The 54,339-nt window shown below is 61.9% G+C and carries 59 protein-coding genes; 31 read left to right on the forward strand and 28 right to left on the reverse strand.

The window, feature by feature from the left end:
- Positions 1-101: 101 nt before the first annotated feature.
- Both AB8B31_RS12105 and AB8B31_RS12110 read right to left on the reverse strand, forming a co-directional pair.
- On the reverse strand, positions 102-287 hold the full coding sequence (locus AB8B31_RS12105) for a DUF3008 family protein (RefSeq protein ID WP_028733115.1): 186 nt from the start codon (positions 285-287) through the stop codon (positions 102-104).
- Positions 288-394: 107 nt separating this feature from the next.
- Positions 395-628, reverse strand: a complete 234-nt coding sequence (locus AB8B31_RS12110; RefSeq protein WP_012757858.1) for a DUF2171 domain-containing protein — start codon at positions 626-628, stop codon at positions 395-397.
- A gap of 353 nt (positions 629-981) precedes the next feature.
- Here AB8B31_RS12110 and AB8B31_RS12115 point away from each other — a divergent pair, with 353 nt between their 5' ends.
- The 5 genes from AB8B31_RS12115 to AB8B31_RS12135 all read left to right on the forward strand — a co-directional run bounded on the left by AB8B31_RS12115 (position 982) and on the right by AB8B31_RS12135 (position 6,868).
- Positions 982-2,295, forward strand: coding sequence for an alpha/beta hydrolase (locus AB8B31_RS12115; protein WP_028733116.1), 1,314 nt, complete (start codon positions 982-984; stop codon positions 2,293-2,295).
- A 47-nt stretch (positions 2,296-2,342) separates the two neighbouring features.
- On the forward strand, positions 2,343-4,499 hold the full coding sequence (locus tag AB8B31_RS12120; RefSeq protein ID WP_047621452.1) for a mechanosensitive ion channel family protein: 2,157 nt from the start codon (positions 2,343-2,345) through the stop codon (positions 4,497-4,499).
- A 55-nt stretch (positions 4,500-4,554) separates the two neighbouring features.
- Positions 4,555-4,953: a hypothetical protein gene (locus AB8B31_RS12125; RefSeq protein WP_047621453.1), complete on the forward strand. Its 399-nt coding sequence runs from the start codon at positions 4,555-4,557 to the stop codon at positions 4,951-4,953.
- A gap of 399 nt (positions 4,954-5,352) precedes the next feature.
- Complete coding sequence (locus AB8B31_RS12130) at positions 5,353-5,553, forward strand: hypothetical protein (protein WP_018447267.1); 201 nt, start codon at positions 5,353-5,355, stop codon at positions 5,551-5,553.
- Between the two features lie 295 nt (positions 5,554-5,848).
- Positions 5,849-6,868, forward strand: coding sequence for a GlxA family transcriptional regulator (locus AB8B31_RS12135; protein WP_018242426.1), 1,020 nt, complete (start codon positions 5,849-5,851; stop codon positions 6,866-6,868).
- A gap of 119 nt (positions 6,869-6,987) precedes the next feature.
- Here AB8B31_RS12135 and AB8B31_RS12140 read toward each other — a convergent pair whose 3' ends face one another.
- From AB8B31_RS12140 to AB8B31_RS12150, 3 genes are all read right to left on the reverse strand, one after another.
- Positions 6,988-8,319 carry a diguanylate cyclase gene (locus AB8B31_RS12140; protein ID WP_047620983.1) on the reverse strand — a complete coding sequence of 444 codons (1,332 nt, stop codon included), beginning with the start codon at positions 8,317-8,319 and terminating at the stop codon, positions 6,988-6,990.
- Between the two features lie 186 nt (positions 8,320-8,505).
- Entirely contained in the window at positions 8,506-9,336 is an 831-nt protein-coding gene (locus AB8B31_RS12145; protein ID WP_047620984.1) for a response regulator, read from the reverse strand.
- A gap of 145 nt (positions 9,337-9,481) precedes the next feature.
- Complete coding sequence (locus AB8B31_RS12150; RefSeq protein WP_261320509.1) at positions 9,482-9,607, reverse strand: hypothetical protein; 126 nt, start codon at positions 9,605-9,607, stop codon at positions 9,482-9,484.
- Between the two features lie 129 nt (positions 9,608-9,736).
- Here AB8B31_RS12150 and AB8B31_RS12155 point away from each other — a divergent pair, with 129 nt between their 5' ends.
- A complete protein-coding gene (locus tag AB8B31_RS12155) occupies positions 9,737-10,720 on the forward strand; it encodes a squalene cyclase (RefSeq protein WP_130652580.1) in 984 nt (327 codons plus the stop codon).
- On the opposite strand, the gene AB8B31_RS12160 is transcribed toward AB8B31_RS12155, so the two are convergent.
- From AB8B31_RS12160 to AB8B31_RS12170, 3 genes are all read right to left on the reverse strand, one after another.
- Positions 10,706-11,320 carry a TetR/AcrR family transcriptional regulator gene (locus AB8B31_RS12160; protein WP_130652581.1) on the reverse strand — a complete coding sequence of 205 codons (615 nt, stop codon included), beginning with the start codon at positions 11,318-11,320 and terminating at the stop codon, positions 10,706-10,708. The two genes, AB8B31_RS12155 and AB8B31_RS12160, sit on opposite strands and share 15 nt — an antisense overlap.
- A gap of 18 nt (positions 11,321-11,338) precedes the next feature.
- Complete coding sequence (locus tag AB8B31_RS12165; protein ID WP_130652582.1) at positions 11,339-11,842, reverse strand: DinB family protein; 504 nt, start codon at positions 11,840-11,842, stop codon at positions 11,339-11,341.
- Positions 11,843-11,961: 119 nt separating this feature from the next.
- Positions 11,962-12,486 (reverse strand): DUF6428 family protein, encoded by a 525-nt coding sequence (locus tag AB8B31_RS12170; protein ID WP_130652583.1) that lies wholly within the window; start codon positions 12,484-12,486, stop codon positions 11,962-11,964.
- Between the two features lie 43 nt (positions 12,487-12,529).
- Here AB8B31_RS12170 and AB8B31_RS12175 point away from each other — a divergent pair, with 43 nt between their 5' ends.
- The 4 genes from AB8B31_RS12175 to arsK all read left to right on the forward strand — a co-directional run bounded on the left by AB8B31_RS12175 (position 12,530) and on the right by arsK (position 15,358).
- Positions 12,530-12,886: an ArsR/SmtB family transcription factor gene (locus tag AB8B31_RS12175; RefSeq protein WP_018242433.1), complete on the forward strand. Its 357-nt coding sequence runs from the start codon at positions 12,530-12,532 to the stop codon at positions 12,884-12,886.
- A 52-nt stretch (positions 12,887-12,938) separates the two neighbouring features.
- Positions 12,939-13,634, forward strand: a complete 696-nt coding sequence (locus AB8B31_RS12180) for an aquaporin (RefSeq protein WP_018242434.1) — start codon at positions 12,939-12,941, stop codon at positions 13,632-13,634.
- Complete coding sequence (gene arsC / locus AB8B31_RS12185; RefSeq protein ID WP_130652584.1) at positions 13,631-14,053, forward strand: arsenate reductase (glutaredoxin); 423 nt, start codon at positions 13,631-13,633, stop codon at positions 14,051-14,053. Before AB8B31_RS12180 ends, arsC begins: the two co-directional genes overlap by 4 nt.
- Before the next feature lie 72 nt (positions 14,054-14,125).
- On the forward strand, positions 14,126-15,358 hold the full coding sequence (gene arsK, locus AB8B31_RS12190; RefSeq protein WP_130652585.1) for an arsenite efflux MFS transporter ArsK: 1,233 nt from the start codon (positions 14,126-14,128) through the stop codon (positions 15,356-15,358).
- A gap of 21 nt (positions 15,359-15,379) precedes the next feature.
- Here arsK and AB8B31_RS12195 read toward each other — a convergent pair whose 3' ends face one another.
- The 5 genes from AB8B31_RS12195 to AB8B31_RS12215 all read right to left on the reverse strand — a co-directional run bounded on the left by AB8B31_RS12195 (position 15,380) and on the right by AB8B31_RS12215 (position 21,833).
- On the reverse strand, positions 15,380-15,646 hold the full coding sequence (locus AB8B31_RS12195) for a hypothetical protein (RefSeq protein WP_047620995.1): 267 nt from the start codon (positions 15,644-15,646) through the stop codon (positions 15,380-15,382).
- A 112-nt stretch (positions 15,647-15,758) separates the two neighbouring features.
- Positions 15,759-18,293 carry a mechanosensitive ion channel family protein gene (locus AB8B31_RS12200; RefSeq protein WP_130652586.1) on the reverse strand — a complete coding sequence of 845 codons (2,535 nt, stop codon included), beginning with the start codon at positions 18,291-18,293 and terminating at the stop codon, positions 15,759-15,761.
- 91 nt (positions 18,294-18,384) lie between these two features.
- Positions 18,385-18,936 (reverse strand): DUF924 family protein, encoded by a 552-nt coding sequence (locus tag AB8B31_RS12205; protein ID WP_130652587.1) that lies wholly within the window; start codon positions 18,934-18,936, stop codon positions 18,385-18,387.
- Between the two features lie 109 nt (positions 18,937-19,045).
- Positions 19,046-20,110, reverse strand: a complete 1,065-nt coding sequence (locus AB8B31_RS12210) for a histidine kinase dimerization/phosphoacceptor domain -containing protein (protein WP_018447253.1) — start codon at positions 20,108-20,110, stop codon at positions 19,046-19,048.
- A 277-nt stretch (positions 20,111-20,387) separates the two neighbouring features.
- Entirely contained in the window at positions 20,388-21,833 is a 1,446-nt protein-coding gene (locus tag AB8B31_RS12215; protein ID WP_018447251.1) for an MFS transporter, read from the reverse strand.
- An 84-nt stretch (positions 21,834-21,917) separates the two neighbouring features.
- On the opposite strand from AB8B31_RS12215, the gene AB8B31_RS12220 reads away from it, so the two are divergent.
- The 14 genes from AB8B31_RS12220 to AB8B31_RS12285 all read left to right on the forward strand — a co-directional run bounded on the left by AB8B31_RS12220 (position 21,918) and on the right by AB8B31_RS12285 (position 34,163).
- The gene (locus AB8B31_RS12220) at positions 21,918-22,253 is read left to right on the forward strand and encodes a hypothetical protein (protein ID WP_165403093.1); all 336 of its coding nucleotides are present in this window, start codon (positions 21,918-21,920) and stop codon (positions 22,251-22,253) included.
- Positions 22,254-22,392: 139 nt separating this feature from the next.
- On the forward strand, positions 22,393-23,718 hold the full coding sequence (locus AB8B31_RS12225; protein WP_018242444.1) for an ABC transporter substrate-binding protein: 1,326 nt from the start codon (positions 22,393-22,395) through the stop codon (positions 23,716-23,718).
- A 105-nt stretch (positions 23,719-23,823) separates the two neighbouring features.
- Positions 23,824-24,792 (forward strand): carbohydrate ABC transporter permease, encoded by a 969-nt coding sequence (locus AB8B31_RS12230; RefSeq protein WP_112906592.1) that lies wholly within the window; start codon positions 23,824-23,826, stop codon positions 24,790-24,792.
- Positions 24,789-25,742 carry a carbohydrate ABC transporter permease gene (locus AB8B31_RS12235; protein ID WP_130652588.1) on the forward strand — a complete coding sequence of 318 codons (954 nt, stop codon included), beginning with the start codon at positions 24,789-24,791 and terminating at the stop codon, positions 25,740-25,742. The genes AB8B31_RS12230 and AB8B31_RS12235 overlap by 4 nt, the downstream gene beginning before the upstream one ends.
- Positions 25,739-25,951: a hypothetical protein gene (locus AB8B31_RS12240; protein ID WP_018447247.1), complete on the forward strand. Its 213-nt coding sequence runs from the start codon at positions 25,739-25,741 to the stop codon at positions 25,949-25,951. The genes AB8B31_RS12235 and AB8B31_RS12240 overlap by 4 nt, the downstream gene beginning before the upstream one ends.
- 3 nt (positions 25,952-25,954) lie before the next feature.
- Positions 25,955-27,052 (forward strand): ABC transporter ATP-binding protein, encoded by a 1,098-nt coding sequence (locus tag AB8B31_RS12245; RefSeq protein WP_018447246.1) that lies wholly within the window; start codon positions 25,955-25,957, stop codon positions 27,050-27,052.
- Complete coding sequence (locus AB8B31_RS12250) at positions 27,045-28,052, forward strand: ABC transporter ATP-binding protein (protein ID WP_028733130.1); 1,008 nt, start codon at positions 27,045-27,047, stop codon at positions 28,050-28,052. The genes AB8B31_RS12245 and AB8B31_RS12250 overlap by 8 nt, the downstream gene beginning before the upstream one ends.
- A gap of 53 nt (positions 28,053-28,105) precedes the next feature.
- Entirely contained in the window at positions 28,106-29,749 is a 1,644-nt protein-coding gene (locus AB8B31_RS12255; protein ID WP_130652589.1) for a dihydroxyacetone kinase subunit DhaK, read from the forward strand.
- 52 nt (positions 29,750-29,801) lie between these two features.
- Positions 29,802-30,416 carry a dihydroxyacetone kinase subunit DhaL gene (dhaL, locus tag AB8B31_RS12260; RefSeq protein WP_130652590.1) on the forward strand — a complete coding sequence of 205 codons (615 nt, stop codon included), beginning with the start codon at positions 29,802-29,804 and terminating at the stop codon, positions 30,414-30,416.
- Entirely contained in the window at positions 30,413-30,811 is a 399-nt protein-coding gene (gene dhaM, locus AB8B31_RS12265) for a dihydroxyacetone kinase phosphoryl donor subunit DhaM (protein WP_028733133.1), read from the forward strand. The genes dhaL and dhaM overlap by 4 nt, the downstream gene beginning before the upstream one ends.
- Positions 30,811-31,155: an HPr family phosphocarrier protein gene (locus AB8B31_RS12270; protein ID WP_026230806.1), complete on the forward strand. Its 345-nt coding sequence runs from the start codon at positions 30,811-30,813 to the stop codon at positions 31,153-31,155. The genes dhaM and AB8B31_RS12270 overlap by 1 nt, the downstream gene beginning before the upstream one ends.
- The gene (locus tag AB8B31_RS12275) at positions 31,139-32,710 is read left to right on the forward strand and encodes a putative PEP-binding protein (protein ID WP_130652592.1); all 1,572 of its coding nucleotides are present in this window, start codon (positions 31,139-31,141) and stop codon (positions 32,708-32,710) included. Before AB8B31_RS12270 ends, AB8B31_RS12275 begins: the two co-directional genes overlap by 17 nt.
- 1 nt (position 32,711) lies before the next feature.
- Positions 32,712-33,119, forward strand: a complete 408-nt coding sequence (locus AB8B31_RS12280) for a hypothetical protein (protein ID WP_028733135.1) — start codon at positions 32,712-32,714, stop codon at positions 33,117-33,119.
- Between the two features lie 51 nt (positions 33,120-33,170).
- The gene (locus AB8B31_RS12285) at positions 33,171-34,163 is read left to right on the forward strand and encodes a dihydroxyacetone kinase subunit DhaK (RefSeq protein WP_130652593.1); all 993 of its coding nucleotides are present in this window, start codon (positions 33,171-33,173) and stop codon (positions 34,161-34,163) included.
- A 16-nt stretch (positions 34,164-34,179) separates the two neighbouring features.
- Here AB8B31_RS12285 and AB8B31_RS12290 read toward each other — a convergent pair whose 3' ends face one another.
- From AB8B31_RS12290 to AB8B31_RS12300, 3 genes are all read right to left on the reverse strand, one after another.
- The gene (locus AB8B31_RS12290) at positions 34,180-34,848 is read right to left on the reverse strand and encodes an esterase family protein (protein WP_130652594.1); all 669 of its coding nucleotides are present in this window, start codon (positions 34,846-34,848) and stop codon (positions 34,180-34,182) included.
- 159 nt (positions 34,849-35,007) lie between these two features.
- Positions 35,008-35,967, reverse strand: a complete 960-nt coding sequence (locus AB8B31_RS12295; RefSeq protein WP_130652595.1) for an acetylxylan esterase — start codon at positions 35,965-35,967, stop codon at positions 35,008-35,010.
- Between the two features lie 62 nt (positions 35,968-36,029).
- Positions 36,030-36,668 (reverse strand): NAD(P)H-dependent oxidoreductase, encoded by a 639-nt coding sequence (locus AB8B31_RS12300; protein WP_028733138.1) that lies wholly within the window; start codon positions 36,666-36,668, stop codon positions 36,030-36,032.
- 93 nt (positions 36,669-36,761) lie between these two features.
- Between AB8B31_RS12300 and AB8B31_RS12305 the strand changes: the two genes are divergently transcribed.
- Together AB8B31_RS12305 and AB8B31_RS12310 are read left to right on the forward strand one after the other, a co-directional pair.
- Complete coding sequence (locus AB8B31_RS12305) at positions 36,762-37,433, forward strand: TetR/AcrR family transcriptional regulator (RefSeq protein WP_130652596.1); 672 nt, start codon at positions 36,762-36,764, stop codon at positions 37,431-37,433.
- Positions 37,434-37,475: 42 nt separating this feature from the next.
- Entirely contained in the window at positions 37,476-38,993 is a 1,518-nt protein-coding gene (locus AB8B31_RS12310) for an epoxide hydrolase family protein (RefSeq protein WP_113541986.1), read from the forward strand.
- A gap of 66 nt (positions 38,994-39,059) precedes the next feature.
- Here the strand turns inward: AB8B31_RS12310 and AB8B31_RS12315 are convergent, their stop codons facing one another.
- The gene (locus AB8B31_RS12315) at positions 39,060-39,842 is read right to left on the reverse strand and encodes an alpha/beta hydrolase (RefSeq protein ID WP_130652597.1); all 783 of its coding nucleotides are present in this window, start codon (positions 39,840-39,842) and stop codon (positions 39,060-39,062) included.
- 367 nt (positions 39,843-40,209) lie between these two features.
- On the opposite strand from AB8B31_RS12315, the gene AB8B31_RS12320 reads away from it, so the two are divergent.
- Positions 40,210-40,896 carry a GntR family transcriptional regulator gene (locus AB8B31_RS12320; RefSeq protein WP_115157390.1) on the forward strand — a complete coding sequence of 229 codons (687 nt, stop codon included), beginning with the start codon at positions 40,210-40,212 and terminating at the stop codon, positions 40,894-40,896.
- A gap of 6 nt (positions 40,897-40,902) precedes the next feature.
- Here AB8B31_RS12320 and AB8B31_RS12325 read toward each other — a convergent pair whose 3' ends face one another.
- Positions 40,903-41,298 (reverse strand): hypothetical protein, encoded by a 396-nt coding sequence (locus AB8B31_RS12325; protein WP_018242463.1) that lies wholly within the window; start codon positions 41,296-41,298, stop codon positions 40,903-40,905.
- Positions 41,299-41,421: 123 nt separating this feature from the next.
- Positions 41,422-42,033 carry an O-methyltransferase gene (locus AB8B31_RS12330; protein WP_130652598.1) on the reverse strand — a complete coding sequence of 204 codons (612 nt, stop codon included), beginning with the start codon at positions 42,031-42,033 and terminating at the stop codon, positions 41,422-41,424.
- Between the two features lie 283 nt (positions 42,034-42,316).
- Here AB8B31_RS12330 and AB8B31_RS12335 point away from each other — a divergent pair, with 283 nt between their 5' ends.
- On the forward strand, positions 42,317-43,087 hold the full coding sequence (locus AB8B31_RS12335; protein ID WP_028733143.1) for a siderophore-interacting protein: 771 nt from the start codon (positions 42,317-42,319) through the stop codon (positions 43,085-43,087).
- Positions 43,088-43,261: 174 nt separating this feature from the next.
- On the opposite strand, the gene AB8B31_RS12340 is transcribed toward AB8B31_RS12335, so the two are convergent.
- The 6 genes from AB8B31_RS12340 to AB8B31_RS12365 all read right to left on the reverse strand — a co-directional run bounded on the left by AB8B31_RS12340 (position 43,262) and on the right by AB8B31_RS12365 (position 48,866).
- Positions 43,262-44,473, reverse strand: coding sequence for an FAD-dependent oxidoreductase (locus AB8B31_RS12340; protein WP_130652599.1), 1,212 nt, complete (start codon positions 44,471-44,473; stop codon positions 43,262-43,264).
- Position 44,474: 1 nt separating this feature from the next.
- Positions 44,475-45,704, reverse strand: coding sequence for an Atu1372/SO_1960 family protein (locus tag AB8B31_RS12345; RefSeq protein ID WP_113541980.1), 1,230 nt, complete (start codon positions 45,702-45,704; stop codon positions 44,475-44,477).
- A gap of 23 nt (positions 45,705-45,727) precedes the next feature.
- Positions 45,728-46,390 (reverse strand): amino acid ABC transporter permease, encoded by a 663-nt coding sequence (locus AB8B31_RS12350; RefSeq protein WP_130652600.1) that lies wholly within the window; start codon positions 46,388-46,390, stop codon positions 45,728-45,730.
- On the reverse strand, positions 46,387-47,046 hold the full coding sequence (locus AB8B31_RS12355; protein WP_018447236.1) for an amino acid ABC transporter permease: 660 nt from the start codon (positions 47,044-47,046) through the stop codon (positions 46,387-46,389). Before AB8B31_RS12355 ends, AB8B31_RS12350 begins: the two co-directional genes overlap by 4 nt.
- Positions 47,047-47,053: 7 nt before the next feature.
- Positions 47,054-47,806: an amino acid ABC transporter ATP-binding protein gene (locus AB8B31_RS12360; RefSeq protein WP_018242470.1), complete on the reverse strand. Its 753-nt coding sequence runs from the start codon at positions 47,804-47,806 to the stop codon at positions 47,054-47,056.
- A gap of 181 nt (positions 47,807-47,987) precedes the next feature.
- Entirely contained in the window at positions 47,988-48,866 is an 879-nt protein-coding gene (locus AB8B31_RS12365; RefSeq protein ID WP_026230804.1) for an ABC transporter substrate-binding protein, read from the reverse strand.
- 150 nt (positions 48,867-49,016) lie between these two features.
- Here AB8B31_RS12365 and AB8B31_RS12370 point away from each other — a divergent pair, with 150 nt between their 5' ends.
- Positions 49,017-50,072 (forward strand): GlxA family transcriptional regulator, encoded by a 1,056-nt coding sequence (locus tag AB8B31_RS12370; protein ID WP_130652601.1) that lies wholly within the window; start codon positions 49,017-49,019, stop codon positions 50,070-50,072.
- 145 nt (positions 50,073-50,217) lie between these two features.
- Positions 50,218-50,691: a MarR family winged helix-turn-helix transcriptional regulator gene (locus tag AB8B31_RS12375; RefSeq protein WP_018242473.1), complete on the forward strand. Its 474-nt coding sequence runs from the start codon at positions 50,218-50,220 to the stop codon at positions 50,689-50,691.
- Positions 50,692-50,723: 32 nt separating this feature from the next.
- Here AB8B31_RS12375 and AB8B31_RS12380 read toward each other — a convergent pair whose 3' ends face one another.
- A complete protein-coding gene (locus tag AB8B31_RS12380) occupies positions 50,724-52,025 on the reverse strand; it encodes an epoxide hydrolase family protein (protein WP_130652602.1) in 1,302 nt (433 codons plus the stop codon).
- Between the two features lie 231 nt (positions 52,026-52,256).
- Between AB8B31_RS12380 and AB8B31_RS12385 the strand changes: the two genes are divergently transcribed.
- Entirely contained in the window at positions 52,257-52,673 is a 417-nt protein-coding gene (locus AB8B31_RS12385) for an NUDIX hydrolase (RefSeq protein WP_130652603.1), read from the forward strand.
- 42 nt (positions 52,674-52,715) lie between these two features.
- Here AB8B31_RS12385 and AB8B31_RS12390 read toward each other — a convergent pair whose 3' ends face one another.
- Both AB8B31_RS12390 and AB8B31_RS12395 read right to left on the reverse strand, forming a co-directional pair.
- Complete coding sequence (locus AB8B31_RS12390; protein ID WP_130652604.1) at positions 52,716-53,759, reverse strand: DUF3095 family protein; 1,044 nt, start codon at positions 53,757-53,759, stop codon at positions 52,716-52,718.
- Between the two features lie 114 nt (positions 53,760-53,873).
- A complete protein-coding gene (locus AB8B31_RS12395) occupies positions 53,874-54,269 on the reverse strand; it encodes an Ohr family peroxiredoxin (RefSeq protein ID WP_047621029.1) in 396 nt (131 codons plus the stop codon).
- Positions 54,270-54,339 lie beyond the last annotated feature (70 nt).

Consider the following 54,339-nt stretch of genomic DNA (forward strand, 5'->3'; position numbering starts at 1 on the left):
CGGCCGGCGCCGGCGGCAGAGGCAGCCCGCTTTCAAGGTCACCGCCCCGTAGCTGTTAAGCGGCGGAAACGTTCCGCACCACATGGCGGTGCTCGGCACCCTCATTTCGAAACATGCTGGGGTTTGCCCTTCCTCTTGGTTGAGGCGAACTCTTCGAGCTGCTTTTCGCTCATGGATTCGACCATTTGTTTCGAGGCGCCTTTGAGTTCACTCTTGGGTGTCTCGCCGCGCTTGGCCGAGAGGGCGGCGCCTGCGGCCTTCTGCTGGGCCCTGGACTTGGCTGGCATATCGATCTCCTATCGCTTGAACGGGCGGTGGCCGGCGTCAAAGTCATCATGCTCTAACTATCCTGTTCTAAGGAGGCTGCGGCCCGCAAGCCGCAGCCGACCGGCTGTCAGTTGATGGTGGCCCACTGGCTTCGAACATCCCTGGCGTTCTTCGACAGATGGACGTGAGCATCCACGTGATCGACCCAATCGATCGGGATCAAGTGGTGCTTGCCGTCCTCCGAATCGAGCTTCGTCAGCTTGATGCGCGTGGGGCCGTCGAGATGATCGACTGTGCCGACATGGGTGCCGTCGGCAGCCCGCACTTCCATATGTTCACGGATCTGCTCTGCGGAAATCATCGTTTCCTCCTTTGCATCATTGTCAGGTACGAAGCGGCAACGACGTGGAGCAGACTTGGTTCCCAACACGCGCGACCGTGTTCAATCAGCAGTCACGTCCCAATTGTCGTCCGGGTTGAAGGTCCGGATGCCAGTTCGCGAGGCGGGAGCGGCGGTGCCCGATAAATCGGCGTCGGCTGCTCCCACCGTCTCGGATCTGCAACCCCGCTGACACTGTCTCTGCGTAACATACCCCGATTATACGGGTAACGTCTCCGATCTTCGCGTAGTCTGGCCTTGTGCAGACTTCGACCGCCGCGGCGTGCGGCGTCGAGGCCTGCCTGAACTCGGCAGAGTTATGAGGAGCAGCCGCAGTGAGCACAGCAAGATGTCATAATGGCCGAATTCAACCGAGACTTTACCCAGGTCTGGAATGGATCTTGGCTCTCCTGCTGCTCTGCGTATTGGTCGGATGTGGCGGCCACCCGAAGAATGTGCTCATCCCCGTTGCCGACAGCGCGCCGAATTCCACCAAGGTCGACATGCTAGTGACCACGACGCGCAGCCGCTCCACGATACGGGGCGAAATGTTTACAGGCGAGCGCGCACTCGCCCCGGCCTTTGCCGACATCACCGTATCCATCCCCCCTGCAAACGTCCGAAAGGTCGGCGAAGTCGCCTGGCCGAAGAGGCTTCCATCCAATCCCGCAACCGATTTCGCAACCTTGAAAGCCGACGAGATCACGCGCGACGACGCCAAGAAATGGCTGAGCGCCTCGGTCAGGAAGAGCCACGACCGCAGCGTGCTGGTGTTCATTCACGGCTTCAACAACCGCTTCGAAGACTCCGTTTATCGCTTCGCTCAGATCGTCAAGGATTCCGGCGTCCATAGTGCTCCCGTGCTCGTGACATGGCCGTCGCGCGGCAGTCTGCTTGCATACGGATATGACAGGGAGAGCACGAACTACACGCGCAACGCATTGGAGATGCTCTTCCAATATCTCGCCAGGGATCCTGAAGTGAAGGAGGTGTCCATCCTCGCGCATTCCATGGGGAACTGGCTGGCGCTGGAAGCGCTTCGCCAGATGGCGATCCGCAACGGCCGCCTCCCTGCCAAGTTCGAGAATGTGATGCTGGCCTCGCCCGACGTGGATGTCGATGTCTTCCGCCAGCAGATCGTCGACATGGGCAAGCAGCATCCGCAGTTCACCTTGTTCGTCTCGCGAGATGACCGCGCGCTCGCAGTATCCCGCAGGGTATGGGGTGACGTCGCGAGACTCGGCGCCATCGATCCCGAGCAGGCTCCCTTCAAGAAGGAACTGGCCGACAGCCAGATCACGGTGATCGACCTCACCAAAGTCAAAGCGGGCGACAGACTGAACCACGGGAAATTTGCAGAATCGCCCGAGGTTGTTCAGCTGATCGGAGCGCGGATTTCCGACGGCCAGACGCTGACTGACAGCAAGGTCGGGCTCGGGGACAAGATCCTTGCCGCAACAACGAGCACGGCCGCCGCAGCGGGCAGCGCAGCCGGCCTGATCCTTGCCGCCCCGGTCGCAGTCGTCGATGCCGACACCAGAGATAATTATGCCGGCCAGGTCAGCGGCCTCACGGGTCCTATGGGCAAACAGCAGCGGGCGCCCGACTGCACTGCCGGAGGCCGATCGAAGGAGTCGTGCAGGCAATAACGGTTCAGGAATTGGCAACTGACAGTTCACAAAGATCAGGATAGACAATGCCACGAGTTTCCAAGATCCGCATGGTTAGATCGCTTCTCACGGCGGCCGCCCTGGCGGCCGTTCTCCTTTGTGCCTCCATTACCGTGGCTCAGACCGTGACGCCTGCGAACGCGCAGCCTGAAAGCGTTCAACGCTTCATTGGGATGTTCTCGGATCCTGACGTCCAGCGCTTCCTGCAACAGCAGTCCCAAGCAGCCCAGGCTGCGGCGAAACCGCCCTTGGCAACCCCGAACTCCGACCCATCATTCTCGGAATTCGCGATGCGATTCCGTGCCCACGCCTCCGGCCTTCTCGGCGCTATCCAGTCCTTTCCCCTGGAGACGATGCAAGGCGGGGCAGTGCTCGAACGGGACATCCAGGCGAATGGCGGGACGAGGCCGATCTTCCTGGTCGCGGCCTTCGTCGCCGTCGGTCTGGCCGCGCAATGGCTGTTCTGGTGGATCAGCGCCGGCTGGCGTGCATGGATGGCGCGCGCGCCCTTTGCCACGGTCCGCGAGAGGGTGGTGGCACTGGCCGCGAGGCTTCTGTGGGCGGCATGTTACGTCCTCTCCTTCGGGCTTGGCAGCATCGGCTTCTTCCTGCTGTTCCAATGGCCGCCTGTTATCCGGGAGATCGTCGTCGGCTATCTCTTCGCGATCGTCGTCTTCCGCCTGGCGAGCGCGCTTTTCGACGTGCTTCTCGCGCCCCGGGCAGAGGAAGAGGGTCGATTCCGTGTCGTCCCGATCACGAAGGATGCCGCCCGCCACTGGGCGAAACGCCTGGGCTATCTCGTCGGCTGGTATGCCTTTGGCTGGGTGACCATCCGCCTGCTCGGCACTCTCGGCTTTTCCGACCCGGCCCGGCAACTGGTCGCCTATTCGCTTGGCCTCGTGTTGCTCGTCATCGGCATCGAAGCTGTCTGGAGACGTCCGTCCCGATTGTCTGCCGGCCAAGCCAGCCGGATCGGACTACGCGCCCGGAATTGGCTCTGGACGGTCTATTTCGCTGGCGTCTGGCTGCTGTGGGTGGTGGGGGCCATGAAGCTGTTCTGGATCGCGGTGGTCTGCGCGGCATTGCCCGGCGCTATCGCCCTCACCAAGGCGTCGGTTAACAATATCCTGCACTCTTCCGCGGACCAGAAGGACGGCCAGCAAAGAAGCACCGTCGCTTCGGTGATTATCGAGCGCGGCATAAGGGCGGCGCTGATCGTCGGTGCGATCGTTCTGCTTGCGGACGCCTTGGACGTCAGACTGACGCAGATGACGATGCAGGATTCGCCGCTTCTCCGCCTCGTGCGCGGTCTCTTCAGCGCCGGGATCATTCTCCTGGTTGTCGATCTCGCCTGGAATGTGGTGAAAGTGCTGATCGATCGCAAGCTGGGCGACACCGAGGCCGTCCTTGAAGTCGGCAGCGAACGGGAGCGGCGACGCACGCGTCTCAGGACCCTGCTGCCGATCCTTCGCAATTTCCTCATGATCCTCTTCGTCGCCATCGCGATCATGATGGCGCTGTCATCGCTCGGTGTGGAAATCGGCCCCTTGATCGCCGGTGCCGGCGTAGTTGGCGTCGCCATCGGCTTTGGTGCGCAGACCGTGGTCAAGGACGTGATCAGCGGGATGTTCTACCTGCTCGACGACGCCTTCAGGGTGGGCGAATATATTCAGAGCGGCAGCTACAAGGGCACCGTCGAGTCCTTCAGTTTGCGATCCATCAAGCTCCGGCACCACCGCGGCGCCGTCTACATCGTCCCCTTCAGCGAGCTCGGAGCAGTCCAGAACATGAGCCGCGACTGGGTGATCGAGAAGATGACTATCACCATCACCTACGATTCCGACATCGAGAAGGCCCGCAAGATCATCAAGAAAATCGGCCTGGAACTGTTCGAGGATCCGGAATTCAAACCGACGACGATCGAGCCGCTGAAAATGCAGGGGATCGACAGCCTGGGTGACTCCGGCCTGCTCCTGCGGATGAAAGTCATGACGCTTCCGGGCCAGCAGTTCACGCTGAAGCGGCGCGCCCTGCGGATGATCCATCAGGCGTTCAACGAAAACGGCATCAAGCTCGCCGTGCCAACCGTCCAGGTCTCGGGCGGAAAGGACGACGCTGTTGCAGCCGCTGCCCAGCAGACGCTCGCGGCGCATAGTGCGGCGAGCGCCACGAACCCGGCCTGAGCGCGGCATTCTTCAGGCCCTTAAACAAGACACGAAAGCAATGGGAGGAAATGAAATGAAGTTCCCGGTCAACCTATCGCATGTGGTTGCGACACTTGCCGTGCTGATGACGGTCTGCACGCCCCTCCTCGTACCGGCGACGGCCGAAGCCCGTCGCGGCGCTGCGGCCTGCGGCCCGAGGGGCTGCGGCGCTGCGGCTTGCGGACCGCGCGGATGCGCTGCGGTCGGACGCACCAGTCCTGCCGTTCGGCCGCCCGTCCGGCGCGGCGTCGTGGTGGTGACCCCTCGCCGCTACTGGCGTCCGGGTACCGCCATCGCCGCAGGCGCCGCCATCGGCTTCGTCGCCGGAGCTGCCGCCGTTTCATTGGCAGGTACGCCGCCTCAGTCCGGTCAGTGCTGGTACTACACCTCACCCGACAAGACGACGGGCTTCTGGGACGTATGCCCGCGCTGAGTGGCTCGCAGAAGGCTCGCGAGTCGGCATCACGGCCACTATCATCGCCTCCGGCAAAGTCGTCTCGATCGCCAGCGCGATACTCGTCACCGGTCTGATCCGCCGCCCACTAAATCAAACAGAGCATGACGTCGTCCGAAAACAGCACACTCCTTTCGGTATTATGCTCCGCTCCGCAGATCTCCTTGCACGGAAAGCCAGGAGGCCCATGAGGATGACCGACCCTATAGTGGCCTCCAACGGGACTAGCGGGCGCACCGCCATCATTCAATATCTCTGATGTTATCCATAAGTTCTATTCGTTTGAATGATGAGTTCCCAAGGCCCATATTGTGATTATGGACATGGACGAACCTCCCATTGACGACCATGCCCCTGACCCTAGAAAGGAACCGGAAAATGACCACGCTCACCTATCGCGGTGGTGGTAAGTCCCTCACCTCCGGCCAAGGCCGCTTCGATCTGGCACATTATGCCCGTAAGCTCACCCTCGCCTGGACACGCTGGCAGACGGCTCGTGAAATCGAAGCCATGCCCTTCGACATCCGCAAGGACATCGGCTGGCCGAGCACGGACGACAGCAAACACCGGACCATGTAATGAATGCGACATTCCACCCAAGATAAGGGCGGCGTCTGCTTTGCGCAACGCCGCCTTTTTCGTGGCCTGACCGTCCATTCCCAAGCCCTTTTCAGTCTTGAATTTCAGTCGCCTATCAGCCCGTCATCAGCCCTATCCGCAGCCATTCCGGCAGTTTGATCGGCCAAATCGTGGCCGATGTCGCATATTTGCTCTTCCCGGCCGCATTTTTCCATGCCAGTGTCGCTTTCAGGACATCGGCGCGACGCATTCCGCGCAACGAATGTGTCATCGTCCCTCGAGCATGGATTTCGCTATGAACAGGATGCAGATCAAGAAGCGTTCGCTGGTCTTCTTTATGGTACCGCAATTCACCATGCTGCCCTTTTCGGCGGCCGTGGACACCTTGCGCATCGCCAATCGCATGCTCGGTTATCAGGCCTATACCTGGCGACTGACCTCCGTCGATGGGGAAAAAGTCTATTCCTCCTGCGGCATCGGCGTCGAGGCCAATTCCTCGCTTGCCGAGGAGCGCCGCCATCTCGGCGGCGAAAACCGGCCGGGCATGGTGCTCGTCTGTTCCGGCATCGATGTCGAGCAGTTCAACAACAAATCGGTCAATGCCTGGCTGCGTGAATGCTACAATCGCGGCGTCGCCGTCGGCAGCCTCTGTACAGGCGCGCATGTGCTTGCCCAGGCCGGCCTCCTGAACGGCAAGCGCTGCGCCATCCACTGGGAAAACCTGCCGGGCTTTTCGGAAGCCTTCCCGCAGGCGGAGGTCTATGCCGATCTCTACGAGATCGACGGCAATCTCTATACCTGCGCCGGCGGCACCGCCTCGCTCGACATGATGCTGAACCTCGTCGGCGAGGATTTCGGCGAAAGCCTTGTCAACCGCATCTGCGAGCAGCACCTGACCGACCGCGTGCGCAACCCGCACGACCGCCAGCGTCTGCCGCTGCGCGCCCGCCTCGGCGTGCAGAACGCCAAGGTGCTGTCGATCATCGAGTTGATGGAAGGCAATCTCGCCGAGCCGCTGTCGCTGATCGAGATCGCCGACGGCGCCGGTCTCTCCCGTCGCCAGATCGAACGGCTGTTCCGCCAGGAGATGGGCCGCTCGCCGGCCCGCTACTATCTGGAAATCCGCCTCGACCGTGCGCGCCACCTCCTGGTGCAGTCCTCGATGCCCGTCGTCGAGGTCGCCGTCGCCTGCGGTTTCGTCTCGGCCTCGCACTTCTCCAAGTGTTATCGCGAACTCTACCATCGCTCACCGCAGCAGGAGCGCGCCGAGCGCAAGATGACCATGGCGACCGCTCGCCAGGCCGTCGCCGCCTGAGACAATAAAAGACGGTCGCCGCCTGAGACAATAAAAGACGGTCGCCGCTTGAGATGATAAGACGGCCATCTGCCGCCTGATATGAAAGGCGGCGGCTTGGCTCTGCCCTTCGGATGGCGCTATTGCGCCGCCTCTTCCGTCATCCTGGCGTCGGAATAGACCTGGTTGCGGCCCCGGTGTTTGGCCATGTAGAGAAACTGGTCGGCGGCGTTTAGGTAATTCTCGAAGGTCTCGTAACCGCCGATCTCGGCGATGCCGATCGAAATCGTGACGCCGAGTTCCTCATCATCGGCCGTGACCTTCAGCCGCGAAATATCCGAGCGGATCTCGTCGCAGAGCTTGGTCGCGGCAGCGGAATCCATCTGCGGGAAGAGGATGGCGAATTCCTCGCCCCCGAGGCGCGACAGAAGATTGTCGCTGCCCTCGAAGATCGTAAACAGCCTGTTTGCGACAGCCTTCAGCACCTTGTCGCCGATCTCGTGGCCATAGGTGTCGTTCAGCCGCTTGAAATGGTCGATATCGAGAATGGCGACGGAACTCGGTACCTTCAGCCGCAGGCACTCGTTCACCAGCTTCGGGCCGTTGTCGTAGAAATAGCGGCGGTTATAGAGGCCGGTCAGGTAGTCGCAGGCCGCCGCCGCCCTCAGCTGCCGCATCTGCGCCAGCGTTTCGGCATTGTTGGCGATGCGGCATTGCAGCTCCTCGGCAACGAAGGGCCGGTAAACGAAATCGCTGGCGCCGGCCTTGAGGAAACTCGCCGAAAGCATGCGGTCGTTGGAGGAGGAAACGCCGATGACACGCAGCCTGTCCGAGCCGAAGCGATGGCGAATGCGCCGCGTCAGCTCGTAGCCGCTCATATCGGGCATATGGTGGTCGGTGACGACGAGCTCGATATCGCTGTAGGCCTCGAGCGCCGCCAGCGCCTCGAGCCCCGAATTTGCCTCGACGACGAGATATTGCTGTGCCTTGAGCAGGTCGACGAGCACCTGGCGCGCCGAGACGACATCGTCGACGACGAGCACCCGCGTCTTGCGGTTGGAGATCGCCCGTCGGACGGTGGCGACCAGATTGTCGAGCGCGAATTCATTGTCCTTCAGCACGTAATCGATGACATTGCGCTCCATGATCTTGTTGCGCGTGTTGAGATCGAATGTCGCGGTGAAGACGATTGCCGGGATATCGTGCTCGATCGTGCAGTCGAGCGCTTCACCATAGGGCGAATCCGGCAGGTTGAGGTCGACGACGGCCATGGTGTAGCCGTGCCCGTCCTCGGCAAGTTCCTTGCGAAGAGCTTTCAGCGACGGGCAGGATTTGACGGCAAGGCCGAGCTCCGTCTGGAATCGGTGACAGAGCACGGCGGAAAACATCCGGGAATCTTCAACCAGAAGTATCTTGAGCCCGCCGGAGCGCAGCCCGATACCATCCCGCTGGAAATCCGCTTGAAAAGCCACAGACCCTACTCCCCGATGCGTCCGATGGGCTCGACTCGGCCCTCTCCCCGGCGGGGACGATAACCGAGAGGCCTGTGCGCGTGAAGGGGACAAATAACAGCGACATTACCTGTAATTGCAGAAATTCGACGACTGTCCCCGACCGTGATATTCGTCCCTCTGGCGATACCGATACTGGAAGGGCCGTCAGGCAACCGCCCGCTCCTTGCGCATCGATTGAATCTGCAGCAGCGTATCGAGGTTCTGGTTGACGCGGCAATAGAACTCCTCGTCAATGAAGGGACGCAGCATGAAATCATTGCCGCCGGCCTTCAGGAATCGCGCCGAAAGCAGCCGGTTCGAGGAGGAGGAAACACCGATGATGCGCAGCTCGTGCGAGCCGATACTGGCGCGGATGCGCCGCGTCAGTTCGAAGCCGTCGATGTCGGGCATGTTGTAGTCGGTGATCATCAGGCCGATATCGCGGTTGGCCTTCAGGATCTCCAGCGCCTTGCCGCCGCTCTCGGCGACGCTGACACGAAAATTGTAGCGCTTCAGCCGGCTCGACAGCAGGGCGCGCGCGGTCGCACTATCATCGACGATCAGCACGTGGTGGCGGTGATTGGTGAGGAAGCGGCAGATCGATTCCGCCAGCAGGTCGACGGCAAAGATATTGTCCTTGAGGATATAGTCCACGATATCCTTGGCCATCAGCTTGTCGCGCATGCTTTCATGGAAAGTGCCGGTAAAGACGATTGTGGGTATAGAGAGATCGACCAGATATTCGAGCGCTTCGCCGTTTTCGGCGCCGGGCAGATTGATGTTCGAGATCGCCAGCGTGATCGGATCGGAAGACTTGTCGTAGGAAACCTGCAGATCCTCGAAGCTGCGGCAAATCTCGACATCGATGTCGAACAGCTCCTTGAGGCGTTTACTGATCATCGAGGTGAATACGTTGGAATCTTCCGCGACAATAATACGCGCACCAGCAAACATTTCCCCGGAATATTGCATCCCCGAAATACCTAGAAACGCCATAGCAAACCTTTGATGTAAAATCTGTCCCCGGATCAAACTGATACATCAATTGATTTGAATAATTATTAATCGGCGCGCCCAGTTCTAAACGAAGAGGCGGCTCAATGGCGCCGCCTCCGATTTCTTTGCGGATATGATTAAGAAATCAGGCGCGAAGCGCCGCATTCCAGGCATCGAACGGGCTTTCGCCGACAACCGTCGCATTATAGGTCGAACCGAGGATTTTGATCTTCAGCTTCGTGCCTTCGCTGGCATAGTCCGGCCGCGGCATCGCAAGCGCCAGCGCCTGACGCGACCACGTCGGATTTAGACGATTTCCCGTGGGCCTGTCCGGGTGGCACTGCTCAGCCGAAGCGATTATAAACGAGCCATCGACCCGATCCGCCGACAGGTTCGCCCCATGATCCAATCCGATCCGGTGATCGAATGGCTTCTCGACTCCGATCCGTCGATCCGGTGGCAGGTGATGCGCGACCTGCTCGATGCCCCAGATAGGGAATGGATGGCCGAGCGGGCCAAAGTCGAGACCGAGGGTTGGGGCGCCAGGCTGCTCTCTTGCCAGGACGAGGACGGGCAGTGGGCGGGCGGCGCCTTCCTGCCCGCCGGTTTCGACGCTCGCGAGTGGAGGGAGCGCGGCCAGCCGTGGACGGCCACGACTTTCTCGCTGTCGCAATTGAGGGAGTTCGGTCTTGATCCCGCCTGCGGGTGCGCCAGGCGCACCGTCGAATTGATCGGCGCCAGCGCCCGTTGGGAAGAAGGCGGCCAGCCCTACTGGGAAGGCGAAGTCGAGGAGTGCATCAACGGCCGCACCATTGCCGACGGCGCCTATTTCGGGATTGACGTCTCGCCCATCGTCGACAGGCTGGCCGGCGAGCGTCTCGACGACGGCGGCTGGAACTGCGAGCGGATCAATGGCTCTGTCCGCTCATCTTTCGCCAGCACCATCAACGTGCTGGAAGGCTTGCTGGAATACGAGAGGTCGACTGGCGGCACGCATCGGTCTCAAGAGGCGCGCAGGACGGGCGAGGAGTTTTTACTGGCCCGCAACCTCTTCCGCCGCCTCGGCACCGGCGAGCCGGCCGACGAGCGCTTCCTGCACTTCCTGCACCCGAACCGCTGGCGCTACGACATTCTGCGTGCGCTCGACTATTTCCGCTCCAGCGCGATCCTGACCGGCAATAATCCCGATCCGCGTCTCGGCGAGGCGATCGAGCACCTGCGTTCCAGACGCCTTCAGGACGGCAGCTGGCAGCTCGACGGGAGCCCTGCAGGTCGGGTGTGGTTCGAGATCGACGACGGGCAAGGCAAGCCGTCGCGATGGGTGACGCTCCGGGCTATGCGGGTGCTGAGATGGTGGAATGCCCAGCCCTCAATCAATGCCTGACGGCAAACCCAGCGCGCGCAGGAAATGCGCCTCGATCGCCCGCAGCAATTCGGCGCGATCGAATGGCGTCTCGCCGATGCCCGGCTGATTGACCACGCCGTGCAGGGCATTGAACAGGAACACCGCCGTGAAGCCAGGATCGCCGACCGACCAGGCATTCTCGCCCGCGCCAGCGGCGAGCAATTCGCTCAAATGGTCGATCAGGATGTTGCGCGAAAGCCCTTCCCTTGTTGCGGGAGGTGCTGTCACGAAGGCGAGATGATGCAGCCCGGCCGCGTCGAGATAGCCGGTGGCGCATGCCATGGACCAGGCCGCCAGTCTCCCGCGCCAATCCTCTTGTCTCCGTCCTTCGACCGCCGCGACGATGCCATCCAGCACGCCCTGCACGAAACGGGCGCGCAGCGCCTGGAGAACATCAGCCTTCGAGGAGAAGTGCAGGTAGAAGGTGCCCTTGGCGACCCCCGCCCCCGTCGTGATCTCCTCGATCGTGGTCTGCTCTACACCCTTTTCCAGAAACAGCAGTTCGGCCGCGGTCATCAGCTCGTCGCGTCGCTCCTCGGGAGGCTTGGTTCTCGGTTTAGAAACAGGATCGGCCGGCATCGACACGCTGCTCCACTCTCATTGACGGCGCGTGGGGTCGGTCCTGTGCAGGTAGCCGGTAAAAACGTCGCGCATGGCGGTGCTCTCGATTTCTGGCAGCAGGCGACCGACCTCACCGCGATGATAACCGGCATGCGTCACCACATGGGCCAGCATCTCTTCGCGGGACATGCGCCCGCGCCCACCATCGGTGAAGGTGAAGTCTATGACTTCCTCCATTTCCGGAAGCGTTATACGCGAGGTATAGTCGATATACCAACGGTCGGTTTCCCGGATATCGGACGACAGCTGCGCCACCGGCGGCGCTTCGCTGCTCCAGCTCGCCGCGTAGGAATGATTGAGCCGCTGAAGATTGGCGACGAAAATACGATCGACGAGATGGGCGTGATTGAGCACACGAAGGGCTGAGCGAAAGTCGTCAGATCGCGCCTCAGCCCCGAGCGCATTCAAGGCATCGAGAAGCTCATCGTCAACGCTGGCTTTGTATCGGAACAGAGAGTTCAACAGGGTCTGCGCGCTCATTGCGATCTCCGGGTGTGAAACGGGCGGCGCCGGCATCAAACCGACAACCTCCATTTATATGACTGACTGGCGGTCAGTCAATACGATCCAGGCTGCCCTGCCGCACAATCACGTGTCCCTTACGCGCAGCAGCCGCGCGTTGCCGTTCGCGGCCCACAGCAGGCCGCCGCCTTGCTGTTTTCCTCTGCCAGCCAGCGGTCGCGCGGCTTGCAGCTTGCCGGCCGTGGCGAAAGCGAAATACGGACGGTTCCAGCGCTGAGAACCGGCATCGCCGCACAATAGAGTTGCATCGGGCGCAGGCCATCGCTGACTTCGAAGGTCAGCTTCGCCGAACCATCCAGCTGCACGTGGTCGGTAACCTTGCGGATGATCGCCTGGAACTTGCCGGCCGGCATGTGTGTGCGGTCGCCCTCTTCGATGTCCCAGAGCTGGATGAAGATCTCCGTCCAGGCCTCAGGATTGGCGCCGCAATCGAGGGCCGAGAATTGGCCCGCTTTGACCTCGGTGATATGATAACCAGGCTTCACCGGCCGGCCGTCGTAATAGAAAACCAGCGGCGCGTCCCTTTCGCCGTCGAGCGTATTGAGCAGCAGGCCAAGGCTGATGTCGTCCTCTTGAATTTTTCCGTTGTCGATCGCGTTCATATCAGCTAATTCCTCATTTCAATAATTCAAGGATCATTGAAATATGGATCAACGTCAAGCCCTCGTCGCATTCGGTGCTCTCTCGCAAGAGACTCGCCTGCATATCGTCCGCATGCTTGTGGTCTCTGGCCCCAATGGCATGGCGGCAGGTGCAATCGCGGAGAAGGCGGAGGTCTCGCCGTCCAATATTTCCTTCCACCTGAAGGAGCTCGAACGCTCAGGCCTGATTACGCAACAACGCGAATCCCGCTCGATCATCTACACCGCCAATTACGAGGCGCTGGGCGGCCTGATCCGCTTCCTGATGGAGGATTGCTGCAGCGGAAACCCTCAGATCTGCGCGCCGGCTGCCGCCGTCGCCGCCTGCTGTGCACCTGCGACGAAAGAGGAATTGCAATGACCGCAGACCGCATTGGCGATGCGCCGTTCCGCGGCACGACGAGGATGGGCTGATGACGGGCTTCGATCTACCACGCCGGCTCGTCGCCGAGGGTCTCGGCACCGCCATGCTGGTCGCGACAGTTGTCGGGTCGGGTATCATGGCGACATCGCTGACGCAGGACGTAGGACTTGTTCTGCTCAGCAACACGCTCGCGACCGGCGCCATCCTGGTGGTGCTGGTCACTGTGCTCGGACAGATCTCCGGCGCCCACTTCAACCCGGCGGTCTCGCTGATCTTTGCGATGTCGGGCTCGCTGGCAAAACGCGATCTCGCCGGATATATCGCTGCGCAAATCTTCGGCGGCATCGTCGGGACCGTCGCGGCCCATCTGATGTTTGCCCTGCCACTTATAGAAATGTCGAGCAAGGTGCGCACCGGCGGCGCGCAATGGTTTTCCGAAGGCATGGCGACCTTCGGCCTGGCGGCGGTGATCCTCGCCGGCATCAAGTTTGAGCAGAAGGCGGTGCCGTGGCTGGTCGGGCTCTATATCACCGCCGCATACTGGTTCACCGCTTCGACCTCCTTTGCCAATCCGGCCGTCGCTTTGGCCCGCTCGCTGACCGATACCTTCTCCGGCATCCGCCCGGTCGATCTTCCCGGCTTCTGGATCGCCGAAATAACAGGCGCGGTCGCAGCCCTTCTCCTGTTCACCTGGCTGCTGCAGCCAGGCGCTTCATCAACCCTATCGTCAGAGGCAAAGCTATGAACGTCACCATCTACCACAACCCGGCATGCGGCACCTCCCGCAACACGCTGGCGATGATCCGCAATGCGGGCATAGAACCTGATATCATCGAATATCTGGAAAACCCGCCGTCACGGCAGGAACTGGTCGGGATGATTGCCGATGCCGGCCTCACCGTGCGCGATGCCATTCGCCAGAAGGATACACCCTACGCCGAACTCGGCCTCGACAATCCCGATCTAAGCGACGATCAGCTTCTCGACGCGATGCTGAAAGATCCGATCCTGATCAACCGGCCTTTCGTCGTCACCCCTCTCGGTACGCGCCTGTCGCGACCGTCGGAACTTGTCCTCGAAATCCTGCCGGAAACGCACAAGGGCGCCTTCATCAAGGAAGATGGCGAGAAGGTGCTCGATGCCGGGGGCAAGCGCATTGTCTGATCTGTATGGAACATCCCGGAAACATCAGCGCCTTTAGCACCTCGTCGCAAGCCGCGTGAGCCTCAGATCCCTATGACAATCAGCACCGAACGACCGCCGGTAGCGACCATTGTTGCACTCGGGCTTACGCAGATCATCGGTTATGGATCGCTCTATTACAGCTTCAGCATCCTCGCCCCTGACATGGCCCGTGATCTCAACTGGTCATCGGAATGGATCTTCGCTGCGCTCTCCCTAGCCCTTCTGATCGGCGGCCTGACCGCACCTCTCATGGGCACATGGATCGATCGCTTCGGCGCAGGCAGGATCATGACATCGGGCTCGGCGATTGCCGCCGCTGCCCTCGTCGTCTGCGCCTTCGCGCCGGGAAAGGTCGCTTTCGTCGCGGCATTGATCGGCATCGAGATCGCCTCAAACCTGGTGCAATATGGCGCCGCCTTTGCCCTGCTCGTGCAGATCAGGCCGCGCGTCGCCCAGCGCAGTATCACCTACCTGACGCTGATCGCCGGCTTCGCCTCGACCATTTTTTGGCCGATCACCACGGCGCTGCACGCGCATCTCTCATGGCAGAACGTCTATCTGATCTTCGCCGCGCTTCATCTCGCCATCTGCCTTCCCATTCATGCCTGGCTCTCCCGTGGTGTCAGCGAGACAAGGAGACGGACCGGAGAGGAGGCCGCCAAACGCGTCGAGCCGAGCCTTCAGCCGTCGGTGCGCCGGCCGGCCTTTATCCTGATGGTAACGGGCTTTGCTTTGGAAAGCTTCGTGAACTCGGCACTTCTGGTTCACATGGTGCCTGTCATGTCTGCACTCGGCCTCGGCACCATGGCAGTGGTAGTCGGAACGCTTTTCGGCCCGTCACAGGTGCTGAGCCGCCTCATCAATATGGTCTTTGGTGAGAGCTTGTCGCAAGTGTTGCTGGCGATCATCTGCGCGATCCTGCTGCCGGCGGCCCTTGTCATCCTCATCGCCACCGCACCCTCGGTGCCCGGCGCGCTGGCCTTCGCCGTCGTCTTCGGCCTCGGCTCCGGCCTTAACAGCATCGTCTACGGAACCTTACCGCTCGCGCTCTTCGGAAGCGATGGCTACGGCCGGCGGCAAGGCCAAATCATGTCGGCCCGTCTCGTCGTCTCCTCGATGGCGCCGTTCGCACTCGCCTTCCTGATGGGCAATCTCGGCATATCATGGTCACTGTCGATCGCAGCATTGCTCAGCACCATCGCCGTCGCCGCATTCTCCGCCATTATGCGGCTGGCGCGCCCGGTTGCCCGGTCGGAAACTGTTCCCAACCCCGGAGAAGCCTGAGCGCATTAATCAGTGCAGCCGCTACTTGACGACGGCCGAGCCCTTGACGATGTCGATCGTCTCGCCGCCGTCGAGCCCAATGCGGTCGCCGTCGGGCGTCGTCATGAAGCAGCCGGAAGGGCAGAGGCTTTCCGAAGCGCCGGCATCGACGACGACCTCGACGCGCTGGCCGCTCTCGGTGATGACGAGCACGACGGCGGCGGGGTCGGTGTTGGTGATGGATGCCGCTTCAACCGCGGACGCGGCAAGCAGCGGGACAAGCAGAACGGCGGCAAATCTTGCCATCATGTGCGGCGGCGCTGGCGCGCCCTCCCCTCGAACGATCGGTGCTGCCCCCGGCAGCGATCCCGATAGTGGAGATCATGCACATATAGCTGTGAATGATGGCTGAATGACCCGTTCAGCCTTTCAGACTGCCGTCTGCCGTCTTGCTGCGCAATTGCCGCACCGGCCGCTCTTCCTCCTCCACGGGCGTGTCCGCCGAGTTTTCCTGCTCGTTGGGTTGAACCCTGCCCGCATCGGCGAGCGCGGGACGAGCCTCCCGATGGATGGTAAGATCAGTCTGTGGCAGCGGGATCTCGATTCCCTCGGCCTTGAAGCGCTTAAGGATCTCGATCCTAAGATTGTTGCGCACTGCCATGCCGTCACCCATGTCGGCGAGGAAGAAACGCAGCTCGAAATCCAGCGAATATGGCCCGAAGCGCAGGAATTCGACATGCGGCTCCGGATTGCGCATGACGAGCGGTATCTTGGCCGTCAGTTCCAGCAGGATGTCCATCACCTGCTGCGGATCGGCGTTGTAGGCAACGGAAACCGGAATTTCCGAGCGGCCGATCTTGTTGCGGTGCGTCCAGTTGCCGACCAGGCCGTTGATCAGCTCCGAATTCGGCACGATGATCGACTGTTTGCGGAACGTCTCGATCTCGGTGGCGCGCACCGAGATGCGTTTGACGATGCCTTCGGCCGTGCCGGAAACGACATGGTCACCGACCTTGAACGGCCGCTCGACGAGCAGGATCAAGCCGGAGACGAAGTTAGAGACGATGTTCTGCAGGCCGAAACCGATACCGACAGAGAGTGCCGAGGCGACGAGCGCGAAGCTTGAGAGGTCGATGCCTGCGGCCGAAACGCCGATGATCGCCGCGATGCCGACGCCGAGATAGCCGATACCTGTCTTGACCGAATTGCGCACGCCGAGATCGACATGGCTTCGCGCCATCACATTGCCGTCGAGCCAGCGCTGCAGCCAGCGCGTCAGCAGGTAGACGCCGGCAAACAGCAGGATCCCGGTGCAGATGCCGAGCAGCGAGATGCTGATGCCACCGAGCCTGACCTCGGTGAACAGCCTATAGGCAAGCATCTGCAGGTCCTGCACATGGAAGCCCCAGAGCAGCAGGATCAGAGGGATGCCGACGATAAGCGCCACGGCATAGATCGCAAGGCCGACGAGCAGGCCGGCCTGGTCGATCGCCACCGGTCCGAGCTTGAAGCGGCGCGTCAGGAAGCGCGCGAAGAAAGTATCGCCGAAGCTTTCCTGCCTGGATATCGCCTTGCCGGAGAGCAGACCGACATACATGGTGACGACGACCGCGCCGGTGATGATGAGCTGCGTGGCAACGAAGCGTGCCAGCCCCACATAGCCAGTCAGCGCGGTGAGGATGAGACCGGCGCCGACGACACGCAGGATGATCGCCATGCCGCGGGGCCAATGCCGGCCCGGTGCATCTGGATCGCCGTTCTTCGCCAGCATCGGTTTGCCGAACGAGACCGAAATCAGGATCAGGCCGATGATCAGCGCGGCAATCAGGCTCCTGACCACGGTCAGCACCAGCGGCGAGCTCATCGCCTCGCCGATCGTACCGAACAGATAATCGAGCGCGTTGACGACGGCCATCGCCAGCAAGCAATAACCGATCGAGCGCGCGCCGAGATTGGAAAGCCGAACGAGCCGCCAGCGCGGTTCATTCGGCGCGAAGATGGCATTGACGAAGCGGCCGACGAAATAGACGAGCCCGATCGCCCCGAACAGAGCGCCGATGACGGGTGCGATGTCGGGTCGCAATACGTTGAAACCATTGAGGAAGAAGAACGACGTGACGAGTAGAACCGAGAGCGCCAGGGTGCGGATCAGCGTCGACCAGAAGGCGATCGACAGCCGGCCGATATAGGACGGGTTCTCGACTGCTTCGTCGCGACGGAGATACGAACCGAACAGCCGGTAACTGCCGGAAAGCAGGATGAGGGCCGAGGCGAGTGACAGGAAAATCGCGGCAAACAGCGGGAAACGCTTGAATTTCCAGACGAACGTGGCCCAACTTGACAGGGCCTGCAAGAATTCGCTGGCCTCATGCACGAAGGCACCGCCGGCGTCATCCAGCACCGAGACAGAGATCTCGGTGCGCCTGAGCAACGTGTCGGCAAACAGCCGCCGCCGCATTTCGGTGACCTCGTTGACGAGCTTCGTCACCGTGATCGACAGGTTTTCGGCGTCGCCCGTCACCGCATTGATCTGCGCGCGCTCGGCGGCGAGCGCGTTGCGCTCTTGGGTGACGATCTCGGCCTCCGGCGGTTGACCGTCCTTCGGCGGATCGCCGATCTCGGCAAGCCGGTTCTTGATCTGGTCCAAACGCGGCCTCAGATTGACCGATATGGTGATGACGGCGCGGCTGAGCTCGTCGGCCTTGGTCGCAAGCCCGACCAGGGCATCGTCATTGTCGGCATTCTGCTTGACGCCGTCCTGAAGAGCCGTCAGTTGGACCTTCGCCTTGTCGATCTCCTTTGTCGCCTGGTCGAGCGGCGTATCGGCAAGCGGCGCCTGCGCGGCCGCCGGTGCCTGTGGCTCCTGCGCAAAGGCCGCAGCACCCTTGAAATGCGCGCCAGCGACCGCCAGCGTCAGCAGAAGAATGGTGCGAAGCAGGATAGGTCTCAGCCGCAAAAGCGCCTCCGGAAGGGTTGTCGTCGAGGTAGAATGCCAGCTTGTCATAGTAAAGAAAGGCGACAGAAAGGCGGAAGCTCCCTGGAAAGGCCTAGAAACCGGCGCCGGGCTTGGAAAGATAGTCGCGCTCCCCAGCCGTCGACTCCCGCCCAAGCATGGCATTGCGGTGCGGAAAACGGCCATAGGCAGCGATCACGTCGCGGTGGCGGATCGCATAATCGAGATATTCTTCATCGCCGAGGGCGGTAAACAACGCCACCGATCGTTCCTGTTCGCCAAGATCTTCGGCATGTTCGAACGGCAAGTAGAAGAAGGTACGGCATGCGGTCTCCACCACCCGGTCGGCGCCGGATGCCAGCGCGAGTTTGGCTTCGCGAAGCGCCAGCCCGTCGGTCGCAACGGCAAGCGGCGTGCCGCGATAGATGTTGCGAGGAAATTGGTCGAGCACGATGACAGCCGCCAGCCGGCTCTCCGCATCCGCCCGCCATTCGGCGCCAACATCCGCGGAAAGGGCCAGATGAGTATCGCGAAAGACCGTGCTGATCTCTGCATCGAGGTCAGGCGTCGCGCGGAACCACAGCTCCCGGCCGCATCTGACGAACCAGAAATCATAGACTTCCTTCGGTGTGCGGATCGTCGCCATGTTCCTCCCCCAGCGTCATGTTTCTTGATGTATCGTCGGCAAGCTATTGTAGTGATTGGACATACGGCGTTCCGCATGGCGACAAACTCAGCACTGAACGGGGAATACCCTACTTCCCCTCATGCAACGAGAACACCAGCGTCGCCTTGGTTCCGTCATGGCCGGGGTCATAGGCGAAATCCGATTTCAGGCTGGCGGCCATGGCCGTCAGAATGCGTGTACCAAGGCCGGTCCCCCTGGCCGGGCTCGACGGATCGAAACCGGCGCCGTCATCCTCGACGATGACGCGCAATGCCTCGTCCGTCTGGTCGACGATGACGCGGATCTCGCCCGGCACGCTGTCCGGATAGGCATATTTGAAGGCATTGGTGACGAGCTCGCTGACGATCAGCCCGAGCGTGATCACCTTGTCGGTCGCCAGGTTGACCGGCTGCGCGGTGAGCACGATCCGATGCGGCCGCTTGTCGTCGCGCATCGAGGCTTCGAGTTCGGTGAGCAGGCTGTTCAGATATTCGTCGACCTGCACCGAGCCGACCTGCCGGTTGGTGTAGAGCCGACGGTGCACGCTGGCGATGGCGTTGATGCGCATCTGCGTTTCGTGCAGCGCATCGATCGCCACCTGGTCTTTGGTCATCGAGGATTGCATGCGGATCAGCGCGCCGACGAGGCCGAGGCTGTTGGCGATGCGGTGATTGACCTCGGCAAGCAGCATTTCGGCAAGGTCGCGCTGCTGGCGGATCACCTCCTGCGCCTGCGCCGTCTCGCGGCGAAAACGCGCCCGCTCCAGCGCCTGTTCGAGCGCGGCCGCGAGCAGGTCGAAATAATCGGCTGAGATCCCCTTGAGCATGTAATCGTCGGCGCCGGCCTTCAGCGCCGCGACCGCGATGCTGGTATCGTCCGAACCCGTCGCATAGATCACTGGCGGATGATCCGGCATCGCCGTGATGCAGGGCAGAATGTCGAGGCCGGTCTCGCCGGCCAGGATATGATCGAGCACGACGGCGTCGATACCGCCTTCGCCGAGTCTCGCAAGGCCGGCAGCGCCGCTCTCGGCCCACTCGACCGAAAAGCCACACCGACGCAGGTTTTTCTGCATCAGTAGGGCAAGCCCCTCGTCGTCGTCGATATAGAGGATGTGGATCAGGGCATCCGCATCGCCGCTAGAATTGCTCATTCAGTCTCCCGGCGTTCTCTCGCAGCGACGACCGCCCGCAAGCGTCCGAGTCGTCCGCATGGCAATGTCGTATTGCATTGGCCGCCTGGGGTAAACAGCAGTTATCCCTCGTTCTTGTCGCAGGCGGCGCGGAAGGAGGATGTCGGGAATCCGGCATTTTCAGAACATGACCCTGGCCTGGGGGATCCCCATGGAAGCCGCTGAAGGAGATGGGAAAACGAAGAACCTGAAATGAGATGCGCAAACGCCGAGCGGCCCAATTGGTTCCGCCCATAAGCTAATTTTTCTGGAATTTCCGATGGCCGGATACTTCGGCCCCTGCCTCTGCCGGCAATTGCAGGAAGCGCAGCGACGAGACGACGCCGATCGCGCCGACCGCGACGAAAGCCCAGCGGAAATCGGCAAGAACGGGATTGTCGGCGCCCCTGAGAGCCGAGCCGATGTTGAGCACGGCCGCCGCCACCGCCACGCCGAGCAGCATCGATACCTGCTGCAGCATGCTCGACAGCGTAGAGGCCGAGCTTCGCTGCGCCGGGCCGATATCGGCGAAGGCCAACGTGTTCAGCGCGGTGAATTCCATCGACCGCGACAGGCCGGCGAGAAAGAGCAGCGTATGGATGAAAAACGGCGGCGTCTCCGGCGAAAGGAAACCGCAGGCGGCGATCGAAAGCGCCGCTATCAGCCCGTTGACCCCAAGCACGGTGCGAAAGCCGAAGAAGCGCAGCAGCGGCGTCGTCACCGCCTTCATGCTGAAATTGCCGAGGAAATAAACGAGCAGATAGGTGCCGGCAGCAATCGAGCTCAGGCCGAAGCCGAGCTGGAACAGCAGAGGCAGCAGGAACGGCGTCGCGTTGATCGCCATCCGGCAGGCCGTGCCCGCCGACAGCGTCGACATCGAGAAGGTCTGGATGCGGAAAGCCGAAAGGTCGAGCAGCGGGTTGTCGACGGCGAGGAAATGCCGCGTCGCCATGACCGACAGTACGATGCCCGCCGCCAGCATTGATATGACGGGCAAAAGCCCGCCCTCCCATTTGACCGAGAGTTCGAGGGCGGCGAGCAGGAAGGTCAGGCCCGCAGCACTAAGGACGAAGCCCATGAGATCCAGCCGGCCGGGATTGGTCTCGCGCTGCTCCGGCACGAAACGCAGCACCAGGGCGATGCCGAGAATGCCGATCGGGATGTTGATGAGGAAGTTCCAGTGCCAGCTGGCATAGGTGGTGATGAAGCCGCCGAGCACTGGGCCGATCACCGGCGCCGTCAGTGCCGGCCAGGTGATCAGTGCGATCGCCTGGACCAGTTCCGATTTGCGGGCGTTTTTCAGCACGATGATACGCCCGACCGGCGTCATCAGCGCGCTGCCCGCCCCCTGCACGGCGCGCCACAGCACGAATTCCGCAAGGCTGCCGGACAGCCCGCAAAACAGCGAGGCGCCGGTAAAGACGGCAATCGACATCAGGAAGATGCGGCGCGCACCGAACCGGTCGCCGAGCCAGCCCGACAGCGGAATGAAGGCGGCCATCGTCAGCATGTAGACGGTGATGCCGATGCTCATCGATACCGGCTGCACGCCGAAGCTTGCCGCCATCTGCGGCAACGAGGTGGTAACGATCGTACCGTCGAGGATCTGCATGAAGAAGGAAACGGCAACGACCAGCGCCACGATCTTCGCCTGGCGGCCGCTCGCCGCCTCTTGCCCATTCTCGCTCGTCTCTGCCGTGGTCATGGATCTGCCAATAGAAATTCCGGAAGACGCGGCAGGGAAACGGGAAGAAGCCGATCGGAGATCTGCCGCGCGGGGAGCGCGGACATGGAAAGCCGCGCACTGGCTGAATACGCCCGTTGCAGCCGGGCGGAAAGGCTAAATCTCGCACTGCGCAGGAATATTCCCGATGCATCCGGATTACGGGCTGCTAAAGAAAAGATTCAAGAAAAAGGCCCCGCCGAAGCGAGGCTAAGCTTGATCCGCTCCGGGGAAAACAGGAACGGCGCGCAGTCCATACCGTGCGATCCATGTCGCAGCGAGGCCAGATGTCGCTGCATCGGTACGCTCGCCAAAGAATTTTTCGAGATCGGCCGAAAAGATCGGCTCCCAAAAATATCCGCCCATGTGGCGCCACGCTTGTCGCATTGCAGCAACGATTGAGGCTTGCAATGTTTATAAAAATAGATATCACTAAACATATTGCTAAACATGATGATTGAGGAGTTCATGTGAGCATTCTCTGAAGTGGGTGAACATGCGACGCCGGCGGGGAGCCGGCTTTTGGTTCTGGGAGGAACTTATGCAGAAAACATCGAAAGCCCTTTTGGGGCTGGCCACGGCATTCGTCATGTCGTCGGCATTGCCCAATCTCGCCAAAGCCGATGAACTGACGCTGTGCTGGGCCGCATGGGACCCCGCCAATGCGCTCGTCGAGCTGTCGAAGGATTTCACCGCCAAGACCGGCACGCAGATGAAGTTCGAATTCGTTCCCTGGACGAGTTATGCCGATCGCTTCCTCAACGAGCTGAATTCCCATGGCAAGCTCTGCGACCTCATCATCGGCGACAGCCAGTGGATCGGCGGCTCAGCCGAGAACGGCCACTATGTCAAGCTCAACGACTTCTTCGACAAGGAAGGCATCAAGATGGATGACTTCGTGCCGGCGACCGTCGTCGGCTACTCGGAATGGCCGAAGAACACGCCGAACTACTGGGCGCTGCCCGCCATGGGCGACGTCGTCGGCTGGACCTATCGCAAGGACTGGTTCGAAAAGCCGGAACTGCAGAAGGAATTCAAGGCGAAATACGGCCGGGATCTCGCAGCGCCGAAGACCTACGATGAGCTGAAGCAAATCGCCGAGTTCTTCCAGAAGCGTGAGATCGACGGCAAGACCGTCTACGGCGCCTCGATCTATACCGAGCGCGGCTCCGAAGGCATCACCATGGGCGTGACCAACGTCCTCTACGACTGGGGCTTCCAGTACGAAAACCCGAAAAAGCCCTATGACATGGAAGGCTTCGTCAACTCGGCCGACGCGGTCAAGGGCCTCGAATTCTACAAGTCCCTTTATGATTGCTGCACACCGCCCGGCAGCTCCAACGTCTATATGGTCGAATCCGCCGATGCCTTCAAATCCGGCCAGGTCGCCATGCAGATGAACTTCGCCTTCACTTGGCCTGGCCTCTACAAGGACGAGAAGGTCGGTGGCGACAGGATCGGCTTCTTCCCCAATCCGGCTGAAAAGGCGCACTTCGCCCAGCTCGGCGGCCAGGGCATCTCGGTGGTCTCCTACTCCGACAAGCGCGATGCCGCCCTGCAATACATCAAGTGGTTCGCACAGCCCGATGTGCAGGCCAAATGGTGGGAACTCGGCGGTTTTTCCTGCCTGAACTCCGTCGTCAATGCGCCGGGCTTTGCCAAGAGCCAGCCCTATGCCCAGGCCTTCCTCGACTCGATGGCGATCGTCAAGGACTTCTGGGCCGAGCCGAGCTACGCCTCGCTGCTGCAGGCCATGCAGAAGCGCGTCCATAACTACGTGGTCGCCGGCAATGGCACCGCCAAGGAAGCGCTCGACGGTCTGGTGAAGGACTGGAGCGACGTCTTCAAGGACGACGGCAAGATCTAGCGCGTGGCATCCCTGATGCGCGCCATCCTCGGCAGGATGGCGGCCCGGATCGGCAGACGAGCCGGGCCGCCAAATTTCCCATATCCCAAAAGACCGGGTGAAAACTTGACTATTTCCCCTTCCTCGATCGTCGAGAAAGCAGCCGATGCGACAGCAAGGGCGACGCCCGTCTCGGTCGCCCGGCGCGTCCGCGGCCTCTCCGACAGGGCGATCGCCTGGCTGTTCATTGCGCCGGCTATCACCTTGCTGCTGGCGATCAACATCTTTCCGCTGCTTTGGGCGGTCTACCTCTCCTTCACCAATTACCGCGCCAACCGGCCGAATGCGCCGGTCCAGGGCGTCGGCCTTGGAAATTACCAGCGCGTCCTCAACGATCCCGATATCTGGCAGGCGATGCAGACCACCGCGCATTTCGTTTTCTGGACGATCGTGCTGCAGACGGTGATCGGCTTCACGCTCGCCTATCTGATCGACCGCAAGTTTCGCGGCCATGCCTTCTGGACGACGATCATCCTGATCCCGATGATGCTGTCGCCTGCCGTGGTCGGTAATTTCTGGCGCTTTCTCTACGAGCCTCAGATCGGCCTCTTCGCCTATGCCGTGTCGATGGTGTCTGGCATCCCGACATCGGATATCCAGATGCTCGGTAATGTCTCTCTGGCGCCCTGGGCGATTATCATCGTCGATACCTGGATGTGGACGCCCTATGTGATGCTGATCTGCCTCGCCGGCCTGCGCTCCATCCCCGACTATATCTATGAGGCTGCCGAGGTCGATCGCGCTTCGCCGTGGCGCCAGTTCTGGTCGATCACCGTGCCGATGGCCCTGCCCTTCATCATGCTCGCCGTGCTCTTCCGCGGCATCGAGAATTTCAAGATGTTCGACATGGTGACGCTGCTCACCGGCGGCGGGCCGGGCTCAGTCACTGAGGTCGCCTCGATCACGCTGAAACGCGCCGCCTTCGAAAGCTGGGCGACCGGCCGGGCCTCGGCCTTTGCCATCATCCTCTTCGTCGCGGTGTTCGGTCTCGCCAACATCTACGTCAAGGCACTGAACAAGGTGAAGCAACGATGAGCGCCGCCAACTCAGCCCATTCGGTCGTCGAACCGAGCCTGTCCAGCAAGCGCATCGCTTGCACCATCGTCGTCATCTATGCGCTGATCACCCTCATCCCGCTCGTCTGGATCTTCCTGACCAGCATCAAGTCGCCGCCGGATTCGATCAGCTATCCCCCGAAGATCGTCTTCACGCCGTCGCTCGAAGGCTATTGCAACCTGTTCACCACACGCACCAGGCAGACGCCTGAATATATCGCCTCGCTGCCAGCGCCGGTCGGCGCCTGTGACGAGGTAACGCGCAGGCGCAACATGGTGATCGCCGGCCCGTCGAACTTCCTGCCGCGCTTCGTCAATTCGCTGGTGATCGCCTTCGGCTCCACCTTCCTTGCGGTCTTTCTCGGCACGCTCGCCGCCTATGGCTTCTCCCGCTTCAAGGTGCCGCTCGCCGACGACCTGCTGTTCTTCATTCTGTCGACACGCATGATGCCGCCGATCGCCGTCGCCATCCCGATCTACCTGATGTACCGCGAGCTCGGCCTGTCGGACACGGCGCTCGGCATGATCCTGCTCTACACCGCCGTCAACGTCTCGCTCGCCGTCTGGCTGCTCAAGGGTTTCATCGACGAAATCCCGCGCGAATACGAGGAAGCGGCGATGATCGACGGCTATACGAGACTGCAGGCCTTCCGCAAGGTCGTACTGCCGCAGGCGACGACGGGCATTGCCGCCACCGCGATCTTTTGCCTGATCTTCGCCTGGAACGAATATGCCTTCGCCGCCCTTCTGACCTCGGGCGAGGCCCAGACCGCGCCGCCCTTCATCCCGACGATCATCGGCGAAGGCGGGCAGGACTGGCCGGCGGTCGCCGCCGGCACGACGATCTTCCTGATCCCGATCCTCGTCTTCACCATTCTCCTGCGCAAGCAGCTGCTGCGCGGCATCACCTTCGGAGCCGTCCGCAAATGAGCCATCTGATCGAAACACCTGCGCCCGCCCGCCCAAAGCGTCCGTTCCTCCTGCGCCGCGGCCCGATGGAAACCATCGCGACCGTGCTGATCGGGTTGGGCTTCCTGATGCTGTTCCAGCCCTTCCTGCTGGTGCTCTACACCTATTCGCTGGTGACCCTGCTTGCAGGCACCGTCATGTTCATCATCGTTTCGAAATTCCCGGAGTGAACCATGGCGGACATCCGGATCGAAAATCTCCGCAAAGAATTCGGCAGTTTCGTCGCCGTTCAAGATTCCAGCTTCACCGTCCATGACGGCGAGTTCCTGGCGCTGCTCGGGCCTTCCGGCTGCGGCAAGACCACCACGCTGCGCATGATCGCCGGCCTCGAGCTGCCAAGCAGTGGCAAGATCTATCTCGACGGCGAGGACGTCACCTTCAACCGCGCCAGCGCCCGCGACATCGCCTTCGTCTTCCAACTCTTCGCGCTCTACCCGCATATGAACGTGCGTAGGAATATCGGCTTCCCGCTGCTGTCGCAGGGCATGGCCAAGGCCGAAATCCGTCAACGCGTGGAAGAGACCGCCCGCCTGCTGCAGATCGACCATATTCTCAACCGCTCGGTCTCCGGCCTTGCCGGCGGCGACCGGCAGCGCGTGGCGCTCGGCCGCGCCATCGTCCGGCGCCCGAAATGCTTCCTGATGGACGAGCCGCTCGGCACGCTCGACGCCGAGTTCCGCGAGATCATGGTCCACGAATTGCGCGAACTGCACAACCGCATCCACGCGACAACCGTCTACGTCACCCACGACCAGCACGAGGCAATGGCGATGGCCGACAAGATCGCCGTTATGAACCATGGCGTCATCGAGCAGTTCGGCACGCCGCAGGAGATCTATGCCAAGCCCGCAACCATGTATGTCGCCGATTTCATCGGCTCGCCGCCGATGAACTTCATGCGTTTCACCTCGGGTCTGAAGAGCGGCGACCGCTCCATCCTGCTCGACGGCGTCGATGTCGCCGTTCCCGAGATCCATCAGGACATGGCCGAAAGCGAGCTGGCGCTCGGTGTGCGGCCGGAGCATATCCGCTTCAGCGACGCCTCGGCACTCCGCGGCGCCGTCTATGGCAGCGAATATCTCGGCACCAACCAGGTCGTGGCTGTGGAAACCCCGGGCGGGCTGATCAAGGCCCGCGTTCCCGCCAATCGCAGCTTCCAGATCGGCGAGAGGGTCGGCCTGGAATTCAATCCGGCGAAACTCGCGCTCTTCGACTGCACATCGGGCCGTGCCGTCCCGTCCTCGCTCTATCAGGAGACCCGGCATGGCTGATGTCGTCCTCAGGAACCTCGCCAAGCGCTTCGGCGACACCCAGGCTCTGGCCGATCTCGATCTTTCGATCCGCGACGGCGAGTTCGTCGTGCTGCTCGGCCCGACCGGTGCCGGCAAAACCACGACGCTGCGGCTGATCGCCGGCCTCGAAAAGCCAGATAGCGGCCGCATCGAAATCGGCGGCCGCAATGTCGCCGCCGAAGCCCCCGCCGAACGCGACGTCGCCTTCGTCTTCCAGCAATATTCGCTCTATCCGCACATGACGGTTTACGAGAACCTTGCTTTTCCGCTGAAGGCGCCGGTCCGCAAACTCAGCGCCGAGGAAATCGACCGCCGCGTCCGCGAGGTCGCCCGCATGGTCAGGATCGACCACAAGCTGGAGAACCGCTCGACCAGGCTTTCCGGCGGCGAGATGCAGCGTGTCGCGATCGGCCGGGCATTGGTGCGCCGGCCGGCGATCTATCTGATGGATGAACCTTTGTCCTCGCTCGATGCCAAGCTGCGCGCCGAACTGCGCCTGGAGCTGAAGCGCATCCAGAAGGAACTCGGCTCGACGCTGCTCTATGTCACCCATGACCAGGTGGAAGCCATGACCATGGCCGACCGGATCGGCATCGTCGCCGAGGGACGGCTGATGCAGGTGGGAACACCGCGCGAGATCTACGGCAATCCCGCCAACCTGCATGTCGCCGCCCGCCTCGGCCAGCCGCACATCAACCTACTGCCTGCGGACCTCTTGCCCGGCGGCCAGCCGCCGCCCGGCACGAAGACCATCGGTGCGCGCACCGAACATCTCGACATCATTGTCGGCAAGAATGCCAATGCCGAAATCGACTGGATCGAACATCTCGGCGACCAGAACCATCTGCACATCAGGGCAGGCAATCACAAGCTCGTCACACTTGCGGATCCATATCTGGCGATCGCGCCGGGCGACCGGATCAGCCTGACATTGCGCGATCCGCTTTATTTCGACGCGGGTGGACAGCGCCTTTCCTGACCGGCAAACAGACATGATGATGGCATGAAAAACAAACAGACGGGTCTCAATCGATGAAACACTTCTTCAACCGCAGGGAAAACATCGTCACCGAAGCCTTGGACGGTCTGCTTCTGACGAGCAGCAATGGCCGTCTGGCCCGCCTCGACAGCTTTCCCGACATCAAGGTGATCCTGCGCGCGGACTGGGACAAGTCGAAGGTGGCGATCATCTCCGGCGGCGGCGCCGGCCATGAGCCCTCCCATGCCGGCTTCGTCGGCAAGGGCATGCTGACGGCGGCCGTATCCGGCGAGATTTTCGCCTCGCCGAGCGTCGATGCCGTGCTGACGGCGATCCGCGCCGTCGCCGGCCCGAAGGGCGCCCTGCTGATCGTCAAGAACTATACCGGCGACCGGCTGAATTTCGGCCTTGCCGCCGAAAAGGCGCGCGCCGAGGGCTTCGACGTCGAGATGGTCATCGTCGCCGACGATATCGCCATCCCCGGCATCAATCAGCCGCGCGGCGTGGCTGGCACGCTATTCGTTCACAAGATCGCTGGCCATCACGCCGAACGAGGCGAGGATCTGAAGACGGTCGCGGCCCATGCCGCGGCAGCAGCCGGCGACATCGTCTCGCTCGGCATGTCGCTGTCCACCTGCAGCGTGCCCGGCCAGGCGCATGAAGACCGTCTCGGCGCGGGCGAAGGCGAGCTCGGCCTCGGCATCCATGGCGAGCCTGGCGTCGAGCGCATCGCGCTGCAGCCGGTCACCGATATCGTCGCCACCATGGTGGCACGCCTGTCGCCAACGCTGCGTGAAGGGGGAAGCCACGCCCTTCTCATCAACAATCTCGGCGCCGTGCCGCCGCTAGAAATGACCGTCATCGCCAATGCAGTGCTGTCCTCGCCGCTTGGCCGCCGCGTCCGGCTGATCATCGGCCCGGCACCGATGATGACCGCGCTCAACATGAACGGTTTCTCGCTGTCGCTGATCTGGCTGGATGCCGAGCGCGAGGCGGCGCTGACGGCAGCGGTCGAGCCGCACGCCTGGATGCCGGCCGTCGAACGCCACGAGATCAGGATCGTCGCCGCACCGAGAACATCAGCCGGATTGAACGGCGCCAACGGCAAGGCCGGAGAAAATGATCGCAACCGGCGCCTCATCACGGCGCTCTGCGATCATCTGATCTCGCAGGAAAGCGAACTCAACCGGCTGGACGGGCGCGTCGGCGACGGCGATACCGGCTCGACGGTGGCCTCAGGCGCCCGCAGTGTGCTTGCCCGCCTCGACACGCTGCCGCTCGACCGGCCGGCGGCAACGCTTGCCTCGCTCGGCGAGATCCTCGGCACCAGCATGGGCGGATCGAGCGGCGTGCTGCTGTCGATCTTCTTCACCGCCGCGGCAAAGGCGATGGCTGACAAAGCCGATATATCAGCAGCCCTTCTTGCCGGGCTCGACAGGATGACGTTCTATGGCGGAGCCGGAGTCGGCGACCGGACGATGGTCGATGCGTTGTCGCCTGCCCTGCAGGCGCTCGCATCCGGCGATGTCGCTGCCGCGGCAAGAGCTGCGGCAGCCGGTGCGGAGTCGACGAAGTCGATGATGAAGGCGAAAGCCGGACGCGCCTCCTATGTCGGCGAAAGGGATCTGGCGGGTGTCGCCGATCCCGGCGCCGTCGCGGTTGCCGGCGCGTTCGGCGTGGCGGCAAGCCTCGCCTGACCGGCGTGAAATTCAGAAGCCCGCGGGAGGCGCGGCGACAGGGAGGACGGCAGTGCAGGCGGAACCGGTGCTTGTGGCAGGATTGATAGAGGTGTGCCGCGCGACGATCGCGGCAAACAGCGATCATCTCTGCGCGCTCGATCGCGCCATCGGCGATGGCGATCACGGAACCAACATGCGGCGCGGCTGCGAGGCAGTGAGCGCCGAAGGCGAAAACCTGTCCAGCCTGCCCTTTCCCGACGCCATGGAAAAGATCGGCCTGACGCTGGTGATGACTGTCGGCGGTGCCGCCGGGCCTCTCTACGGCACGCTGCTGATGGAGATCGGCCGCGAGCTTCGCAAAAGTCATGAAAAGGCCGATTTTTCGCAGGTGCTGAAACAGGCGATCGATGCCGTGGCCAGACGCGGTCGCGCGCATGCCGGCGACAAAACCCTGCTCGACGTGCTCTATCCCGTGCATGCGGCACTTGCCAGCCGCTCGCCACTCGGCGCAATCGCCCGCAGGGCCGAGCGTTCCGCCAACCGCACTGCTGACATGAAGGCAATGCGCGGGCGCGCGGCCTATCTCGGCGACCGCTCCATCGGTCATGTCGATCCCGGCGCGTCGAGCTGCGCGCTGCTGACCACGGCGATCTGCCGCTATCTCGGGGAGCACCGTCCGCAATGAATGGAAAGACCGCAAATGTGGGTATCGTGATCGTCTCCCACTCGCCGCTGGTGGCAAGGGGGATCGCCGACATGGTGCGGCAGATGGTCGGCGACTGCGTGCCGCTCGCCTGGTCGGGTGGCAATGTCCACGGCGACCTCGGCACCGATGCCGGCGGCATCCTGAAAGCGATCGAGGCCGCATGGTCCGATGCCGGCGTCGCCGTCTTCGTCGATCTCGGTGGCGCCGAGACCAACAGCGAGATGGCGATCGAAATGCTGGGCCTTCCGCGCGCGGCCCTCGTCTCCATCTGCAACGCGCCTTTGGTTGAAGGCGCCGTCATCGCCGCTGCCGAGGCGTCGGGGGGCGCGTCGCTGGCCAAGGTCGTCGCCACAGCCGAGGAACTGTCCCCCTGATGACGAGCGGATTGCGTAGTGAAAAACAGGAGCCCGACCCATTGCACGTGAATTGCCAGACGGAGGTGGAAGTCAAGCACGGTGTCGGGCTGCATGCCCGCCCCTCCGTCACCTTCACGCGGCTTGCCAAGTCCTTCCCCTGTTCGATCGAGATCGCTGTCAACGGCAGCGACGTCTGGCTGAACGGCAAGAGCATCATCAAGATCATGGGTGCGAGAATCCGAAAAGGGTCGATCCTCAGGATCCGCGCCGACGGCATTCTCGCCGAAGAGGCGATCCGCGCGCTGAAGGAACTCATCGAGCGCAACTTCGATGAGGAAAAGAAACATGGCCGAACCGCTTAGACTGAAAGCGAAGAGCGCATCCCCGGGCATCGCATCTGGCCCGGCCTTTCTGGCCGAGCGGCCGGACGCTGCCCCTGCATCCCGAGCCGTCGGTGGATACAGCGCGCTGGAGAAGGCGATCGACATCTCGATCGGCGAACTCGAGCACCTCGCCGATGGAGCCGATGCCGAAAGCCGGGATATCATCGATTTCCAGATCGAGGTGCTGCGCGATCCGACGATCGCGGAAGCGACGGGCGCGCGCATGGAGGCCGACGAGAATGTCGTCTTCGCCTGGGTCGCCACCCTCGACGCCTATATCGGTGAACTCGAAGCGGCCGACGAGGAGCAGATGCGGGCACGCGCCGTCGATATTCTCGACATCAAGAACCGCGTGCTCGGGGCGCTCGCCGGCACCCCGATCGCCGATTTCCCGCCTGGCTCGGTCTTCGTTGGCAAGGATATGGAGCCGAGCCGCTTTCTCGCCCATGACTGGTCGAAAGGCGGCGGCATCGCGTTGTTTGCGGGCAGCACCGCCGGCCATGTCGCCCTGCTTGCCCGGGCGAAATCGGTGCCGATGGTGGTCGGCACGGGTCGCTTTTCGGCAGCAGATGGAGATCCCGTTCGCGTGGATGGCGACGCCGGTGCGGTCGTCCTGAAGGCCGGCGGCATGCTGATCCCGGCACCGGCACAAGCACCTGCCAGCGACACGCAAACTGGCAGCAGTGAGCTGCGCACGGCGGACGGCGTGCCGATCCTGCTCTCCATCAATATCAACGATCCCGCCGAGATCGATGCGCTCGATCCGGCAACGGCGGGCGTCGGCCTGATGCGCTCGGAATTTTCAGTTGCCTCGGTCGCCGATGCTGCCAACGAGGAACGACAGCTGGCAATCTATCGCCGCGTGCTGGAGCAGGCGGGCGACAGGCCGGTGATCATAAGAATGCTCGATATCGGCGGCGACAAGCCGCTCGCCGGCCTGGAAGACCTGCTGGCTCTCGCCTCGGGCCTGCGCGGCATCCGGCTGCTGCTTGCCCGGCCGGAAATCGCCCGCGTCCAGGCCCGCGCCCTGTTGCGCGCTGCTGTCTTCGGCAGGCTGTCGGTGATGCTGCCGATGGTGACGTTTCCCGACGAGGTCGACAGGATGCGCGAGCTATTCCGCGAGGAAGCCGAAAAGCTGGGCCGCCGTGCGCTGCCCCACCGAATGCCACCGATCGGCATGATGGTGGAGGTACCATCAGCCGCCTTGATGCTCGACGCCTTCGGGTCGGCGGCTTTCTTCTCGTTCGGAACCAACGACCTAACCCAATATCTCGCCGCCTCCGCCCGCGACGATATGGACGCCGATGCCGGCAAGGCTGCACCCGCCGTGCTCCGGCTGCTCGCCCAGGCGGTGAAGCTTTCCGCCGGCAAGCCAGTCAGTATCTGTGGCGACATGGCCGGCGATCCCAGCTATCTGCCCAGGCTGCTCGCTGCCGGCCTCCGGCATTTTTCCGTGGCGCCGGCCCGGCGTCCCGCGATAAGATCGGCGATCATCGGCCTCAATGCCGATGGCACAAGGGCAGCCGGAGAGTAGGATGGCGCGCGAAGACATCGAAGACGCCATTATCACCTACAAGTCCATTCTGGCGCAGATCATCGACAACAGGCCATCGGGCACGCGCCAGCGACTGGCGACGGCGCTTGGAAAACATCGCAGCTTCGTCACCCAGATCACCAGCCCGACCTATGCGACGCCGCTGCCGGCGCGCCATCTCGCGACGATCGTCCGCGTCTGCCATTTCAGCGCTGCCGAACAGGAGCGCTTTCTCGAAGCCTATCAGGCCGCCCATCCCGGCAAGTTGCCGGATCTCGGCCATTCCGAGAAATTGCGACACCTGTCGCTGATGGTGCCTGATTTCGGCGACGACAGGAAAAACCGCCTGCTGGAAGAGGCGATCTCAGATCTGGTGCAGAAAATCGTCGCGATATCGGGTGCGGAATGACGAGTAAGCTGGTTGACGTAACGTAACGCTTTTGGCCTTGGGAGAGGCTTGATGAAGAAGTTCATGAACACTGCGGAAACCATGGTCGCCGAAAGCGTCGAAGGCTTCGTGCGCGCCCATGAGGCCTTCGTGGTGTTCGGGCCTGAGCGCAGATGCATCCGCCGCCGCCATCTCACCCCTGGCAAGGTGGCGCTTATATCAGGCGGCGGCGCCGGCCATGAGCCGATGCATATCGGCTTCGTCGGACACGGCATGCTGGACGCCGCCTGCGTCGGCCATATCTTCACCTCGCCGACGCCGAGTCAGATCATCGCCGCGATCGAAGAGACCGATACCGGCGCCGGCTGCCTGCTGGTGGTCAAGAATTACGACGGCGACCTGATGAATTTCGAAATGGCGATCGAAATGGCCGGAGATCGCCACAGCCTCGACATGGTGGTCGTCAGTGACGATATCGAAACATCGAAGATCGGCGAAGGCAGAGGCCGACGCGGCGTCGCCGGAACGCTGGTCGTCGAAAAGATCCTCGGCGCTGCGGCCGAACGCGGCATGACACTTTCCGCATTGAAGCAGCTTGGGGAAGGTTTGAATACGCGCATCCGCTCAATGGGTGTGGCGCTGAATGGCGTGACGGTGCCGCAGACCGAGCGCACCACATTTTCGCTCGGACCCGACGAAATGGAGATTGGCGTCGGCATCCATGGCGAACCCGGCCATGCCAGGCAGCCCTTCGCCGCCTCCGACACCATCATCGGCCATCTCTGCCAGACCATCGCCGGCGACATCGCGGCAGCGCCAGGCGCCAAGGCGTTGCTCTTCGTCAACGGCCTCGGCGGCACGCCGCCCGCCGAACTCTACCTCGCCTATAACGGCGCCCGCCGTTTCATCGAGGAAAGAGGCATCCCGATCGAGCGCTCACTGGTCGGAACCTACGTCACCTCGCTCGACATGCAGGGACTGTCCGTCACCCTTGCCTTACTGACCGACGAGGAAATCGCCCTCTGGGACGCGCCGGTGGCGACCGCAGCGCTGCATTGGCCGTGACAGCGTTCCAAGCGTGTCAGATATAAAGCGCCGCCATCTTCCGCCAGGCGCCGGCGCGGTGGGCGCGTCCATCCCAGACATGTAACTGATGGCCGACATTCTTGTCCGCGAGCAACCGGCTGAGATAGCGGTTATTGTCGAGGAAAGGGTCAGCATCGCCAATGGTGAGAATGATGTCGCTCTCACGCAGCCTGTCGAGCCGCCAATCGCCGCCGAGCCCAGGCAGAAAATGCGTCGGCGTGTGGAAATAGACGCTGTCGTCGTAATAGCCGTCGAACAGGTCGCCGAAGGATTCCACCTTCATCGTCAGGTCGTAGCGGCCGGAAAAGGCGACGAGCTTGCGGAAGAGATGCGGATGGCGAAAGAACAGGCTTGCCGCCTGGAAGGCGCCGAGGCTGCAGCCATGCACGATGGTGCATTCATGCGAATTCTTCGCCGCCATCAGCGGCAGCACCTCATTCAGGATGTAATCCTCGAGCGCACCATGCCGGCGGATGCGCTCGGCCGGGTGACGGTGGAAGCCATAGAAGGTTTCTGCCGCCAGGCCCTCGATGCAATAGAGCTGGAGATGGCCGGCCCCGAGCTTGTCTGCGAGGCTCGCGACCAGCCCGAGCTGTTCATACTCGAAGAAGCGCCCGTCCCGCGTCGGAAAGACCAGCACCTTGGCGCCGGCATGGCCGAACACTACAGCGCCGCGCGTCTTTTCAGACGCGCAAAGGACGCTGTAGCACTTTGAATGGCTGCATAATTTTGTCCTTAAATCGAGTCCGATTGAAGGAATTATGCAGCAGCATCTCCATGTCTCGATGCAGCCGCTGACTGTACCAGCGCAGATATTCGCGGTTCATGGCACCCTGAAAAACTGTCCCAACTTGTCGCGGAGAACCGCCTCTTGCTCAGCGCCGCCAGGATAGTCGAAATGCCCGGCATCCAGGATGAAGATTTCATTAAATTTCGGTAGCGCATTCGCGACAGCGAACTGACAGGGTGGCGCCACCGAAGGATCGAACAGCGCAACGGCAACCAGCATCGGCACCTTGATTCGCGAAGCGGCCGTTGCCGCATCGTAGAGCCGAAGCGTCTCGAGCACATCTGCGTGTTCCTTATGATACTCCTGCACCGATTGCGCGCTGCCGACGGTCGGCAAGATCAGCCGCAACGGCTGATCCCCGAAACTTGGCAGCGCCAGATGGCCGCGATCGATGCGCTGGTCGTAAGCGATCGCCATTGCCCCGACACCGCCGCCGAAGCTGATGCCGCTATAGCCGATATGCCCTGAAAGCCAGGGATAGAGTGCAACAAGCGTCGAGACGGCAAGCCAGATATCCTCGACGCAGCCGCCGATGATATAGGATTTAGGCTTGTCGATATCGTGCAGCACATGCCAGGAGGGATTCTGCGAGATCGGCGGACGAGCGCTAAGCGACAGCCCGCGGCAGCAGGGAAAAAGCACTGCCGTTTCCTTGACCGGCAGATCGAATTCAGGCCGATCCCGCCCGCCATAACCATGCCCGACGACGAGGCCGCGCCGCACCTCCCCCTGACGCGGCAGGATGAGCCAGCCGCCGATCCTGAATGACCCGGTCGAGATATAGACGAGATCGAGCACATGCCAGTCGGGATGGCTGATCTTGCTCCGGCGCAGCACCGGCTGCGGATCGACCGTCAGCGCCCTGAGATAACGCGCCTCCCAGAAATCGTCGAAACCCTCAGGCGCCTCGGGCTGCTTGACGGCAAGGAGGTCTGCGAGCTGCATGCCGTAGGTCGGATCAAAGTCGAAGGGATGTGTCGTCGGAATACTCATCCAAGGCTTGTCTCGTGAAAAGGCCGGCGGCGCAAGACTCTGCCTTAGCCAGCCGATAAACCTTACCGGAACTCGGGCACCTTTACGCGGTCAGTCGCCTCGTATCGCCTGGATGTGTCGAAGAGCCTGCGGCCAACGGCGCGCGCAGTCTCCAGATGGGCGGCCGCATGGTTCGGTCCGGCTTCGAGCAACAGCTCCGATGTCACGACGCGGGCGCCGCAATAGTCGAAGATCCCGTGATCGATCTGCGTCTTCATGGCGCCGAAATAGCCGTGCCGCACATAGGTCCCGGCATCGGCGCCGCCGAGGCCGACCAGATGCACCGGCAGGCGGCCAAGCAACTTCACCAGCCCGGTATCCGGGCGATCGTCGTAAGCCCAGCCATTGGTGAACACCCGGTCGATCCATCCCTTGATAAGCCCCGGCATCGACCACCAGTAGACGGGATAGACGAGCACCAGCGCATCGGCGCGGTCGACCCTTGCCTGCTCGGCGGCAACGTCGGCGGGCAGCACCCCTTTCCTCAGATGCAGAGCAATATCTGCCGCGGTGAACCGGGGATCGAAGCCCTCGGCCGCGAGATCGGCAAACTCGACGGAATGGCCGGCATCGGAAAGTGTGACACCTTCGGCAAGATGGGCGGCGACGCGGTGGGTGAGCGACTGGGGATCGGGATGCGCGACGACGATGAGCGCGTGCATGGCGAAAACTCCTGCTGAATGATTGCGGATGGAGGACGCAGCCTGTATACCTTTAGTAAGCTACTTTCAGTAAGTTACTTTTGGTATATAGCGATGTCAAGCGCCGAAACAACAGGTCAGCCGACCGATCCGCAGCCGCGCCGCCGCCTGTCGCGTCAGGATCGGCATCGCCAGTTGCTCGACGTCGCTTGGCAGATCGCCCGTGACGAGGGAACGGAAGCGCTGACCCTCGGCCGGCTTTCCGAGCGGGCGGGCGTAACGAAACCCGTGGTCTATGATCATTTCGAAACCCGCCCAGGCCTGCTCGCAGCGCTCTACCGCGAATTCGACGCCCGCCAGACGGATGTGATGGACGCAGCCCTTGCGGCAAGCCAGCCGTCGCTTGCCGACCGGGCCACAGTCATCGCCACCTCCTATGTCGACTGCGTGCTGCTTCAGGGCCGCGAAATCCCCGGTGTGATCGCAGCACTTGCCGGCTCGCCGGAACTCGAAAGGATCAAGCGCGAATACGAAGCGGCCTTCATCGAGAAATGCCGCATCGCGCTTTCGCCCTTTACCGGTGCCGGCACGATCGCCGCAGCCGGCCTCTGGGCCATGCTCGGCGCCGCCGAAGCCCTCTCCTATGCCGCCGCGTCGGGCGACATCACCGCCGTCGAGGCAAAGAACGAACTGTTCGAAACCATCGTCGCGATGGTGGCGAGAAGTATGGGCGGCGGCACGCATCCCGATCACCTGCGCAATACGGCTGGCCTCGCATCGAGATGATCCGGCGGGAATAGCTGTATCGAATCCACCGCCCGCTTCGCCATGGAACTCGGTTATTTCGCGACCCTGGTGAGCGACGCGACGGCCGCCTTCTCGCACCTAATGATGCGTGCGGCGCACAAGCTGAACGGCCCGACCTACGCCCATGCTATTCTGACGATGGCCGAACTTATCGAAGTCTTGCCCAAGGCGTCTGCTTCAAAGGACAATGCCATGACCATGCTCTTCAAACTGCTCACAAGTGCCAGCTCGGAATCCCTGAACCGCGACCGGCGCAGGTTCCTGACCACCGCGGCGATCGGGATTGCCGCCGCGGGCGCGACCAGCCTGTTTCCGTCCTATCAGGCATCGGCTGCCGCGGGAGATGCGATCCGCCCGTTTCGCGTCGACACTCCCGAGGCGGACCTCCTCGACCTTCGCCGGCGCGTACTGGCAACACGCTGGCCCGAACGCGAGACGGTCGACGACCAGTCGCAGGGCATACAGCTCGAAAAGATCAAGCCGCTCGTCGATTATTGGGGCACCGGCTACGACTGGCGAAAGGCGGAAGCGAAGCTGAACGCGCTGCCGCAATTCATCACCGAGATCGACGGCCTAGACATCCACTTCATTCACGTCCACTCGAAACATCCGAATGCCCTGCCCGTCATCATCACCCATGGCTGGCCGGGATCGGTATTCGAGAACCTCAAGATCATCGGCCCGCTCACCGATCCGACCGCTCATGGCGGACGCGCCGAAGATGCATTCGACGTGGTCATTCCGTCGATGCCGGGCTACGGCTTCTCCGGCAAGCCGACCGGCACCGGCTGGGGGCCGGACCGCATCGCACGGGCCTGGGCGGAACTGATGAAGCGCCTCGCTTACAACAGCTACGTCGCCCAGGGCGGCGACTGGGGCTCGCCGGTCTCCGGCGCGATGGCACGGCTCGCGCCACAAGGTCTGCTCGGCATCCACATCAACCTGCCGGCTGTCGTGCCGCCCGAAGTTGCCGCGGTGCTCGCCGCGGGCGGGCCGGCGCCGCAGCGACTCTCCACCGAGGAACGCGCGGCGTTCGATGCCCTCAGCGCCGCAGCCAAGATGGGGAACAGGTCCTATGCCACGATGATGGGCACGGGGCCGCAGACGATCGGCTACGCCATATCGGACTCCCCGGCCGGCCTTGCGGCATGGACGCTCGGTCATCCAGGCTTCACGCACTGGACCTACGACAGCAGCGATCCCGAAAAGTCTCCCGACGAGGTGCTCGACGACATCACGCTTTACTGGTTGACCAACAGCGCCGCTTCCTCGGCCCGGATCTACTGGGAATATGGCGGCGGGCGCAGTCCCGTCCTTGCGGCCGGGGAGAAGACCTCCAAGATCGCGCTTCCGGTCGCCATCACCGTCTTTCCTGGGGAGAGCTATCAGGCCCCGGAGACATGGGCCCGTCGCGCCTATCGCAACCTTATCTATTTCCACAAGGTCGACAAGGGCGGCCACTTCGCCGCCTGGGAGCAGCCGGAGCTCTTCTCCGCCGAGCTTCGAGCAGCGTTCAGGCCGCTGCGCCGACCGATATGAGAGGAGCGGCGGCCCCTCGCCGCTCCAGGGATGCTGCCGCGGCCCTGCCACTTCCAGGCCTCGGCATCAGTCCCTATTCTCCCCCGCCGCCGTGAGGATCAGCTTTGTGATCTCGTCCGGGTGGGAGATCAACGACAGATGGCTGGCCTGGATTTCAATCGTCTTTGCTCCCATGCGTTTGGCCATAAAGCGTTCGAGATCGGGATTGATCGTCCGGTCCTCGGTCGAGACGGCATACCAACTCGGCTTCGAACGCCAAGCGGCCTGTGTCGTCTTGCCGGTCAGCAGCGCCTTCTGGAACGGTTGCTGCACGGCATAGAGCACTTTCGCCTTCGCCTCCGGCAGGTCACCGGCGAAATCACGCAGGAAGGCTTCCTCGCTGAGGCGTCCCTCGTCGCCGTCGAAGACGATGCCGGCCGAAGCCGGCGGCGTCGGGAAGGTTTTGGCGAGAGCGGTATAATCCTCACCTGCATCCGGCGCCCGCGCCGCGACATAGACGAGCGCCGAAACATTGGGGTGCACGCCGGACTCAGTCACCATCATGCCAGAAAACGAATGCCCGACGAGAACCGTCGGGCCGTCTTGTCGGTCGAGCACCCGCTTCACGGCAGCGACGGCCTCGGGCAGCGTCGTCAGCGGGTTCTGCACCGCCGTGGCATTGAGTCCAGCCGCCTGCAGGCGCGCGATCACCTCGGTCCAGCACGAGCCGTCGGCAAACAGCCCGTGCGCCAGCACGACGTTGCGCGCCTTTATGGGAGCGGATGTCGCGGCCATGCCGCGTGTGGCAAGCAGAGAAGCGGCAGCGCCGGCAACAAGGGCGGCCGAGAAAGCCCGTCTGTTCATCATCATGATCTGGTTCCTTGTGCGTCCAGGAATTGAAGGATCGAAAGCATGTCGGCTCGGGACCGAAGAACGGAAGCCAAGTCAAAATTGGTTGGTCTGTAATGCCATGTCGGAACGGTTCGTTAGCCGGGCGCGAGGCACTGGCCTTCGTCGGGTTGCGCGATCCCGTCGTCAAACTCGGTATTTGAAGCGGCTTCGTGTATGCAGAAGCCTGCTTGCTGGAGATTTATGTATTCCCATTCGACAGAAAGTCAATTATTGAATACGTAACACCTTCGTGATGCCACACGTGCATACACAGAAGAGGCACGCAATCGCATTTGCATACACGGGCGCTTGGGGCCGATGCCTGAAACAGATCGGAGATGACGGAATGGCGAATGGTTTCGAAACCGAGGATGACGGCGATGATCGCGGCTTGCTCTCCGATCGCATTCGCAACGCCCTGACCGACGAGATCGCCGCCGGCACGCTGGCGGCGGGTGCAGCGTTGGACGAACAGCAGCTTGCCGATCGTTTCGGCGCCTCCCGCACGCCGGTTCGCGAAGCGCTGCGTCAGCTGGCGGCGGGCGGCCTCGTCGAGCTTCGCGCCCGGCGCGGCGGCGTCGTCGCCCGTATGACGCCGGAGCGCATCATGGAGATGTTCGAGACGGTGGCCGAGATCGAGGCCGTCTGCGTCAGGCTCGCGACCTACCGCATGACGCCGCTGGAGCGCAGCCGCCTGATCGAACTGCACGAGCTCTCACGGCCAATCGTCGAAAGCGGCGACGTCAACGCCTATGATAGCTTCAACCGTCAGTTCCACGAGACCATCTACTGCGCCACCCATAACGGCTTCCTCGCCGAACAGGCGATCGCCATCCGCAACCGCCTGAACGCCTTCCGGCGCACGCAACTGCGCCAGGGCGAAAGGCTGAGCCGCTCCCGCGACGAACACGAGGCCATCATGCAGGCGATCGCCGAAGGCGACGGCGAGATGGCGTCACGGCGCATGCGCGCCCATATGCTCAACGCCGCCACCTCGCTCAGCCGTTTCATCGAGGCCAACAAGCCGGCGTGAATCTCCCTAAGGAATCGGGCAGTGGTATTTATAATGAGCCATGGTGGTCATCAACTCGTCGCCGGTGGCCCCGCGTATGCCGGGATTCTCCTCCAGGAACGTGCATAGCGTATTGCCGATCGCTTCCGCCGTAGTTCCGACTGGGATACATACGTTGACACCAACGGCGATTGCAAAATGCGCCGAGTTCACCATCCTGCTGGGTCTGGGAGCGGCTTCGGTAAAAATGCGACGAGCGAGTTGCTCATCACTATTCCATTTGTCCAACCAACCGGCAACATACCCGACGACAAACTGCCGGGACTCGCTGCAATCAGAATAGAGAACGTCACCGCTGGAAAACCCGGCTGGAATCTTTGCAGAAACCGTTGCCAAAAGGGTGGCGACAAGAATGCCCGACATCACATCTCCAAAGCTCGCAATAACGCAGAGCTTTGATCGGGAACGTGTCGGAAATTAGCTTAAAACGTGTCTTCTTTTTTGCTGCAACCAAAAAACAAAATGACAGCTAATCTCACCTCAGCCTCAATCGAACCGACTGACCTCAAGCCCGCTGCCGACCGGCAGCAGCACGCTTGATATCCCTGGCTTGGCACGGACAGCCTCACCATAGCGTTTGAGATCATCGCCTCCCGGGCGCAGCATGTTGTCGGCGACGATGATCGCGCCCGGATTGAGCTTGGGATAGAAGGCTTCGAGGCAGGGAACGTAGAGATCCTTCCAGAGATCCACCAGCACGAAATCGATGCCGGAGGAAAGCGCGCCGATCATCTGGACGGCATCCCCGACCTTGAATTCCACATACTCGGCAAGCCCTGCCCTGACGGCCATGTCGCGTGCGTAGGCAGACTTGTAGTCGTGCATTTCCATGGTGATCAGCCGACCGCCGGAAGCGCGCGCGGCTTCCGCCAACCATATCCCGGAATAACCGAAGGAGGTGCCGAGTTCGAGGATCGTCGGCGCCTTGAGGCTCCTGGCGAGGATATTGATGAACTGCCCAGTCTCTGGTCCCACCGCGCGTAGCCGCTGATCCTGTCCTCCGTCGCGGCCGCCCGGAGGCAGTTCGCGCGGGCTGTTGTGCTCCGTCTCGATCATCGCGTGATAGATGTCGAGCACGTCCTGGATTTCGGTGTCCATTGTCTTCTCCATGACCGCCTGCACGAAATTCCTGCGTGTTGAGCAGATGATCATTGCCCGACCGAAACACCTCCGGAAAGTTAAACTTTGGCAATCATCGCCCTTGTTGGCCACCTTGCCGTTGCACATGCCGCCGGCGTCGGTTACATCATGCGCTCAATGGTCGGGTCACCCGGCCACGTAAGCGTTAACGTCACTCAACGCGTATGATCGAACGGCTTTTGCGGCTTCGATCTGCGCGACTATGTCCTGCGGATCGAGCTTCAAAGCCCCGGAAGGACACATGGATAACAATCAACTCAAAGAACAGACTTCACCCGCCCCTGTCATCGAGCGGATCCGCCACGACACGCGACGGCGCACCCTGATGGTCGAAAGCGTCATCGACATCACCCCCGGCATGCGCCGCATCGAATTGACCGGCGGCGATCTCGCCGACTTCACCAGTCTTGCACCCGATGACCACATCAAGATTTTCGTACCGGCCACCGATGGCGGGGAAGAACGCCGTGACTACACGCCGCGCCGCTACGACAATGCCGAACGCAGACTGACCATCGACTTCGCCTTGCACGAGGCAGGCCCCGTGACCCAATGGGCGATCGACGCGCGCCCCGGCGACAGGCTCGAGATCGGCGGACCAAGGGGCTCCGCCGTGGTTTCGAAGACAGTCAAACGATGGCTGCTGATCGGCGACGAAACGGCCCTGCCGGCAATCGGCCGCCGGATCGAGGAGAGCAGTGCCGGAACCGTCATCACCACAATCGCAGCCGTCACCGGCCCGTTGGAAGAGCAGGTCTTCGCGACATCAGCCGAACTGCACATCCACTGGGCGCATCGGCCTCTCTCGCAGGCAACCGATGCCGCAGCGCTGCTGAAATTGTTGAGCACGGTCGATATCCAACCGGAAACCTTCATCTGGGTCGCGGCGGAAGCCTCGGTAACACGCGATATCCGCGCCTATCTGCTGGAACGAGGTTGCCCGCTCGGCTGGATCAAGGCATCCGGCTATTGGGTGTTCGGCAAGGCCGACACGACTGAGAAATTCGGCTAGGGGTCATTCCACAGATTCCATTGGTGACGTGCTCTCACTCACTTCGCTCCGGATTTTATGATCCGGAGCGATCAGATGGATGAAGAGGTATGAATTGAGCAAGTCCCCGCATCTGCCGGAACGCTGCGGCAGGTGGTCGTCCGCAACTGTGAGCACCGGGCGCCAACCACCGACTTATCGAAGGAGATCGACCACGCGGCGGGCAGAACCCAATGCGAGCGTCCATCCCAACATGCCGTGGCCGGCATTGATGTAGAGACCTTTGATGCGTCTGGAGGCGGCGATCATGGGCTTGGAGGTCGGAGTCATGGGCCTCTCGCCCGACCATCTCGTCAGTTCGTCCGATCGGTCGAAAAGATCGGGCAGCACTGCGGACGCGGCCAGCTTGAGCGTGTCGAAACGCCCGACATCAAAACCGGCTCCGGGACGCTCGATGTCTGCCAGTCCGGCAACACGAAAACGGTCGCCGATTGCCACAAAGGCAAGCTTTCGCTTGACGTCTGTCAGGCTGATACTTGGTGCAAGGCTGGATCTTGGAATGGTGAGCGAGTAGCCTCTGACGGAGCGTATGTCCCGGGCCTCGGGCAGATCGGACACGAGGGAAAGGATCTGCGGCCCTGCGGCGACAATAGCAGCGTCGACGTGAAGCTCGTCGCGATCCTCGAACCTCAACCCTGTCAGCACGCCTCCCGTTTGGACAAAGCTCGAAACCCTCCTGCCGAAAAGCGTCGACACCTGCCCGCGCCCGACCATCCAGGCGGTCAGCTGGCGGCAAAATCCGGCCGCATCGCCGAGGGCATCATCCGGAGTATAAACGGCGCCGGCAATCTCTCCCTGATACGCGGCAAGCGCCGGTTCGATGTTTTCCGCCTCCACCCGCTTCAGCAGGCGTTGTTCGAAGCCAAGGGCATTCTTGCGCACGACACTGGAATGGGCGGCAGCAAAACTCTGCGGGTCGGCGTAGAGATGCAGCTTTCCGGCGACACGGTAATCGAATTCGACATCGGTTTCCTTAAGCAGGATCGCGAGTTCGTAACGGGATTGCTCGGCGAGGCGCAGGATGTCCTGCGTATTGTTCCACCAACGCCTGAACGGGGTATTGGCAATAAATTTCAGCCCCCAACGCAGAAAGTCCCGGTCGAGTTGCCAGTGGATGCGGAAGGCCGGATCGCGCCCCATCGCAATGGCTGGCAGATGCTTCAGCAGGGCTGGCGATGCCATAGCGTCACCATAGGCCCAGGACAGCTGCGCGGCGTTGCCGGCACTCGCCCCCGTGCCCGGCTCGCCCGCCGCATCGACAAGTGTCACATCATGCCCCGCCCGGGCGAGAAGATAGGCCGACGACACGCCGACCACGCCGGCGCCGATCACCGCAACGCGCCCCATCTCAGGCCTCGTCGCCGACGATGGCCGTCAGCTCGACTTCAACAGGAACCCCACGTGGCAGGGATGCAACGCCGACCGCGATGCGGGCATGCGTCCATCGATCCGGGAAAAGCTCTCGGAGCAGTTCCGAAGCGCCATCAACGACCGCGCCGTGGCGCTCGAAAGCAGCATCTGCCGCGACATAGCCCGCCAGCCGTACGAAGCCCTGGATCTTGTGGAAGCCCCCCGCAGCTCCCTCCAACTGGGCAAGCGCATTGAGGAGCGCCCAACGCGCACATTCTCGCCCCTCTTCGATGGAGACTGATGCTCCGAGGTGTCCCGTCTGCAGCACCACGCCATCCTTCAACGGCACTTGACCGGAAATGGTGATGATATTGCCGGTCCGCACAGCTCCGGAAAATGCACCCGGTGGCGAGGATGCTTCCGGCAGAGCAAGCTCGAGCTGTACCAGCCGTTCGCGCACGCGATTGCTTCCAGCCGACGAAGCATTGCGTGCCTTGCGGGCTGCCGCTTCGGCGCTGCGGTCGACGAAGGCCCTCATGACATTCCTATCGAGTTCAGTCAGCCGGTATTCCGGGTGCCATTGGATACCCAGGCAAAAGCCGTCTGTTTCTCCTTCGAATGCCTCGATGATGCCGTCCGGCGCCCTTGCAGCGACACGGAATCGTCCGTGGCCGGCCAAAGCATGCCGATGCAGGCTGTTGACGCGCGCCGACCTCTTCCCGACCCAGTTGGCGAGCACGCTGCCCTGCTCGACGATGATCTCGTGCGCCAGCACGTCGGGGACATCTTGCGGGATGTGGGATACGGCGGCGGCCGGCAGCTCGGTTTGAAATTTGCCTCCAAGGCATTCACCGATCAGTTGCATGCCATGGCAGATGCCGAGAAGCGGCTTGCCGGTTTTCAAGGCTTGCTCGACCAGCTGAATTTCGAACTGCCTGCGCGCCCCTGTCACCTCCGTCCCCGGCCGCGCACCGGTAAGGAGGATTCCATCGGCGAGTGCCAAGGCCGGTGCCAGGTTCCGGGTATTGTAAGGCAGGATCAACGGAATTCCCCCTGCCTCGGCTATGGCGTCCGCATAGTTGGCGCGTACCACATACTCCTTCTCGGTCGGAGCATCAGGCGCTTCGCTGAGGTCGGGCGTCATGAGGATCACCGGCCAACGAGGTTCATCCGATTGCGTTGCATGCCGACGTGCGTCGCCGGTGGCAACGGTCGTTTCAATGGTCATGGTCTTGGCCTTGTGATGACGAGTTAGCGGGTGGCCGGAAGGGCTAGCCGGCGCGAGAGGACCGAGAAAGGCCAGGCTATCGCGAAATAGCAGAGGCCGACGGCAATGTAGATTTGCAAGGGCAGGAAATACTCGGTCGCCATTGACCGCCCGGTGAGGACCAGTTCGTTGACGGTAACCAGCGAAGCGAGCGAAGAATCCTTGAGCAGCGAGACGAAGGTGATGATCATGGGCGCCAGAATGACACGCGCGACCTGCGGCAGGATGATCAGGACGAAGCTCTGGGCCGGGGTGAAGCCCGCGGCTAACGCTGCCTCGCTCTGCCCGGCAGGTATAGCCTTCAGGCCGGCGCGGAAAAGCTCTGCGACCTGGGCCGCGAAACACAACGCCAGGCCCGCAATCGCCGCGCCGAAAGCATCAAAGACGATCCCGATACCCGGCAAGCCGAAATAAAGCAGAAACAAAACCGCCAGCAGCGGCACGCCACGCACGATCGTCACATAAAGGGCCGCAAAATACCTTAGCGCCGCGAAACTGGATTTCTGGCAGAGCGAAAGCAGCAAGCCAAAAACGAATGCCAGGGCAAAGGCACAAACGGAAAGCAGGGCCGTATTCACCATCGCCCGCAGGAGGAGAGGCAGCCATTCGGCACCATAATCGCCATAGGGCGCTAGGAAAGCGCTCATCCTTTCAATCTCCCATAACGTCTTTCGAGGAACCGCGTGACCTGCATCAATGGCAAGCTCAGCAACAGGTAGAGTGCCGCCGCCGTCGCGTAGATCATTGTTGTCTGGAAGGACGACGTCACCATTGAGCGGGCAAAGAACATGATTTCCGGCGCCGCGATGGCCGAGACGACGGATGTATCCTTGAGGAGCTGCACCGCGTAGTTCCCGAGCCCTGGAAGCGCTATCCGCATGGCCTGCGGCGTCAGGATCTCAAAGATGGTCTGGAGCGGGGTCAGCCCTGCGGCAAGCGCCGCCTCCGCCTGCCCGCCAGGCAGCGCGGCGAAACCGGCGCGAAAGATTGCACAGGTGATCGCCGCTCCGATGAGCCCGAGGCCCAGGACGGCCGCCGTGATCGACGTCAATTTCACGCCGATGCTGGCAAGCCCGAAGTAGAGGATGAACAGATGCGTCAAGGCCGGCACATTGCAGAGAATCTCGCAGCAGACATCGATCACCAGATCGATGAATTTGATCCCGGCAAATTGCCTGAGCAGGGCGAGAAGGAACCCGAAGGCGGCTGCGAGCGCCAGCGAGGCGATCGTGACGAAAACGGTTATGCCGAGGCCGGCGACGAGCCCCTGGACGACCGAGAAAAATATGGAAAATCCGGTCATGACGCGCCTAGTGCCGGATCTTGTTGAGAAACGCTTGCGTTCGCGCTTCGCGGGGAGCGGTTATGACCTGGCGTGCCGGCCCGGCTTCGACGATGGTGCCGCCGTCAAGAAACAGGACGCGATCGGCAATGTCGCGCGCGAACGCGATCTCGTGCGTGACGATCAGCATCGTGCGCCCTTCGGCCGCCAGCTCCTCCATCACTTTCAGAACTTCCTGGACCAGTTCGGGATCGAGTGCGGATGTCGGCTCGTCAAACAGCATGAGCTTTGGCTTCTGGGCAAGCGCCCGCGCGATCGCGACACGTTGCTGCTGGCCACCGGACAGTTCGAGCGGTGAGGCGTCGGCGCGGTGCGTCATATGGACTTTGGCCAACATCTCCAACGCCAGTTCGCGGGCCTCGGCAGCAGGCAGGCCGCGCACCTTGCGCGCCGCGATCGCCACGTTTTCCGTCACCGACAGATGCGGCCAGAGATTGAAGAGCTGGAAGACCATGCCCATCTCGGCGCGTTGCGGTGCAAGTTGCCGGTCGCTCATGACATGGCCGTTGCGCGCACCGATGCGCTCGCCATCGAGGCGGATCTCGCCGGCACTGGGCTTTTCCAGAAAATTCATGCAGCGCAGACAGGTGGATTTCCCGGAGCCGGACGGACCGATCAGGGCAATCTTCTCACCTGGCGCGACATCGAAATCGATGCCTTTGAGAACTTCGATAGGACCATAGCTCTTGCGCAGGCCTGCAACGCTGAGAAGCGCATTCATCGCCGTTTCCTTATGCGACTATATCTACAGCGCCGCGCGTCTTTTCAGACGCGCCAAGGACGCTGTAGCACCTTGAATTGCTGCATAATTTTCTCCTGAAATCGATTCTGATTTAAGGAATTATGCAGTAGGCGAAGAGGGTGGACGAAAGCTGCCGTGCAGCTTCCGTCCGCACGGCTGTTCAGCCGCCAGCTGCGCAAGACGGCAGCTTGTAATCTGCCGGGCGATCGACGCCGGCTCGGAAGTTTTGGCCCACCGGCTTGAACCAGACATCCGACGACAATCCGTAGCGGGCGCCGATTTCCTTCATCTCGCAAGTCTTCCACATGTCAGCGATGATGACGTCCATCTTCTGGCGCAAATCGTCGTTCTTCTGATTGAGGCCAAAGACCACCTGGCCGAGACCGGTCAGCAGCGGGAAATCCGGACTGTTATCGGTGAAGGCAAGGAAGTGCATATTCCAATCAGGGTTCTGCTTGATGGCATAGGAGACCACCGGCGGATCGCCGATGACAGCGTCGATGCGCCCGGCAATAAGATCGCGCACGGCCGCGTCGGACGTGTCGTAGAGCGAGAGCTGAAGATCTTTGATGCTCTTCAATTCCGGAATGAACGAAAAGCCGGTGATCGTGCCGATCTTCTTGCCTTCCAGATCGGAAAGCTTGTCCCAACTCGTCTTCGTCGATTGCATGATGCCATTTTTGAAGTAGTGGATCGGCTCGGACAAACTCATGATCTTCGTACGCTTTTCGGTCCAGCCCATGGTGCCGAGCATGGCGTCGACGCGGCCTGACTGAACGGAGGCGATCGTACCCGACCATTCCATGAGCGCCGGCTCAATCTTGAGGCCGAGCTTGTCGGCAATGCGCTGCATGATTTCACCGTCGTAGCCTATCAGCTTCCCGTCCTGCCAGCCGGAGCCGGGCATGTCGCCGGTGAAGGCAACCGTCAGCTTGCCCTGCTCGGCAAGTTCGAAAGCATTGGCGATAGATGAAAGGGACATGAAGCTGCCTGCCAGCAGAGCGCACGTCACCATCCTTCTCGAAAGAGAAAGTGCCATTGTTCTGTGATCCTTGATTTGTTGGTTCCCCGGTCCGGTGGTTTCTGCTCCCCGGATGTCGCGTTCGACGAGAAGAAACTTGACACCGAAGACCGCGCCTGAATTTTATAAATCAGACATTTTCTTTGAAAAAAGGACATGGCTGCGCCCATGATCACATCCGAGCAACCTCCTGAAGCATCCGCCGGCGAGCCAGACTATGTGCGCTGGCTCGACGATCTTTGGGCCGAGCGGCTTCTGGTCGCACGCGACCGAAAGGCCGATCTCTCCGTCGGCATTCTCCTCTGGCCGACCTTCCCGATGATGTCGCTGACGGGTATCGTCGAGCCTCTCAGGCATGCGGCGGACTTCGCCGACAATTCCCGTCCATTACATTGTCGCTGGTCGATCATGGGGGCTCCGGGCCATGCAGCGGTCGCCAGCTGCGGCATCCGGGTTCACGCCGATGCGCCCTACATCAACCCGACCGACTTCGACTACGTCGTGGTTATCGGTGGCCTCCTGCCACATCTGCGCGCCGCACCCGGCAAGCATCGCGACTATCTCAGGGTGGCGGCATCGGCGGGTGTCCCGGTAATTGGTGTTTGCACGGGCGCCTTCGTCTTGGCGCAGGAAGGACTGCTTGCCGGACGCAAGGCGTGCGTTCATCCGTTTCATGCGGAGGATTTCCGTATTGCCTTTCCGCGTCTAGCCTTCTCCACGCGCGATGATTTCCTGATCGAAAACGGTCGCATTACCGTGCCTGGCGGCGTATCGATCCTGTCGCTGATGACTGAACTCATCCGCACGCATTGCGGACCGGATCGGGCGGCCAAGGCCGTGCACCAGCTTTCGCTCACGGAGCAGAAGCACATGAGCGTCTTCGATCACGGCCGCGCCACAACATTTCGCCGCACAGAAGATTCGCGCATACAGCGAGCCGTCGTTCTCATCGAGAGTCGGAAAGGCCGCGACGTCTCACCGGAACAGGTGGCCTCTTTGGTCGGCCTGTCGCCACGCCAGTTCGCGCGTCTCTTCCAGGACAATATCGGCATTACCCCGAAGCGCTTTATCGTCGAGACGAGATTGCGCTATGGCCGTTTTCTGATCGAAAATAGCACACTGCCCATGACGGCGATCGCCTTTGAAATCGGATTCTCCGACTCCGCCCATTTCGCGACCGCTTTTCGCAAGAAGTATGGCAAGCCTCCCAGGAGTTTCCGCTGATCTTTGTCGGGTCACCACGGCAGGATCGAAAACCGACTTCGACACTATTGCGATTTAATCGGATACGATTTATATAGGTCTCATCGTTAGAAAGCCCGGACAGGATGGACCGATGCCGACATCTAAAGCAGCTAAGGGGCCGGATATGCCCGCGCCCGCCTCCCCGCCGGCGGGCAAGGACGGCCGGAAACTTTCGAATTTCCTGTGCTTCGCGGTCTATTCGGCAAATCTCGCCTTCGGCCGCGCCTATAAGCCAATCCTGGACGAGCTTGGCCTGACCTACACCCAATATATCGCTATGGTGGCCCTCTCCGAAGAGGACGACCAGACCGTCGGCGTGTTGGGGGAAAAGATGTTCCTCGAATCCAACACCCTGACTCCCATCCTCAAGAAGCTGGAGTCGAATGGTTTTATCACCCGTCACCGCGATCCCGCCGATGAACGGCAGGTGCGGGTCAGCCTGACGCCGGCGGGACGCCAACTGGTTGAAACCGATCCCGGCAACGCGCTGCTTGGCGCCATCGGCCTCGGCGACGACTTTCCCGTCGTGCAGAAATCGGTGACGACGCTGCGCGACAACCTGCTGCGGTCAACGCAGGGCGAACCGGGGAAATCGTGATCGCGGCATCAGTCGCCTGATCTCGCCTGGGTCTACTGCCGCAGCGGCCGGAACGCAGCCCTAAGCTCGGCAGTGAAAGCCATCGGCTGTTCCCAGGCGGCGAAGTGACCGCCCTTCGGCAGCCGGTTGTAGTGGATGAGCTTCGGATAGGCCTTCTCCGCCCAGCTCTGCGGCGCCTGGTAGATCTCATCGGGAAAAGCACTGACCGCCACCGGGATCTTGATGCCCCTGGGGTCGAAGAACCCGCCCGACGGATGGTGCGCGTTGTCCCAATAGAGGCGTGCCGAGGAGATTGCGGTGTTCGTCAGCCAGTAGAGCGTGACGTTGTCGAGGATATCGTCCTTGGTCAGCCCCTCGGGCTCTCCGTCGAAAACGCGGGCGATCATCCGGTAACTGCGGATGTCGTGATCGAGCATCCACGACGCAAGCCCGACCGGCGAGTCGACGATGCCGTAGAGCGTCTGCGGCCGGTTGTTCATCTCGATGGCATAGCCCAGCCCATTCTTGTAGAAATCGTCGAGCTGATCGAAGGCGCGCCTTTCGTCCGGCGACAGGTCGGCTGGCGGCATGCCGCCGGCGGCAAGAGCCTTGGCGATGTCAGCCGGAACCGTGGCCGCCATGTTCGTGTGGATGCCGAGCAATCCCGGCGGCTCCTGCACCGCCATCAATTCGGTGACCGCGTTGCCCCAGTCGCCACCCTGCGCCACGAACTTCGTGTAGCCGAGACGTTGCATCAGCGTCACCCAAGCGTGCGCGATGCGCGGCGGGTTCCAGTTCCCCGACCCCGTCGGTTTCCCGGAAAAGCCGTAGCCCGGCAAAGACGGGATCACCACGTCAAATGCATCCTCTTCGCTCCCGCCATGCGCCGTGGGATCCGTGAGCGGTTCGATGATCTTCAGCTGCTCGATGATCGAGCCAGGCCATCCATGTGTGACGATCAACGGCAGCGCATTTTTATGCTGGGAGCGCACGTGAATGAAGTGGATATCCAGCCCGTCGATCTCGGTGATGAATTGCGGCAAAGCATTGAGCCGCGCCTCCATCTTACGCCAGTCGTAATCCGTCGCCCAATGTTTCGCGAGTTTCTGGATTGTCGCAAGCTGCACGCCCTGGGTATCGTCCGCGACGGTCTCCCTGTCAGGCCAACGGGTGGCCGCGACGCGCCGGCGCAGATCGTCAAGCTGATCCTCGGAGAAATTGACGCTGAATGGGCTAAGCCCGTCGCCGTTTGCCTCAGCGCTGCGCGTCCCGCCAAGCATGCCGATGGCTCCGGCGGCGGCCGTGGCCGCAAGCAGCTCGCGCCGCGTGGGCGTTGATAGGGATGTGGGTGGCATGACGCTCTCCTCTCCGTTTGATCTGTTCGGAAACGGACGAAGATCGACTGACCGACCTCGTTCGCAGCAGCAGGTCATTCGCGTCTGTCCGGGGACTATGCGCCCGGGCAATACAGGGGTCAACTTACCCTGTCAGGCTGTACCTCGACTGTCTCGATGGACGACTGGTCATTGCAAAGAGCCGTGGCTGCGGGCAGCATCGGCGCGAGATTGATGAGGAGAGGAGAATGCATGCCCGACATCGCGATGGGCGTCTTGAGCCGGAACGGAACCGTTCTTCTGGCCAGGCGCAGTTCGGAGCGCAAGGTGCACCCGGATCGCTGGAGCCTCCCGGGCGGCCATATCGAAGAGGGTGAAGACGCCGAGACGGCAATGTGCCGGGAATTGATGGAAGAAATAGGCGTGACGCCGGAGCTCTGGCAGTTTGCAGGACGGTTCGGATCGGAAGGCCCGCCCGAAGCATCCGTCACGTTCCATGTCTATCACGTCGATAAATGGCACGGCCGGCCGCGACTTATCGGTGATGAACACACCGAGCTCAGATGGTTCACCGCCGCCGCGATAGAAAAAGAAGCCGAATTGGCGTTGCCTCAGCTCACTGAGATGCTGGCAAACCTGGCCATGCGGAAACCAGGCGCACCCGCTTAGGTCTCTTTGGCGGTCACGACGTCTCGCCGGCTGAACGGGTCTTCAGCGCGCATGATGCTGGACGTCGCCAAGCGCACCAGCCTCCATCATCTCGGCCGCCCTCGCATAACCGCCGCCCATCCCGTCGAGGAAATGCAGGTGCGAATCCGGCCTGTCCGATGGCACGAGACAAGTCATCAGCGCATGCGACTGGCGGTGCAGTCCGAAGTTGATCTCGCCGCGCGCCCTTGCCGGAACGAGGATCGCTTCGACCCTGTCGATCTGTTCCGGCGTGCAGTCCAGCGTCAGGCGCAAACCGTCGTCGAACTTGCGGAAATCCGAATTGGCGGCGACCTCCGACCAGCCTTTCGCATCGACCTGCTTCCCACTTTCTCCTGACAAAGGAATACCGCCGGGAAGCGGATGAGACTGGCGCGGCGCGGCATCGAAAACCGCAAGCACACGTTTCCCCAGCGCCGCAAAGACCTCGGGACTGATATGGTCGCTTGGCTCGACCAGCAGCGACAGGATCTCGCCACGTTGGCTTGGGAACGGGGTCCAGTCACAGCTGAGGCCAGCCAGATCAGGCTTCGTCGCGTAGCGGCCCGGCTTGACCAGATACCGGCCGCTCTTGATCTGCTGCTCCGCCCATTTGAGCCCTCCCCCTGCAAACATCGCATAGGTCGCTTTTTCCGAAGCCGCATAGCGGGCAATTCTGACGTCGCGCCCACTATTGCGGATTTCACGCACGGTGAGCAGCCCGATCCGAAGGGTAAGATCGAGATCGCTTCTTGCAAAGCTCGCGACCTGCCGCAACGCCGAGGTCGCGGCCATGATGCCGTGCGGCGGCAAGGCGAATGCCGCCCCATCCCCACGAAACACGAAGGGGAAATCGAACGAACCCCAGGCATTGCCGAGCGCCGCGATGACAGATGCGCCGGCATAGTTGACGTCTTCATAGCGCCCCGACCGGATCGCCGCGGTCGAGCTGACGACGTCGGTGATGCCGATCAGCCAGTCATCGGGCAACGGCTCATAGACATCAGGATCGAGCACGAGCGAAAACTCGTCATAGGCCTGGTGCGGCTGGGCGTGGCTATTGATCATGGCGTATCCAGATCGGCAAGATTTCCGGTGCCTGCTACCTCAGGAAGGGGTCTGCCGGCGATCGGCAGGCCCTCCGCATCAAATCCTCTGGCGGTGAGGTCTACCCTTCCGCGCTCAGACAAGCTTGGTCTCGACGTCGATATTGCCGTGTGTCGCCTTGGAATAAGGGCAGATGCCATGGGCTGCCTCGATCAGCTCCTGCGCGACGTCGCGATCGATGCCGGGCAGGCTGACATTGAGGCGCGCCCTGAGGAAGAAGGAACCGTTATCGACGTTAAGATCGATCTCCGCATCGACCTCGGGACCGGCCGGCAGCGTGATCTTCCGTTGCGAGGCGGCGAACTCGATGGCGCCGATATAGCAGGCCGACCAGGCGATGCCGAACAGGTTTTCGGCAGCTGGATGAGGTTGCGGCAGCTTGATGTCGATCGTGCCGTCGCTGCTGCGTGCAGAGCCGTTGCGGCCGCCGGAGATGTGGGTTTTGCCGGTAAAGAGAAGCTTCTCGGTCATGGTGATATCCTTTCGGTTTGGATTTATTACGCATCCGATTAAATCGGATGCGCTCTAATACGCCGCACCA

The sequence above is a fragment of the Rhizobium sp. 62_C5_N11_2 genome (assembly GCF_051811185.1).
In the GTDB taxonomy this organism is placed as follows: Bacteria; Pseudomonadota; Alphaproteobacteria; order Rhizobiales; family Rhizobiaceae; genus Rhizobium; species Rhizobium leguminosarum.

What these genes read in the sequence shown, in the direction of transcription:
- AB8B31_RS12105 (WP_028733115.1), bottom strand. Translation starts at nt 287, where the DNA reads ATGCCAGCCAAGTCCAGGGCCCAGCAGAAGGCCGCAGGCGCCGCCCTC.
- AB8B31_RS12110 (WP_012757858.1), bottom strand. Translation starts at nt 628, where the DNA reads ATGATTTCCGCAGAGCAGATCCGTGAACATATGGAAGTGCGGGCTGCC.
- AB8B31_RS12120 (WP_047621452.1), top strand. Translation starts at nt 2,343, where the DNA reads ATGCCACGAGTTTCCAAGATCCGCATGGTTAGATCGCTTCTCACGGCG.
- AB8B31_RS12125 (WP_047621453.1), top strand. Translation starts at nt 4,555, where the DNA reads ATGAAGTTCCCGGTCAACCTATCGCATGTGGTTGCGACACTTGCCGTG.
- AB8B31_RS12130 (WP_018447267.1), top strand. Translation starts at nt 5,353, where the DNA reads ATGACCACGCTCACCTATCGCGGTGGTGGTAAGTCCCTCACCTCCGGC.
- AB8B31_RS12135 (WP_018242426.1), top strand. Translation starts at nt 5,849, where the DNA reads ATGAACAGGATGCAGATCAAGAAGCGTTCGCTGGTCTTCTTTATGGTA.
- AB8B31_RS12145 (WP_047620984.1), bottom strand. Translation starts at nt 9,336, where the DNA reads ATGGCGTTTCTAGGTATTTCGGGGATGCAATATTCCGGGGAAATGTTT.
- AB8B31_RS12150 (WP_261320509.1), bottom strand. Translation starts at nt 9,607, where the DNA reads ATGCCGCGGCCGGACTATGCCAGCGAAGGCACGAAGCTGAAGATCAAA.
- AB8B31_RS12155 (WP_130652580.1), top strand. Translation starts at nt 9,737, where the DNA reads ATGATCCAATCCGATCCGGTGATCGAATGGCTTCTCGACTCCGATCCG.
- AB8B31_RS12160 (WP_130652581.1), bottom strand. Translation starts at nt 11,320, where the DNA reads ATGCCGGCCGATCCTGTTTCTAAACCGAGAACCAAGCCTCCCGAGGAG.
- AB8B31_RS12165 (WP_130652582.1), bottom strand. Translation starts at nt 11,842, where the DNA reads ATGAGCGCGCAGACCCTGTTGAACTCTCTGTTCCGATACAAAGCCAGC.
- AB8B31_RS12170 (WP_130652583.1), bottom strand. Translation starts at nt 12,486, where the DNA reads ATGAACGCGATCGACAACGGAAAAATTCAAGAGGACGACATCAGCCTT.
- AB8B31_RS12175 (WP_018242433.1), top strand. Translation starts at nt 12,530, where the DNA reads ATGGATCAACGTCAAGCCCTCGTCGCATTCGGTGCTCTCTCGCAAGAG.
- AB8B31_RS12180 (WP_018242434.1), top strand. Translation starts at nt 12,939, where the DNA reads ATGACGGGCTTCGATCTACCACGCCGGCTCGTCGCCGAGGGTCTCGGC.
- arsC (WP_130652584.1), top strand. Translation starts at nt 13,631, where the DNA reads ATGAACGTCACCATCTACCACAACCCGGCATGCGGCACCTCCCGCAAC.
- arsK (WP_130652585.1), top strand. Translation starts at nt 14,126, where the DNA reads ATGACAATCAGCACCGAACGACCGCCGGTAGCGACCATTGTTGCACTC.
- AB8B31_RS12195 (WP_047620995.1), bottom strand. Translation starts at nt 15,646, where the DNA reads ATGATGGCAAGATTTGCCGCCGTTCTGCTTGTCCCGCTGCTTGCCGCG.
- AB8B31_RS12205 (WP_130652587.1), bottom strand. Translation starts at nt 18,936, where the DNA reads ATGGCGACGATCCGCACACCGAAGGAAGTCTATGATTTCTGGTTCGTC.
- AB8B31_RS12210 (WP_018447253.1), bottom strand. Translation starts at nt 20,110, where the DNA reads ATGAGCAATTCTAGCGGCGATGCGGATGCCCTGATCCACATCCTCTAT.
- AB8B31_RS12215 (WP_018447251.1), bottom strand. Translation starts at nt 21,833, where the DNA reads ATGACCACGGCAGAGACGAGCGAGAATGGGCAAGAGGCGGCGAGCGGC.
- AB8B31_RS12220 (WP_165403093.1), top strand. Translation starts at nt 21,918, where the DNA reads ATGGAAAGCCGCGCACTGGCTGAATACGCCCGTTGCAGCCGGGCGGAA.
- AB8B31_RS12225 (WP_018242444.1), top strand. Translation starts at nt 22,393, where the DNA reads ATGCAGAAAACATCGAAAGCCCTTTTGGGGCTGGCCACGGCATTCGTC.
- AB8B31_RS12235 (WP_130652588.1), top strand. Translation starts at nt 24,789, where the DNA reads ATGAGCGCCGCCAACTCAGCCCATTCGGTCGTCGAACCGAGCCTGTCC.
- AB8B31_RS12240 (WP_018447247.1), top strand. Translation starts at nt 25,739, where the DNA reads ATGAGCCATCTGATCGAAACACCTGCGCCCGCCCGCCCAAAGCGTCCG.
- AB8B31_RS12245 (WP_018447246.1), top strand. Translation starts at nt 25,955, where the DNA reads ATGGCGGACATCCGGATCGAAAATCTCCGCAAAGAATTCGGCAGTTTC.
- AB8B31_RS12250 (WP_028733130.1), top strand. Translation starts at nt 27,045, where the DNA reads ATGGCTGATGTCGTCCTCAGGAACCTCGCCAAGCGCTTCGGCGACACC.
- AB8B31_RS12255 (WP_130652589.1), top strand. Translation starts at nt 28,106, where the DNA reads ATGAAACACTTCTTCAACCGCAGGGAAAACATCGTCACCGAAGCCTTG.
- dhaM (WP_028733133.1), top strand. Translation starts at nt 30,413, where the DNA reads ATGAATGGAAAGACCGCAAATGTGGGTATCGTGATCGTCTCCCACTCG.
- AB8B31_RS12270 (WP_026230806.1), top strand. Translation starts at nt 30,811, where the DNA reads ATGACGAGCGGATTGCGTAGTGAAAAACAGGAGCCCGACCCATTGCAC.
- AB8B31_RS12275 (WP_130652592.1), top strand. Translation starts at nt 31,139, where the DNA reads ATGGCCGAACCGCTTAGACTGAAAGCGAAGAGCGCATCCCCGGGCATC.
- AB8B31_RS12280 (WP_028733135.1), top strand. Translation starts at nt 32,712, where the DNA reads ATGGCGCGCGAAGACATCGAAGACGCCATTATCACCTACAAGTCCATT.
- AB8B31_RS12285 (WP_130652593.1), top strand. Translation starts at nt 33,171, where the DNA reads ATGAAGAAGTTCATGAACACTGCGGAAACCATGGTCGCCGAAAGCGTC.
- AB8B31_RS12295 (WP_130652595.1), bottom strand. Translation starts at nt 35,967, where the DNA reads ATGAGTATTCCGACGACACATCCCTTCGACTTTGATCCGACCTACGGC.
- AB8B31_RS12300 (WP_028733138.1), bottom strand. Translation starts at nt 36,668, where the DNA reads ATGCACGCGCTCATCGTCGTCGCGCATCCCGATCCCCAGTCGCTCACC.
- AB8B31_RS12305 (WP_130652596.1), top strand. Translation starts at nt 36,762, where the DNA reads ATGTCAAGCGCCGAAACAACAGGTCAGCCGACCGATCCGCAGCCGCGC.
- AB8B31_RS12310 (WP_113541986.1), top strand. Translation starts at nt 37,476, where the DNA reads ATGGAACTCGGTTATTTCGCGACCCTGGTGAGCGACGCGACGGCCGCC.
- AB8B31_RS12315 (WP_130652597.1), bottom strand. Translation starts at nt 39,842, where the DNA reads ATGATGATGAACAGACGGGCTTTCTCGGCCGCCCTTGTTGCCGGCGCT.
- AB8B31_RS12320 (WP_115157390.1), top strand. Translation starts at nt 40,210, where the DNA reads ATGGCGAATGGTTTCGAAACCGAGGATGACGGCGATGATCGCGGCTTG.
- AB8B31_RS12325 (WP_018242463.1), bottom strand. Translation starts at nt 41,298, where the DNA reads ATGTCGGGCATTCTTGTCGCCACCCTTTTGGCAACGGTTTCTGCAAAG.
- AB8B31_RS12330 (WP_130652598.1), bottom strand. Translation starts at nt 42,033, where the DNA reads ATGGACACCGAAATCCAGGACGTGCTCGACATCTATCACGCGATGATC.
- AB8B31_RS12335 (WP_028733143.1), top strand. Translation starts at nt 42,317, where the DNA reads ATGGATAACAATCAACTCAAAGAACAGACTTCACCCGCCCCTGTCATC.
- AB8B31_RS12340 (WP_130652599.1), bottom strand. Translation starts at nt 44,473, where the DNA reads ATGGGGCGCGTTGCGGTGATCGGCGCCGGCGTGGTCGGCGTGTCGTCG.
- AB8B31_RS12345 (WP_113541980.1), bottom strand. Translation starts at nt 45,704, where the DNA reads ATGACCATTGAAACGACCGTTGCCACCGGCGACGCACGTCGGCATGCA.
- AB8B31_RS12350 (WP_130652600.1), bottom strand. Translation starts at nt 46,390, where the DNA reads ATGAGCGCTTTCCTAGCGCCCTATGGCGATTATGGTGCCGAATGGCTG.
- AB8B31_RS12355 (WP_018447236.1), bottom strand. Translation starts at nt 47,046, where the DNA reads ATGACCGGATTTTCCATATTTTTCTCGGTCGTCCAGGGGCTCGTCGCC.
- AB8B31_RS12360 (WP_018242470.1), bottom strand. Translation starts at nt 47,806, where the DNA reads ATGAATGCGCTTCTCAGCGTTGCAGGCCTGCGCAAGAGCTATGGTCCT.
- AB8B31_RS12365 (WP_026230804.1), bottom strand. Translation starts at nt 48,866, where the DNA reads ATGGCACTTTCTCTTTCGAGAAGGATGGTGACGTGCGCTCTGCTGGCA.
- AB8B31_RS12370 (WP_130652601.1), top strand. Translation starts at nt 49,017, where the DNA reads ATGATCACATCCGAGCAACCTCCTGAAGCATCCGCCGGCGAGCCAGAC.
- AB8B31_RS12375 (WP_018242473.1), top strand. Translation starts at nt 50,218, where the DNA reads ATGCCCGCGCCCGCCTCCCCGCCGGCGGGCAAGGACGGCCGGAAACTT.
- AB8B31_RS12380 (WP_130652602.1), bottom strand. Translation starts at nt 52,025, where the DNA reads ATGCCACCCACATCCCTATCAACGCCCACGCGGCGCGAGCTGCTTGCG.
- AB8B31_RS12385 (WP_130652603.1), top strand. Translation starts at nt 52,257, where the DNA reads ATGCCCGACATCGCGATGGGCGTCTTGAGCCGGAACGGAACCGTTCTT.
- AB8B31_RS12390 (WP_130652604.1), bottom strand. Translation starts at nt 53,759, where the DNA reads ATGATCAATAGCCACGCCCAGCCGCACCAGGCCTATGACGAGTTTTCG.
- AB8B31_RS12395 (WP_047621029.1), bottom strand. Translation starts at nt 54,269, where the DNA reads ATGACCGAGAAGCTTCTCTTTACCGGCAAAACCCACATCTCCGGCGGC.